The sequence below is a fragment of the Natrinema salaciae genome (assembly GCF_900110865.1).
GTDB classification, from domain to species: Archaea; Halobacteriota; Halobacteria; order Halobacteriales; family Natrialbaceae; genus Natrinema; species Natrinema salaciae.
On sequence record NZ_FOFD01000006.1, the window covers coordinates 56581 to 114251 of the forward strand.

General features: G+C 59.6%; 56 protein-coding genes, 1 tRNA gene and 4 pseudogenes (2 of these 61 only partly in view). 42 read left to right on the forward strand and 19 right to left on the reverse strand.

Translation table 11 applies throughout. The annotated features are described in order from the left end of the window. On the reverse strand, positions 1–218 hold the 5' portion of the coding sequence (locus BMX07_RS18680; RefSeq protein ID WP_090620850.1) for a hypothetical protein. Its footprint begins 34 nt before the window's first position; the window shows 218 of its 252 coding nt (coding positions 1–218); the start codon lies at positions 216–218; its stop codon lies beyond the left edge, outside the window. A 148-nt stretch (positions 219–366) separates the two neighbouring features. Between BMX07_RS18680 and pglX the strand changes: the two genes are divergently transcribed. Genes pglX through BMX07_RS23940 form a run of 4 tightly spaced genes read left to right on the forward strand, consistent with a single transcriptional unit; the run spans position 367 to position 10371 of the window. Next, positions 367–4587, forward strand: coding sequence for a BREX-5 system adenine-specific DNA-methyltransferase PglX (pglX, locus tag BMX07_RS18685; RefSeq protein ID WP_090620852.1), 4221 nt, complete (start codon positions 367–369; stop codon positions 4585–4587). A gap of 44 nt (positions 4588–4631) precedes the next feature. Further along, positions 4632–6773, forward strand: coding sequence for an AAA family ATPase (locus BMX07_RS18690; RefSeq protein WP_090620854.1), 2142 nt, complete (start codon positions 4632–4634; stop codon positions 6771–6773). A gap of 4 nt (positions 6774–6777) precedes the next feature. Then, positions 6778–8970, forward strand: coding sequence for a BREX-5 system phosphatase PglZ (gene pglZ, locus BMX07_RS18695; RefSeq protein ID WP_090620857.1), 2193 nt, complete (start codon positions 6778–6780; stop codon positions 8968–8970). Between the two features lie 6 nt (positions 8971–8976). Next, positions 8977–10371 carry a hypothetical protein gene (locus tag BMX07_RS23940; RefSeq protein ID WP_139210961.1) on the forward strand — a complete coding sequence of 465 codons (1395 nt, stop codon included), beginning with the start codon at positions 8977–8979 and terminating at the stop codon, positions 10369–10371. Between the two features lie 61 nt (positions 10372–10432). Here BMX07_RS23940 and BMX07_RS25720 read toward each other — a convergent pair whose 3' ends face one another. Continuing rightward, the gene (locus BMX07_RS25720) at positions 10433–10720 is read right to left on the reverse strand and encodes a hypothetical protein (RefSeq protein WP_245742168.1); all 288 of its coding nucleotides are present in this window, start codon (positions 10718–10720) and stop codon (positions 10433–10435) included. Between BMX07_RS25720 and BMX07_RS18700 the strand changes: the two genes are divergently transcribed. Continuing rightward, entirely contained in the window at positions 10619–13351 is a 2733-nt protein-coding gene (locus BMX07_RS18700) for a helicase-related protein (protein ID WP_394328401.1), read from the forward strand. The genes BMX07_RS25720 and BMX07_RS18700 overlap by 102 nt on opposite strands. Positions 13352–13369: 18 nt before the next feature. Here the strand turns inward: BMX07_RS18700 and BMX07_RS18705 are convergent, their stop codons facing one another. Then, entirely contained in the window at positions 13370–13951 is a 582-nt protein-coding gene (locus BMX07_RS18705; protein WP_090620861.1) for a hypothetical protein, read from the reverse strand. A gap of 218 nt (positions 13952–14169) precedes the next feature. Here BMX07_RS18705 and BMX07_RS18710 point away from each other — a divergent pair, with 218 nt between their 5' ends. The 9 genes from BMX07_RS18710 to BMX07_RS24665 all read left to right on the forward strand — a co-directional run bounded on the left by BMX07_RS18710 (position 14170) and on the right by BMX07_RS24665 (position 21690). Next, a complete protein-coding gene (locus BMX07_RS18710; RefSeq protein WP_090620863.1) occupies positions 14170–14694 on the forward strand; it encodes a hypothetical protein in 525 nt (174 codons plus the stop codon). 66 nt (positions 14695–14760) lie between these two features. Next, on the forward strand, positions 14761–15930 hold the full coding sequence (locus BMX07_RS18715; RefSeq protein WP_175480205.1) for a DNA-methyltransferase: 1170 nt from the start codon (positions 14761–14763) through the stop codon (positions 15928–15930). Positions 15931–16070: 140 nt separating this feature from the next. Next, positions 16071–16859, forward strand: a complete 789-nt coding sequence (locus BMX07_RS18720; RefSeq protein WP_139210962.1) for a hypothetical protein — start codon at positions 16071–16073, stop codon at positions 16857–16859. A gap of 450 nt (positions 16860–17309) precedes the next feature. Next, on the forward strand, positions 17310–18125 hold the full coding sequence (locus tag BMX07_RS18725; RefSeq protein ID WP_090620871.1) for a hypothetical protein: 816 nt from the start codon (positions 17310–17312) through the stop codon (positions 18123–18125). Positions 18126–18521: 396 nt separating this feature from the next. Beyond that, a complete protein-coding gene (locus BMX07_RS18730) occupies positions 18522–19031 on the forward strand; it encodes a hypothetical protein (protein ID WP_090620874.1) in 510 nt (169 codons plus the stop codon). Positions 19032–19142: 111 nt separating this feature from the next. Continuing rightward, complete coding sequence (gene rdfA, locus BMX07_RS18735) at positions 19143–19736, forward strand: rod-determining factor RdfA (protein ID WP_090620878.1); 594 nt, start codon at positions 19143–19145, stop codon at positions 19734–19736. Between the two features lie 261 nt (positions 19737–19997). Then, the gene (locus BMX07_RS18740; RefSeq protein ID WP_090620880.1) at positions 19998–20954 is read left to right on the forward strand and encodes a hypothetical protein; all 957 of its coding nucleotides are present in this window, start codon (positions 19998–20000) and stop codon (positions 20952–20954) included. Positions 20955–21127: 173 nt separating this feature from the next. After that, complete coding sequence (locus BMX07_RS25295; protein WP_245742170.1) at positions 21128–21529, forward strand: hypothetical protein; 402 nt, start codon at positions 21128–21130, stop codon at positions 21527–21529. Further along, positions 21529–21690, forward strand: a complete 162-nt coding sequence (locus BMX07_RS24665) for a hypothetical protein (RefSeq protein WP_175480206.1) — start codon at positions 21529–21531, stop codon at positions 21688–21690. The genes BMX07_RS25295 and BMX07_RS24665 overlap by 1 nt, the downstream gene beginning before the upstream one ends. A 47-nt stretch (positions 21691–21737) precedes the next feature. Here the strand turns inward: BMX07_RS24665 and BMX07_RS24670 are convergent, their stop codons facing one another. Continuing rightward, positions 21738–21902 carry a hypothetical protein gene (locus BMX07_RS24670; RefSeq protein ID WP_175480207.1) on the reverse strand — a complete coding sequence of 55 codons (165 nt, stop codon included), beginning with the start codon at positions 21900–21902 and terminating at the stop codon, positions 21738–21740. A 281-nt stretch (positions 21903–22183) separates the two neighbouring features. On the opposite strand from BMX07_RS24670, the gene BMX07_RS18750 reads away from it, so the two are divergent. Next, positions 22184–23128 carry a DUF7342 family protein gene (locus BMX07_RS18750; RefSeq protein ID WP_139210963.1) on the forward strand — a complete coding sequence of 315 codons (945 nt, stop codon included), beginning with the start codon at positions 22184–22186 and terminating at the stop codon, positions 23126–23128. 328 nt (positions 23129–23456) lie between these two features. On the opposite strand, the gene BMX07_RS18755 is transcribed toward BMX07_RS18750, so the two are convergent. Further along, positions 23457–24218, reverse strand: a complete 762-nt coding sequence (locus BMX07_RS18755) for a hypothetical protein (RefSeq protein ID WP_090620886.1) — start codon at positions 24216–24218, stop codon at positions 23457–23459. A 765-nt stretch (positions 24219–24983) separates the two neighbouring features. Between BMX07_RS18755 and BMX07_RS18760 the strand changes: the two genes are divergently transcribed. From BMX07_RS18760 to BMX07_RS18810, 12 genes and pseudogenes are all read left to right on the forward strand, one after another. Next, on the forward strand, positions 24984–25574 hold the full coding sequence (locus BMX07_RS18760; RefSeq protein ID WP_090620888.1) for a hypothetical protein: 591 nt from the start codon (positions 24984–24986) through the stop codon (positions 25572–25574). Positions 25575–25631: 57 nt separating this feature from the next. Further along, positions 25632–28202, forward strand: a complete 2571-nt coding sequence (locus BMX07_RS18765) for a PD-(D/E)XK nuclease family protein (protein WP_090620891.1) — start codon at positions 25632–25634, stop codon at positions 28200–28202. Continuing rightward, positions 28195–31074 carry a UvrD-helicase domain-containing protein gene (locus BMX07_RS18770; RefSeq protein ID WP_090620894.1) on the forward strand — a complete coding sequence of 960 codons (2880 nt, stop codon included), beginning with the start codon at positions 28195–28197 and terminating at the stop codon, positions 31072–31074. The genes BMX07_RS18765 and BMX07_RS18770 overlap by 8 nt, the downstream gene beginning before the upstream one ends. 209 nt (positions 31075–31283) lie before the next feature. Then, positions 31284–32039 (forward strand): hypothetical protein, encoded by a 756-nt coding sequence (locus BMX07_RS18775; RefSeq protein WP_139210964.1) that lies wholly within the window; start codon positions 31284–31286, stop codon positions 32037–32039. Between the two features lie 152 nt (positions 32040–32191). Next, positions 32192–32401 (forward strand): annotated as a pseudogene (locus BMX07_RS18780) (mercuric reductase); the annotation flags it as partial. A 119-nt stretch (positions 32402–32520) separates the two neighbouring features. Continuing rightward, positions 32521–33462 carry a hypothetical protein gene (locus BMX07_RS18785; protein ID WP_090620899.1) on the forward strand — a complete coding sequence of 314 codons (942 nt, stop codon included), beginning with the start codon at positions 32521–32523 and terminating at the stop codon, positions 33460–33462. Between the two features lie 95 nt (positions 33463–33557). Then, on the forward strand, positions 33558–35555 hold the full coding sequence (locus BMX07_RS18790) for a DUF262 domain-containing protein (RefSeq protein WP_090620902.1): 1998 nt from the start codon (positions 33558–33560) through the stop codon (positions 35553–35555). A 132-nt stretch (positions 35556–35687) separates the two neighbouring features. Next, positions 35688–36188 (forward strand): hypothetical protein, encoded by a 501-nt coding sequence (locus BMX07_RS24675; RefSeq protein WP_175480208.1) that lies wholly within the window; start codon positions 35688–35690, stop codon positions 36186–36188. An 84-nt stretch (positions 36189–36272) separates the two neighbouring features. Then, the gene (locus BMX07_RS24680) at positions 36273–36536 is read left to right on the forward strand and encodes a hypothetical protein (RefSeq protein ID WP_175480209.1); all 264 of its coding nucleotides are present in this window, start codon (positions 36273–36275) and stop codon (positions 36534–36536) included. Between the two features lie 149 nt (positions 36537–36685). After that, positions 36686–37627 (forward strand): hypothetical protein, encoded by a 942-nt coding sequence (locus BMX07_RS18800; protein ID WP_090620905.1) that lies wholly within the window; start codon positions 36686–36688, stop codon positions 37625–37627. A gap of 27 nt (positions 37628–37654) precedes the next feature. Beyond that, positions 37655–37963: a hypothetical protein gene (locus BMX07_RS18805; RefSeq protein ID WP_090620907.1), complete on the forward strand. Its 309-nt coding sequence runs from the start codon at positions 37655–37657 to the stop codon at positions 37961–37963. Between the two features lie 2 nt (positions 37964–37965). Next, the gene (locus tag BMX07_RS18810; protein ID WP_090620909.1) at positions 37966–38874 is read left to right on the forward strand and encodes a metallophosphoesterase family protein; all 909 of its coding nucleotides are present in this window, start codon (positions 37966–37968) and stop codon (positions 38872–38874) included. Between the two features lie 34 nt (positions 38875–38908). Here the strand turns inward: BMX07_RS18810 and BMX07_RS18815 are convergent, their stop codons facing one another. Further along, entirely contained in the window at positions 38909–39253 is a 345-nt protein-coding gene (locus BMX07_RS18815; protein WP_090620912.1) for a hypothetical protein, read from the reverse strand. A 145-nt stretch (positions 39254–39398) separates the two neighbouring features. Beyond that, positions 39399–39662, reverse strand: a complete 264-nt coding sequence (locus tag BMX07_RS18820; RefSeq protein ID WP_139210965.1) for a hypothetical protein — start codon at positions 39660–39662, stop codon at positions 39399–39401. Positions 39663–40089: 427 nt separating this feature from the next. Here BMX07_RS18820 and BMX07_RS23945 point away from each other — a divergent pair, with 427 nt between their 5' ends. The 5 genes from BMX07_RS23945 to BMX07_RS18835 all read left to right on the forward strand — a co-directional run bounded on the left by BMX07_RS23945 (position 40090) and on the right by BMX07_RS18835 (position 42025). Further along, positions 40090–40347 (forward strand): hypothetical protein, encoded by a 258-nt coding sequence (locus tag BMX07_RS23945; protein WP_139210966.1) that lies wholly within the window; start codon positions 40090–40092, stop codon positions 40345–40347. Between the two features lies 1 nt (position 40348). Next, positions 40349–40915 carry a hypothetical protein gene (locus BMX07_RS23950; RefSeq protein ID WP_139210967.1) on the forward strand — a complete coding sequence of 189 codons (567 nt, stop codon included), beginning with the start codon at positions 40349–40351 and terminating at the stop codon, positions 40913–40915. Positions 40916–41078: 163 nt separating this feature from the next. After that, a complete protein-coding gene (locus tag BMX07_RS18825; protein ID WP_090620918.1) occupies positions 41079–41324 on the forward strand; it encodes a hypothetical protein in 246 nt (81 codons plus the stop codon). After that, positions 41317–41694 carry a hypothetical protein gene (locus BMX07_RS18830; RefSeq protein WP_090620921.1) on the forward strand — a complete coding sequence of 126 codons (378 nt, stop codon included), beginning with the start codon at positions 41317–41319 and terminating at the stop codon, positions 41692–41694. The genes BMX07_RS18825 and BMX07_RS18830 overlap by 8 nt, the downstream gene beginning before the upstream one ends. After that, the gene (locus BMX07_RS18835; RefSeq protein ID WP_090620924.1) at positions 41687–42025 is read left to right on the forward strand and encodes a hypothetical protein; all 339 of its coding nucleotides are present in this window, start codon (positions 41687–41689) and stop codon (positions 42023–42025) included. The genes BMX07_RS18830 and BMX07_RS18835 overlap by 8 nt, the downstream gene beginning before the upstream one ends. A gap of 8 nt (positions 42026–42033) precedes the next feature. Here the strand turns inward: BMX07_RS18835 and BMX07_RS18840 are convergent, their stop codons facing one another. Both BMX07_RS18840 and BMX07_RS18845 read right to left on the reverse strand, forming a co-directional pair. Continuing rightward, positions 42034–43152: a tyrosine-type recombinase/integrase gene (locus tag BMX07_RS18840; RefSeq protein WP_090620927.1), complete on the reverse strand. Its 1119-nt coding sequence runs from the start codon at positions 43150–43152 to the stop codon at positions 42034–42036. 163 nt (positions 43153–43315) lie between these two features. Continuing rightward, positions 43316–43387: transfer RNA gene (locus BMX07_RS18845), tRNA-His, on the reverse strand. Positions 43388–43568: 181 nt separating this feature from the next. On the opposite strand from BMX07_RS18845, the gene BMX07_RS18850 reads away from it, so the two are divergent. Then, positions 43569–44024: a DUF5814 domain-containing protein gene (locus BMX07_RS18850; RefSeq protein WP_090620930.1), complete on the forward strand. Its 456-nt coding sequence runs from the start codon at positions 43569–43571 to the stop codon at positions 44022–44024. Between the two features lie 98 nt (positions 44025–44122). Here BMX07_RS18850 and BMX07_RS18855 read toward each other — a convergent pair whose 3' ends face one another. Next, complete coding sequence (locus tag BMX07_RS18855) at positions 44123–44524, reverse strand: DUF8146 domain-containing protein (RefSeq protein WP_090620933.1); 402 nt, start codon at positions 44522–44524, stop codon at positions 44123–44125. A gap of 107 nt (positions 44525–44631) precedes the next feature. Here BMX07_RS18855 and BMX07_RS18860 point away from each other — a divergent pair. Beyond that, positions 44632–44829, forward strand: a pseudogene (locus tag BMX07_RS18860) (phospholipase); the annotation flags it as partial. A gap of 50 nt (positions 44830–44879) precedes the next feature. Here BMX07_RS18860 and BMX07_RS18865 read toward each other — a convergent pair. The 3 genes from BMX07_RS18865 to BMX07_RS18875 form a co-directional block, all read right to left on the reverse strand. After that, positions 44880–45524: an RPA family protein gene (locus BMX07_RS18865; protein ID WP_090620935.1), complete on the reverse strand. Its 645-nt coding sequence runs from the start codon at positions 45522–45524 to the stop codon at positions 44880–44882. 1 nt (position 45525) lies between these two features. Continuing rightward, the gene (locus BMX07_RS18870; protein ID WP_090620938.1) at positions 45526–46455 is read right to left on the reverse strand and encodes a replication factor A; all 930 of its coding nucleotides are present in this window, start codon (positions 46453–46455) and stop codon (positions 45526–45528) included. Positions 46456–46624: 169 nt separating this feature from the next. Next, a complete protein-coding gene (locus tag BMX07_RS18875) occupies positions 46625–47515 on the reverse strand; it encodes a dihydrodipicolinate synthase family protein (protein ID WP_090621399.1) in 891 nt (296 codons plus the stop codon). A gap of 181 nt (positions 47516–47696) precedes the next feature. Between BMX07_RS18875 and BMX07_RS18880 the strand changes: the two genes are divergently transcribed. Together BMX07_RS18880 and BMX07_RS18885 are read left to right on the forward strand one after the other, a co-directional pair. Next, positions 47697–48008 (forward strand): DUF7091 family protein, encoded by a 312-nt coding sequence (locus BMX07_RS18880; RefSeq protein ID WP_090620941.1) that lies wholly within the window; start codon positions 47697–47699, stop codon positions 48006–48008. A 1-nt stretch (position 48009) separates the two neighbouring features. Then, positions 48010–49044, forward strand: coding sequence for a mannose-1-phosphate guanylyltransferase (locus tag BMX07_RS18885; RefSeq protein WP_090620944.1), 1035 nt, complete (start codon positions 48010–48012; stop codon positions 49042–49044). Between the two features lie 14 nt (positions 49045–49058). On the opposite strand, the gene BMX07_RS18890 is transcribed toward BMX07_RS18885, so the two are convergent. The 4 genes from BMX07_RS18890 to BMX07_RS18905 are packed head-to-tail and all read right to left on the reverse strand — an operon-like array spanning position 49059 to position 52022. After that, on the reverse strand, positions 49059–49268 hold the full coding sequence (locus BMX07_RS18890; protein ID WP_090620947.1) for a CbaC protein: 210 nt from the start codon (positions 49266–49268) through the stop codon (positions 49059–49061). Then, on the reverse strand, positions 49269–51020 hold the full coding sequence (locus BMX07_RS18895; protein WP_175480210.1) for a b(o/a)3-type cytochrome-c oxidase subunit 1: 1752 nt from the start codon (positions 51018–51020) through the stop codon (positions 49269–49271). Then, a complete protein-coding gene (locus tag BMX07_RS18900) occupies positions 51013–51822 on the reverse strand; it encodes a cytochrome c oxidase subunit II (protein WP_090620953.1) in 810 nt (269 codons plus the stop codon). Before BMX07_RS18900 ends, BMX07_RS18895 begins: the two co-directional genes overlap by 8 nt. Continuing rightward, entirely contained in the window at positions 51819–52022 is a 204-nt protein-coding gene (locus tag BMX07_RS18905; RefSeq protein WP_090620958.1) for a hypothetical protein, read from the reverse strand. The genes BMX07_RS18900 and BMX07_RS18905 overlap by 4 nt, the downstream gene beginning before the upstream one ends. A 100-nt stretch (positions 52023–52122) precedes the next feature. Between BMX07_RS18905 and BMX07_RS18910 the strand changes: the two genes are divergently transcribed. The 3 genes from BMX07_RS18910 to BMX07_RS18920 are packed head-to-tail and all read left to right on the forward strand — an operon-like array spanning position 52123 to position 55640. Further along, the gene (locus BMX07_RS18910) at positions 52123–52338 is read left to right on the forward strand and encodes a DUF8131 family protein (protein WP_090620960.1); all 216 of its coding nucleotides are present in this window, start codon (positions 52123–52125) and stop codon (positions 52336–52338) included. 15 nt (positions 52339–52353) lie between these two features. After that, positions 52354–53163, forward strand: a complete 810-nt coding sequence (locus BMX07_RS18915; RefSeq protein WP_090620963.1) for a sulfite exporter TauE/SafE family protein — start codon at positions 52354–52356, stop codon at positions 53161–53163. A gap of 2 nt (positions 53164–53165) precedes the next feature. After that, a complete protein-coding gene (locus BMX07_RS18920; protein WP_090620966.1) occupies positions 53166–55640 on the forward strand; it encodes a heavy metal translocating P-type ATPase in 2475 nt (824 codons plus the stop codon). Between the two features lie 39 nt (positions 55641–55679). On the opposite strand, the gene BMX07_RS18925 is transcribed toward BMX07_RS18920, so the two are convergent. After that, positions 55680–55913, reverse strand: a complete 234-nt coding sequence (locus tag BMX07_RS18925) for a CDGSH iron-sulfur domain-containing protein (RefSeq protein ID WP_090621401.1) — start codon at positions 55911–55913, stop codon at positions 55680–55682. Positions 55914–56080: 167 nt separating this feature from the next. On the opposite strand from BMX07_RS18925, the gene BMX07_RS18930 reads away from it, so the two are divergent. Further along, complete coding sequence (locus BMX07_RS18930; RefSeq protein WP_090620969.1) at positions 56081–56374, forward strand: DUF7521 family protein; 294 nt, start codon at positions 56081–56083, stop codon at positions 56372–56374. A 76-nt stretch (positions 56375–56450) separates the two neighbouring features. Here the strand turns inward: BMX07_RS18930 and BMX07_RS18935 are convergent. Continuing rightward, a pseudogene (locus BMX07_RS18935) lies at positions 56451–56741 on the reverse strand (zinc ribbon domain-containing protein); the annotation flags it as partial. Between BMX07_RS18935 and BMX07_RS18940 the strand changes: the two are divergent. Further along, positions 56734–57154 (forward strand): annotated as a pseudogene (locus tag BMX07_RS18940) (IS6 family transposase); the annotation flags it as partial. The pseudogenes BMX07_RS18935 and BMX07_RS18940 sit on opposite strands and share 8 nt — an antisense overlap. Before the next feature lie 277 nt (positions 57155–57431). Continuing rightward, positions 57432–57671, forward strand: partial view of an NAD(P)/FAD-dependent oxidoreductase gene (locus BMX07_RS18945; RefSeq protein ID WP_090620971.1) — the 5' end (the start) only. 945 nt of this gene lie beyond the right edge of the window; only the first 240 of its 1185 coding nucleotides appear in the window; it begins with the start codon at positions 57432–57434; its stop codon lies beyond the right edge, outside the window.

Sequence of the window (57671 nt, forward strand, 5' to 3'; positions counted from 1 at the left end):
TTCGCCCCCACGATAACGATCAGCGCGATGATTGAGAAGAACCCTGCAAGCTCGAAGAGCGCCATCGGGTTCTCTACGAACCACCAGAAGATTGGTTCGAGAAACTCGATCCCGTAGAAGTCCGCGAGTATCTTCGAAATCACCGCTCCGAAGACCACAAACAACAGTAGATACAGAAAGTACCGGAGCTTCCGAGGGCCGGCGAAGTCATCAACCATACCTAAGCATTCAAGATCAGTCGTAAATATTTCGTGGAGAACCACCCAGCCGATCTTTTCCAAGTCCTGATCCGGACGCCGTCTGAGAGTATATGGACAATCTTCAAGACATCTTGATGACTCTGCTTGTAACATCACTGAGTTTCGTATGGACGGACAATCTACCCAACCCCGCAAGGCCCAGCTCGACAAAGAAGAACGTGAGCACCTCGAAGACGTCGTCACCGAGATGCGCGACCGCGTCGAGGCGAACGTTCGCTACCAGCTCGAGGACGAGTACGACCTCGACGAGAAACCGGACGACGACGCGTCCCTGAGCGAGGAGCAGGAAGACCTCGTCGAAGCCATCGAACTCGAAGCCGCCGACGGTCACAACTGGCACGAAGCCCACAAGCAGTACATCACGGGCGTCGGATACACGATCGTCAATCGGCTGGCCGCGCTCCGCTGTATGGAGGTTCGGGACTTCATCGATGACGAGGTCACGGCCTTCCGCGACGACGGCCTCACGCCGGCCGCCGACCGACTGGTCACCGAGGAGTTCATGCTCGAGGAGGAGGCTGTCCTCGAAGCCTACCGGAACGCGTGCGACGACCTCGCCGAGGAGATCGAGATTCTCTTCGACCGCTCGACGGCCTACAGCCTGATCGACCCCGACGACGACACGTTCGAGGACATCTGCGGGATGCTCGACGAGGTCGCCGACGAGGTTTGGCGGGCCGACGACGTGCTGGGGTGGGTGTACGAGTACTACAACCGTCCCGTCGTCGAGGCGCTCGACGCGAAGAACACGCTCGAACCGGAGGACGTGGGGCCGGCGAATCAGTTCTACACGCCCCACTGGGTCGTCCGGATGCTCACCGACAATTCCCTCGGCAAGCTCTATCTCGAGGCCACCGAGCAGGAGTCGGCAGTACCGGAGCCGGAGGCGCTCAGTCCCGAGAAGCGCAAGGAACGCTTGGTCACGCCGGAAGACAGCCCGTCCGTTCCCGAACTCTGTACATACCTCATCCCGGACGAGGAGCCCGGCGCCGCTCCCGAGTTCGATCATCCGTCTGAACTGCGAGTCATCGACCCCGCCTGTGGGAGCGGTCACTTCCTCCTGTACGCATTCGACGTGCTGGAGCGAATCTGGTGGGAAGAAGAAGACGACCTCGACCGCGCCGAGATTCCGGCGAAGGTGCTGGAGCACAACCTCTACGGCGTCGACATCGACCTGCGCTCGTGCCAGCTCTCGGCGTTCAATCTGTATCTGAAGGCCCGGACGCGCGCCGAGGAGGAAGACGGCCAGTTTGAGATGCCCAACGTCGACATCGTCTGTGCGGACGCCCGCGTGGCGGAGGTCGAAGAGGGCGCCGAGGTGTTGGACGAAATCACTGGCGAGGGGACTGACCTGCGCGAGGCGCTTGGTGAGATCATTGAGACGTTCCAGCACACGGAGGCGCTCGGGAGCCTCCTCGACGTGAGTGGGACGCTTGAGGATGTATTCGAAAGTGGACAGACAGGATTGTCAGACTGGGGCGACGGGACGCACCAATCGCTAAACTCGTTCTTGAAGGCACTTCGGGAGGCCGTCGATGAGCGGTCGTCAGACTCTTTCGGCGAACAGAACCTCAAGAGTTTCCTGAATCTGCTGGTAGTGCTAACGCAAGAGTACGACGTTGCACTAATGAATCCGCCGTACGGAATGCGGGGTCGGATGCCTAATGGCGTCAAGTCCTATGTGAGTGACAACTACGAATATTACCAAGAGTATTATGTAAACTTCTTCGAGGTCTGTGAGCGGCTATCCAAGGGTAACGGCCGGGTCGGGATGCTCGTTCCTTGGTCGTTCATGTTCCGGAAGGTCTTCGAGAGCTTCCGAGTAGATTTCGTCGGCGACGACCGTTCGTTCGATTTTCTCGCCGAGTTTGGCTACGATGTTCTTGATAACGCAACCGTAGGGACTGTCGGGACGGTCGTTCGGACAGGGACTTCCGACGACAATACCGATGGGAAGTTCATTAGACTTCACGATGTTTCCAAATCTGAGAAAGAAAGAACGTATATTGACTCGGTATTCGAAGACGAGTACGACGGAACAATCAGACGAGTGTACACGCGTGATACTTCGGAATTCTCGCTTGTACCGGGCGCGTCAATTTCGTATTGGGTTCCGATGGAACTTCGTCGGCTATACAACTCTGAGGCGGTGTTAGACGCTGAAAACGGCGACCTCCCTGAAAAAACTAGTCTTAGCGATGTAAAGCAAGGTATCATCTCTGGAGACAATACGAGGTTTCTGAATAAGTTCTGGGAAGCACCGGAGGAGGGTATTTTGTTCCCACCCCTTTCCGACGGTGGAACAGACACATGGCTGCTTCCGCGAATCAAGGATAGGATTCTCTGGGAGAACGACGGAGCAGAGATCAAACGGTACTCAGGATCAAGGCCTCAGAACACGGACTTCTACTTTACCGAAGGAATCTCGTTTAACCGGAGGAAAAGGAGCGGTCGCCACTTCGGTTACATGCACCCCGACTCAATCTTCTCGGAGTCAGGAACCGCGCTGTTCCCGGAGAACTGCGACTCGTGGGCGCTCACCTCATACCTAAATAGTCGGCTGCTCACGTACCTCAAGTTAGCACAAACGTTCGAACGGAAGTGGGAGATCAGCACCGTTGCTCGACTCCCCGTCCCCGAGGTCGTCTTCGAGAATGAGGATGAACTCGCCGCGAACGCACGCGATCAAGTTGCCAATGTTCTCGCACGTCGGAGTACCGAGTTTACCTCACCACACTTCTCGGGTACACTTGCAGCACAGATGCTCGGGTACGGGAACCCCAACCCGCCGGATCACCCTCATCGGAGTCTCCTAGATGAGATCGATTGGGAGATACCATCCGAGGTAGAGCCTGAAACAAGCATCGAGGAGTTAGCGAAGCGCGGGGAAGAGTACTTGAAACGCCTCAACCGCAATCTGGAGCAGAGCGCAAGAGAAACAGACAAGCTACTGTTTGACCAACTTGATCTTGACGAGGATCTCCGGCGTGAAGTGCTTCAGGAGGTAGAACTACGAACGATCGACGACCCGCTGACCGAGTGGACTCGGGACGATTCTGGAGCGGAACGCGGGGATACCCCATCTGTCTCCCCAAGCGAACTTGCGCGCGATCTCATCCTTCAGTTTAGCATAGATATTGTCAGGAACAACGACGATGGCATCGTTCCCTTATCTAGCGTCGACGGCGAGGATGAACTCCTCACACACATTGAGTCGAAGTTCGAACACGTATGGGGCGAACACGCAACCGACCGCCTCGCGGAAGTTGACGAGGTACTTGGAAACCGTAGTGCCGGCGATGAGGCATATCCAAACCTCCGGGCGTGGCTCGAAGACGACCTGTTCGAGTACCACATCTCGAAGTTCGACCGGACGCCGATCCTCTGGCGCTTCTCGACTGAACGGCTCGTTTCCGACCCAGATGGCGAGGGATTCGGCTGTCTCGTTGACTACCACCAGTTAGACGCGAGTATCTTCGACCGCCTACAGAACCAGTATCTCGAACCCCGGCGAGCGTATCTCCGCGAACGACGGGCGGCGGCAAACAGTCGCCGTAACGATGAATCGCTCTCGGCCTCCGAGCGCGCCGACGCCGCCGAGGAGTACGAACGCTGCGAGAGCGGTCTCGAACAGCTCAGCGTGTTTGAAGAACAGCTTGGCGAACTTGCCGAGTCCAACCCCCGCGAGTGGCCCGACGGGAATCAGGAACTCGCCGCTGAGGCAGCCGAACGCGTCGCGGAGTTCCGGGAGCGGACAGCGTCACGGTTGAGCACTCTCGAAACACTCGCCGATCTGGAGGACGTGGATATGGAAGACCTGTTCAGCCCCTCGTTCTACGAGACTGTACAAGGGAACAAAGACGAGTGGATCAACGCGCTCGACGACCTGCAGGCTGCCTTCGAGGCCTACGCCGGGGATGGTTCCGAACCCGTTGAAGCTCATCTCTACGACCTCTTCGAGTACTACGACGATCTCGTCGGCTCCTCCCACTACGCAAGCAACGGGATTCTGTTCATGACGTACTACTTCGACCAGTTCGAGGACGCCGGACAGGCCCAAATCGGTGATGCTGGTGTCTCTGAACGTCAGCGGCTTCTCTCGGAACTCGCCGCCGACGTTGACGAGTACACGCAACTGGCCGAGGAGATCTCTGACGACTGCGACGAGGTCGCTGCAGACATCCCCGACGATTGGGAAGAGCGCGCGCTCTCAGAGGTGACGACTACCGGCTACCAGCCTGTCCACAAGCACGGCGTCGCGATCAACATCACGCCGCTCGCGGAGAAGGACATCGTCCCCGAAATCGTTGAGGACAAGGTGATCTGAAAGATGAATCCGCAATTTATCGCTCCCTCGGAGGCGGATGCTCAATGAAACTCGTCGACATTGAAATTCAGAGGTACCGCTCTGTTCGGGAACAGTCTAGGGAGACTTCAATCGAATTTGAAGGACTGGATTGCATCGTCGGCAAAAACAATGCCGGGAAGACAAATATACTGTCCGCTATCAAATATTTACTTGATAACCCCGATAAATCGATTGATGATGAACTCTACTGGCAGAAGAACCGAGATCAGACTGTTGATGTCAGAGGCTTCTTCGATGTTGACGAGGATGATTTAGATCGAATCGATGACCCCGAAAAGCGAGAATCCGTTCGGGATTCACTCATCACTGTAAACGGGACTGAGGGCGTCCTAGGAATCTGCAAACGGATTGAGGCAGAGGACGATTTCAGTACGAAGACCAAACTACTACAGTTTCTTCCCGAATCTGACCGACTCTCGGAATCACATCTCAAAGAGTATCGAGAGGAGTATTGGGAGAAGCAAAAAGAGCAAACTGGCTTTTCGAAAGCAGATTATAAGAGTAAAATGCGGGAGGAATTTGGGGAGATTGCAGACCTGATCCCCAACAAAAAGCAGAGAAACAAGGGGGTTTGGCTGGACAAGTACTGGGACTATATCGACACCCGACCAGAGAAGCTCTCATTCAGAATCCAGCCAACAGAATTTAAAGATAGTACAAAATCTGTAATCCTAAATAAACTCCTCCCCCGGCTAATCTCCATCCCGGCAATCAAAGAAGTCGAATCAGCAACCAAACGAGGAGGTGAATTCGGCGATCTTGTAGACCAAATCTCGTCGGAGGTACAGGATGAACTCGACAAGCAACTCCAAGAGAAGCTCGATGGTTTTCAGCCTCGAACCCACCCCAGTATTCAACAAGTCGAGAGCCACATCAGCGACCACCTCAGTAGCACCTTCGAAGAGCAGTCCGTCAAGTTCGATTTCCCCAATCTCTCCACTGAATACCTATTCCGAAACGCCGATATTCAGATACAGGAGGAGCATATTGACTCGCTCTCGAAAGAGAATGTCGGAGAGGGAGTGAAGAGGACGCTGATATTCAGTCTACTACGAACCCTCGCAGATCTTCGAGAAGAAAAGTTCACGATCGGGGAGTCAGATGAGGTGGTGAAAAATGCCCGTCCTCTATTGATCCTGTATGAGGAAGCAGAACTGTTTCTCCACCCCTCTTTACAGAAGACGTTGTTGAGGACGTTCGATCAATTAGTTGGTGCTAACGCACAGATCCTATTTTCTACCCACTCTCCAGTACTGATTCAACACGAGACACTGGACACGATCAATATCGCCCGTAAGAATCCGCACGATGGAACCGAGATAACACAGTTTCATACTGTCCTCCGTCAGCAGGATGAGGCAGACAAATCACGCCTTACCGATTTACAGAGTGTTTCGTCCTATGTGTTTGCCGACAAGGTGCTGCTCGTTGAGGGAGTTTCAGATCGGTTGGTACTGAAAAAGCTCTCCAAGGCTCTCGATCCGAGATGGGACTTTGACCAACGAAGTATCCCGGTATTGAACGCAGGTGGGAAAGGCGACGTTTGCCGATTTAAGCGATTCTTGGAAGAGTTAGGAATCGAGACTTTCGTCGTGTTCGACGTGGATGCCGCAAAACAAGAGTGTGAGTCAGTCGTTACCGATGAGTCTATAATAGAACAGATTGGGCAATTCCAAGATGAAGTGGATGCAGAGTTCACTGGCCCAACCTATTCTGTTGGTGATCTGGACATTGAGACTCGAACCAAGCCTTGGGATGAGGCATTTGACGATTTAGAGTCTCTGATGACTCGGATTGAGGAAGACGAAGAAACAACTGACGACGATGCAAGACTAATCGAGAAAATACTCTCGAAGTGTGAAAAATCAGAACCGCCGAATCACTTGTGGGCTTCAGATAGTGTCGAAGAGCAGCGTATCAGAGTGGTTGAAGAATTGTTAGATAAAAATATACTTCTACTTAGTGGAGATATAGAAGACTACTATCCATACGATGGAGGGGGGAAACGCGAATCTGCAATTCGATTTGACCCCAGTTGCCACTCCAAGGAGGAATTAAACCAGAGGTTCCAATATCTGAATACCCACGACCAATCAGATTTGGAGGTTTTCTTTAGTAGCGTATTCCAGACCCAAACGACCTGACAACATGCAAGCAACCAAAACCCTCCCCGACGCCGCGAAAGACACCATCCGAAGCAAGTTCGACCGCGCCGAGTCGTCAGACCCGATCGTCCTCTGGTGGGACGACGGGAACTACCTCGAGGACATCATCAAGCAGGCCTGTAACGAACTCGGCGTTCAGCTGAAGGTCGCCGAGAAGACGCCGCTGGAACTCCGTGCCGATCCAGTTGACGGCGAGCAGGTCTGGTACGTCCCACACGTCAAGGAGCCCGAAGACGCCGATGGCGACTTCGACTGGTTCCGCGACGTCGAGCACACGGGCGGCGAGGTGCAGATGAGCATCGAAGACCTCACCGTCCACGCGTTCGAGCGCGGGCAACTCGATGCGTGGGAGCTGAAAACCGCGACGCAGGCGGACGACCCCGCGAAGCGCCGCGAGATCGCGCGGATTCTCCACGACCAGCTCACCGGTGGACAGCTCCCGACGCTCGAACAGCTCCGCACGCAGATTGTCACCGGCGGCTACACCGACCCGGTCGCGTTCGTGCTGGAGAACGGCTGGGGCGACATCGACGACAGCCCCGACACTATCGAGCAGATGCAGGACTTGCTGACCAGCGAGGGTGTCGACGCGGTCGCTAGCGAGGACGAACCGGTGGGGATCGTCGCGGCGACGCGTCGGTGGGCCGTCGCCGAGTGGCTGATCCACGCCGGCGCCGACGCCGAACGCTTCCCGAGGGAGTTCCGCGCCGAGACGGCCGGCGATCACGACCTCCCCGAACTCAAGTCGCTGTTGAACAACACCACCTCGGCCAGCCTCCTCGCCGACCGTTACCTCGGGGAGGCAATCTGGCCCGACGTCGTCGCGGACGTCGACGACCCATGGGAACTCGCGGAATGTATCGTCGACGCCGCGCTCGAACGCCGCCTCTGGGAGGAGTGGCACGCGTCCTTCGATGCCGGGGACTACGAGGCGTGTCTCGAGCGTGCCGAGGAGCGATACGACGCTCTGCTCGGGAGCGAGGACTTCCGTGGCACCTATCGCGGAGCCTACGGCCCGGACAGCCCGTGGACGCAGACGTGGGAACAGGCCGCGGAGATCGCTCGCCTCGCGCACCAGCTCGAAACGTGGGACGAGAGCGCAACCGACGACGTCGTCTCGCTGTACGCCGACCCCGACGACGGCACGTGGCAGATCGACAACGCGGTGCTCAACCTCGTCGTCGCCGGCGAGCCCGAGTCCGATCTCCCCGACGATCACCCCGCGACCGCCGCGCTCGACGACCTCCGGACGCAGCTCCAGTCGGAATACGTCGAGTACCTCGAAGACCTCGGCGACCTCGTCACGGAGACCGTCGAAGCTGGTGCTCCGTTCGTCGACGAGGATCACTCCTACCAGTTCTTCACGAAGGAGTCCGACGGCCTCGAAAGCGGGCAGACGGTCGCGCTGTTCGTCATCGACGCCCTTCGACTCGATCTCGCTCGCCGGCTCGCGGACGAGTTGCGCGACTACGTGGCGACGCTCCCGGCCGACGCCCCCGAGTTCGCCGTCGATGAAGACGTCTGGCTCGGAACGCTTCCCTCGGAGACCGAGTTCGGGAAGGCTGCACTCACGCCGGGTGAGATCCAGATGTTTGGTGTCTCGCTGGTCGACGGCGAGTTACAGCCGCTGCGAAACAACCGTCGGGTGACGACTAACCGCCGCGAGTCGCTGTTGGGCGGTGACGGCTGGACGGTCACTCGCGAGGAGGACGACGGCTGGCAGTCGACGCGTGTCGCCTACTTCAAGAACGACATCGACGACATCGGCGAGAAGGAACTCAGCGACCTCGAGGCGATGCTGGCCCGACGCGTCGACTCGCTCGCGGAGTTCATCGGCACGAAACTCGAACAGGGCGAGTGGGATCAGGCCTACGTGCTGACCGACCACGGGTTCGTCCTGCTCCCGGACAACGCGTCGCCGGAGAAGATTTCGCGCCCGGCGGAAGCATCCGACTCCGGGCGCCGATGGATCGCTGGGGAAGATGTGGACGAGGATTCGCCCGGCGTGCTACTCGACTCCAGTTCCCGACTGGGGTACCTCGACGCCAACGTCAGCGTCCTTGCGAGCCCACTCAAGCGGTTCAGAAAGCAGGGGCTCGGTGACGCGCGGTTCTACCACGGCGGACTGCTCCCACAAGAGTTCGTACTTGACTTCATTAGCATCACCCAAGGGTGACCCACTGTGCTCCCTCTTCTCCTGAACGCCCCCGAGATACCAAACTCCATCAAGTGGTTAGGTGCGATCCTCGCAGCGATAGCTGCGATTATAACTGCATATCGGTTCTTTTTGCAGCGGCCAAAACTGCAGTTACTCGTAGATAAAGACCGGGACATAGTATTAGATAATCAGGTTGTATCCCATCCTACGTTCAAAATCGTCAATCGCGGAAATGCACCTGCACACGATGTTTATTTCGATATAAGAGCGCCCACGTGGAATTTTGGCGAGGAACAGAAAGGGGGTGCGCTAAAAGTAGAGGTTTCGGTAGATGATACTGCTGAAGCTGATGACGAGACTACTGAGTCAGATGATTCGAACGGTCAAGAATCGGAATACGCTCCTCTATCTTTTGAGGATTCCCCCTTGACCGTTGACCACAACTTTATGACCTACTTTGGGAGGCCGGGTGAGATCAACCAGATGTTCATCGATGATACGATCTATAGCGATGTGTCTTTTCGGATATTCTCGACTAAGTTAAAGCTAGAACGGTTCCGTACTTATGGCTTAGAATACAAGGTTGGATGCCAAACATACGGCCCTCGAAAAGGAACGATTGAATTTGAGGTGGGATATGATTCGATTAATATTAATCACCAACCTCCACGCTTCTGGAGAGCTTGGCTAAGGAAAATCAAACAGCCGCTGGATAACCTATCTCCCGATCCCTATGCTTGGATCCGGAAAGCAGAAATCAAAACGCAAAGGGCGAGTTTCTTCCATGAACTCGTTCGTCCATTCGCGGAAGTTCAGGTTGTTGGAAGCCCGAACGAGTACTTCTCTCTCAATGCAAAAGCGACGGTCTACCTTGATGAGACCGAGCCGGAGTCAACTATTGGTACGGTCACATTCAATGAGAATGGCCTATCAGGTGGCGAAATCGCAGAAATACGGCGTGAAGACGGAAAGTACCGCTTACCAACCACACGGTTTGAGTCTGATCATTCGAATTTTAGACAGATGCCATTTATTGTTTCCCCACATTTTCCCTCGCCCAAGCCTCTGACCAGTTCTCGAATTGAAATTGACTGGGAAGTTGAGTTATCCCCTGTTGAAAAGGGTGATTTTCGAGGGCTTTCCATCGAAAATGATAACATTACCGGAAGAGATCAGCCGAATGCTGGACATAGACCAGTGCGAGTTTCCGGTAATATCGCCAACAAGAACAATCAGTCTAGAGGTATATTTGTCGTCGTGAAATTCTATACAGAGGATGACCGCGTGGTATCAACTAATCACACTGAAGTGGGAGTTTCTCCTCGTGACTCGACTGAATTTAATGTCAGTCCCCGACTTCCCCGAGAGCAGGAATTACGGATTGATGACTATGAGATAATTATGCAGAGGTCAATATGACGAGCCAATCCACAACTAGTGACCTTCCGAGCGGCCGTCCTAATACAAGTGGAGAGACGCACTAATGAGCGAATCTCAATTTCGTCCGGGTGAGAGAATCATAATCGATGGGAAGGATGCGGAAGTTATACGTATTCAAACAGTCGGTGACATCGAGTACCTGCGAGCCTATATCGAAGGGGAAGGCGCCAAAACCGTTTGTCTGGATGACGTCGAGATTCAGCCCTCTCAGAGTGGAATCGAGAGGATTTCCGATCACCAACTCGACGCCCTTCATCCTGATCACGATACGGTCTCGGCGCAGTGGTTCGACCTCCACACGCAGGCGACGAAACTCAAGTTCGCCCACGAGCAGGGACAGCTCCTGAGCATCTCGAACTCACTCGTTCGACTGGAGCCCTACCAGCTAGATGCCGTGAACTGGGTGATGCAGAAGCTTCGGCAGCGTGCGCTCATCGGCGACGACGTCGGGCTCGGGAAAACGATAGAGGCCGGACTCATCCTCAAGGAACTCGCCGCCCGGAATCGCGCCGACCGCGTCCTGTTCGTCGTTCCCGCTCATCTCCAAAAGAAGTGGATTCGGGATATGGATCGCTTCTTCGACGTCGATCTCACAGTCGCAGATCGGGCGTGGGTCGAAGGTGAGCGCCGACGGCTCGGCGAGGAGGCCAACATCTGGAACCAAGACCAGCAACAGCTTGTCACCAGCATGGCGTTCCTGCGACAGGACGAGTTCCGACCCGCACTCCGGGACGCGTTCTGGGACGTCGTCGTGGTCGACGAGGCACACAAGGCTGCCAAGCGGGGTGACTCGCCGAGCAAGACGGCAAACATGGTCGATACCGTCACGGGGAACTCCGACTCGCTGCTGCTTCTCAGCGCGACGCCCCACGACGGGAAGGGCGAGGCGTTCCGCTCCCTTGTCGAGTATATCGACCCGTTCCTCGTCGCCGAGAACCGGGAACTCTCACAAGAGACAGTCGACCGCGTAATGATCCGACGTGGGAAGACCGACATCTACGACGAGGATGGTGAACGTGTCTTCCCAGACCGAGAGGTCAACTCGGTATCGGTCTCGATGACGCACGACGAGCGGCAGTTCTACCGCGCGGTCACTGACTACGTCAAAAACGTCTACAACCGCTCGGAGAAGTTGAACGAACCCGCGGTCGGGTTCGCGATGGCGCTCATGCAGAAACGGCTGGTGAGCAGCGTCGGCGCGATTCACGCGACGCTCCGCCGACGACTGGATGACCTCCTCGACGAGGAGGCGGAAACGGACGGGCTCTCCGAGGAAGCACGAGCCTATCTCGACGGCGAGGATCTGGACGAGGACGACAAGCAACACGCGGAAGACGAGATTGCTGGCCTGACCGTCACCAGCACCGACGAACAGCTCCAAGAGGAGATCGATACGCTCCGCGATCTCGTCTCACTGGCCGAGGATTTGCCGGTCGACTCTAAGGCCCAGAAGGTCAGACGGTTCATCTCCCAACTCCTCGAGGAACAACCGGACGAGAAACTCCTGTTGTTCACGGAGTACCGCGATACGCTCGACTACCTCCTCGAGTACGTGCAGGACGAGCCGTGGGCGGACGAGATTCTCGTGATTCACGGTGACGTGGATAAGGAGGAACGGGCGCGGATCGAAGACGAGTTCAATCACGGCCAGTCACGGCTCCTGTTTGCGACCGACGCAGCGAGCGAGGGGATCGACCTCCAGCACAGCTGCCACATCATGGCCAACTACGAGCTTCCGTGGAACCCGAACCGCCTCGAGCAGCGGATCGGCCGCATCCATCGCTACGGACAGGAGGAGGAGGTCAAGGTCTGGAACTTCCTCTTCGACGACACCCGCGAGAGCGAGATCTTCGAGATGCTCCAAACCAAGGTCGAGGAGATCCGCTCCCAGCTCGGAAATACGGCGGACGTGCTCGGCATCCTCGACGACATCGACGTGGACTCGCTCATCATGGAGTCCATCGAGAACGACGAACCCCCGAGTGCGACCAAAGAGGAACTCAAGGAGATGATCGAGGAGCGCCAGCGGACGCTCGAGGAATGGTACGAGCGGAGCCTCGTCGATACGAGCACGTTCGATGCCGAGAGTCGCCGGCAGATTCAGGAGGTCGTCGACGAGTCAGAGGATGTCTACGGGAGCGAGGGCGACATTCGCGAGTTCTTCGAACGAGCAGTCGAAGCCTTCGGAGGCGAATTCGAGAAGCGCGGCACCAATCTCTATCAGGCCGAGTTGCCGGACGGGATCAATTCACCGGGGCAAGATGCGACGTTCGGCCCGTTCACGTTCGACCGCGACTTCGCGATGGATCACGAGGACATCACCTACCTCGCTCCCGACACGGACGTCCTGCAACGGCTCATGGCACGCGTGTTGGAGGATGAGCGTGGTGAGGTCGGACTCAAACTGCTTCCGTTCGTCGATACGCCGGGTATCACCTACAACTATCGTGTGGCGTTTGAGGACGGCACCGGCGACGTGATTCGCGAGGAGACCATCCCCGTCTTCGTGGATGCCGCGCAAGAGGACGCCCAGCAGGCGCTCGGTGAACGTGTTGTCGAGGGCGACTCGGTAGCAGCAAAGCCCGACGTCGACGACCTGCGAACGGTTCTCGACGCTCAATCCGACTTACGAACGGCTGCCGATCGGTATGTCAGCGTGCGGGTCAACGAGATCAAGAACCATCTTCAGGAGAAGCGCCACGAGGAGACCGCTCGGGAACTGGAGAATCTCGAGGAATACGCGCAGGCGGAACGAGAACGGATCGAGTCCTTCATCGAGGAATACGAGCGCAAGGCCGACGCCGGCTCGGATATGGACATCGCGATCCGTGGCCAACAGGAGCGTCTCGAACAGCTCGAGGACAGAATCGAAACGCGTCGCGAAGAACTCCGACGTCGAGAGCAGATCATCTCCCTTGCGCCCGAGGTCGAGAACTACTGTCTCACACTACCGCTATAGTTCCGAAACTCCCGACAGTCACTCGTAGTGGACGAGAATCGAATACCACGAGTCCGGAGCCAGCCACTCGCGGGGCTCCTCGAACTCCCGGATTTCGATTTCCTCAACACCTTCGTTCCACATCTCGTTGTACGCAGTTTCGATGTGGGGTTCCAGCACTTCCGCGGCTTTTTCCGCTTCCTCCTTGGTTTCGAAGTGTCTCAGCCATGCTCCCCCGCTGCAGTCGTTGACCACCGGGACGCGGATACTGGTTTCCTTGAGCGCCCGGAGAGCGGCCGCCTTGTCCACATCCATCCCGTAGGGGATTTCGTAGAAGTCCGATTTGCTAATCGGCCGAACCAGAATCTCTCGTCCTCGGTCAGTGTTTCGCGGTCGGAAGTCGTAGTAGCGAGTGTCGAACGCCCGAATCACATCGTCCCGCAGAAGAATCCTCGCGTTAGTATGGCCGACGACGACACCATCCTCCTTCTTCTCGATGTTCATCGGCTCTTTGCCGTGCTTTTCGCGCAGCGGCGTCCACTTTCGTTCAACCATCTCTTCGAGGCGGCGTTCGATACTGTTCAGTCGGTCAGCGTCGATGGAGTCGGGTTCGGTCGACATGCACTCTGGAGTACGATTGGTGACTTAAAAAAGCAGGAACGGGGTGCTGCTCAGACTATCCGAAGGTAAATACGGGTTTCAGACGCTCTACCCCGAATATGTCGTCTGAAGCACTCGACAAGATGGTCGCGAGTAGCGTAGAACAAACCCCGAGTAGGCGATTCCCCCTCGGACAACGTGCTTTTCATCCGGACTGCCTCGACGCGTGGCTGCATCGGATGGACAACCGAGACACCGAGACTGAATACGCTGAATTCGAGATAGAGAACGCGTCTAACGAAATTGCGGCCAAAACAATCTACGATGCGATCCGGATGGAAAGCCATCGGCCGCACGTCCGCGAACTGGTTGCGAACAACCATCCAGCAGAGAGTCGCCTCCACCGTGAGGCGGAGGCGATGGAGTTCGATGCTGACGAAGTCTACTACGCTCTTCAACGAGTGCAAGAGAGCTACGACGCGTTTGAGGCCGCGGAGCGACGTCCCGTCGTTGATCACGGCGACAATTACGTCGCGTTCGGACTCAACGGGAGTGACTGGCACGCCCTCTTCGAGTTCATCAAGCAGCAAATCGACGACGAGGAGATGCGGGCATACATCGCACAAGTCGTCACAAAGGTGATGAGCGACATCACGGGAGAGAACTGGCATACGCACAACTCGCTCCCGCTCACGCTGTCAGAACGCGAAATTCCCGACGTCCTTGCCTACCACGAGGAGGCGTACGATGGGCCTCGGCCCTGAACCATCTCCCAACCTCGTTTCGCCAGTCGGGAACATTCATAGGCGACGACTGAAAGTTGCGAGATAGTGTCGCACCGCAACCGACTCCTTGTGGGCGATGCCGGTAGTCGTCTGTCGGAGTTGCCCGACGAAAGCGTTCAGCTGACGGTTACCAGCCCACCGTACAACCTCGGTAAGGACTACGAAGAGGGGGATGACGACCGCCGCCCGATCGCGGAGTGGCGCGAGTTGATGGACGAGGTCGTCACCCAGTTGTTCCGCGTAACAGCGCCTGACGGGAAGGTCTGCATCAACGTAGCAGCGTCGTTCAACTCAGAGGATGAGGGACGATACCGACGCGTCCCGCTTCGGAGTCACATTATGGAGCTGTGTAGAGACGCCGGCTTCGACTTCTTCGACGAGTTCGTCTGGATCAAGGATCAGTATGCGTCTCACGGGGATGGGGCACTGCTCGGATCGTATCCCTATCCGACGAACGTCCCAGTGAACCAACGCCACGAGTACGTCCTCGTCTTCCGAAAGTACGTTTCCGAAGACTACCAGAAGCAGCGTGATCGGCCTGCGGCTGGCGACGAGCGACGTGAGGCCTCGAAACTGACTGCGGAAGAGTGGCGAGAGTTTGCACAGAGCGTCTGGAAACTCCCCCGTCCGAGTCCGTCGGTGGAGACCGACCATCCCGCGGCATTCCCGCTGGAGTTGCCCCGACGCCTGATTGCGCTGTACTCATTCGCGGGCGACCTCGTTCTCGACCCGTTCGTCGGTATCGGGACGAGTGCTGTAGCTGCCAAGCAGACGGGACGGGATTACGTCGGCATTGACCGATCCGAGTCGTACATCGACACGGCACGGCGGCGGCTCAAAGGAGTCTCCGAAGAGACGGAGGCCGAGATCGCGAAGTCACCGTCGCCGTCAGACGACATCGCCCAGTACATCGTCGATGGGCTCGAGCGTCAGGAGCCGACGACGCTCCGTAAGATCGGGGAATACGCGAATGAATTGGCGTCCCACCGCGAATTCGTCCCCACCGACGAGCTCGAAGAGTGGGCGGACGATAGCGAGCAGATCGCCGGGGTGACGCGTGCCCATAATGGAACGATCGTGCTGAAAGAGGTACCGTGCGGCAAGGAGAACTGTTCGTCGTGTCCACACGGCCCGTACAAGTATCGCGTCTACCGAGACGGGGACACCGTGAAGACGGAATACCTCGGGTCGGCTGAGGGCGTTTCGAGCTCGTAGGTAAGATGTCCCCATTCTCGCCCCAGATTCCTCTGTAGGAACGCTCATTCTCCACTAAAGTAGCTTAGCGATATTCCGGAGAAACGAGAACGCTGCCGGGCAACCCGTTATAAGCAGCCCTTGGATATTGAGCAGGCGCCGTGCCTAAGACACACCCAGAACTGGCAGCCGTCGTGGAAACGCTCGTCGAACACGGAGCGACATACGTCGCTGCGAACACACGATCGCTCGTCGACGAGCCCGCACAGCTCTACTACCACCTTCCGGCTGGCGTGTCGGACAGTCAGAAAGAGTCCCTCGCCACGTATCTAGATGAGGAAGTTGGTCACCAGCCTTACGAGGGGCAAGTGGGAGCGGTTCGTATTGGCGGAGAAGCGACGCCCGCATGCGTTCGCTTCATCCACTACAATGGCCTGCACCTGTATCGCCGCGTTCCGGTGTACATCGCCGAGGGTATGGCCGGACTCGATCCCGTCGAGATCGATGACGGCGTGAACAACGTTCGCGAGATCGTCGCAACCAAGCCGGACATCTCACCACGACCGAACGAGACGGTTCCGCTCGAACTCGTGGTCGAGCGACTGGCAGACGAAGGTGCCGCGTCGGTCGAGATGTACCACGAACCTCTCGTGCTCGGCGAGCCCGCAATTGATCTCCGGATTCCGATGGTGCCAGCCAAGGGCGCGCCCATCGTTGGCCCCATCGACTCCGTCGAAGTCGGCGACGAAACGTATCCGCTCCACACGACGCTGACGATGGACGGGCCGTACGGATCCCCACCGGACTGGACGGCTCTCTACGTTGATGACAGCGTCGGGGGACTCGGCCCGGTTTCGGTCGAGATCGGATTCGAAGTTGGTCGTGACGTGATCGAGCGGGCCAAGAACGTCGACACGGTGGGTGAGTTGACGCGGTCGCAGGAACCCTGAGAAGCGAGACGGAAACCGGCGTCTTACCTACATTTTGCTAAGCCGGTTTTTCGCTGTAGATGCTCATAACGACGATTTCAAGGCATAGAGGCCCTAGCAGGTTTCGGGCAAATCCCCATTTAGTAGGATCGGATACCGGGGAAGTGCGATGCCGACGAAAGCAGACAACCCAGAACGGGAGAACCGAGCGAACAAAGAAGCGGCTGACGGCCAGACCAGTACTGTCATCGGGCCGACACTCGCGACTACGGATACTGCGGGAGAACCGCTGCACTGGGTTAGCGGGGTGAACGGGGGTGAGCGCGCGTGAGCAGTAACTCCGAAGTCGACCGGTATCGCTGCCCCTACTGCCCAGACGAACCGTACACGAGTACGAAGGAGCGGGAAGTTCGGCTCCACATCGAGGAGAGCACGGATAGCGACCATAGTGGTCGAGAAGGGTTCTCGCCGATGACGAGTGTCGACGCAGTCGACGCCGACGGCAACTGCATCGACGACGTCACCGAGGAGGAGTTGAGGCGGGAACCCGACAAATTCGACGACATCTGCAATCCTGATGAAGAAGACTTGAGCCCCGTGCAACGTCGCATCGTCGCGGCGAAGATGATGCATCCCGATTTTTCGGCCCAAGAAATCGCTGATTTCCTCGATGACGGGGATTACAGTCCGTCTAAAGGACACACAGGACAGACTATTCGCGAGTACTTCGGTACGACCAAAGCCGCACGCGGGTCACGTCCGTTCGAGGATTTCAACGAGCGACAACAGAAAGCGATCGACGCAGCTGCCCGGTATGAACTGGGCGAATTCGGATCGTACACCGAGGCCGGGGAGGCGATTGACGACAAGGGCGGTTACGTGAACACGTGCCGCTACCAGTACGAGGAGGCTGTCGAACGTCGGATGGAGGCTCTCAAGGACGAAATCGAGGAGGAAGATGGTGAGAGCAATGACACCGTTCGTCGCGAGAACAGCACCGGAACGTACGCCGGCCCCGAGAAGGGTATCGACGCGACGATGCAACACATCTCTGAACGGCCAACGCGTGTCGATACTGGTCAAAAATCCTCTGGCGACAACTCCGAGATCGAACAGTCTGAGCCCACCAAGGAGCGAGTCGAAACCATCCAAGAGAAAATCGATCTTCTGCGAAGACTGGTTGTCGAGGGCGCATTGGACGCGGAAGTTGCGTTTGACGAAGTCGAGCGGATGGTCGCAGAAGTTTCGCCAGATGACGGCGATTCGGGCGGGAAGGTCAGCCCTTGAAGGAACTCTTCCTAAGAACCACGTAATTCCTTGCCTGTTTGAAGTACGCCGGAACCGAGCGGACAGAGCATACTGCAGAAAGAGAGGTGGTCATACTTTGTGGAAAATCAACCACGAGGTCATTCATCTGAGGAGTTCGGCGGCAGGTCTCTCAGTTGCTTCCGCGCACTAATTCTTAGTAGCCGACCTTACAAATCCCTAACATATAGACTGGACGACGACCATCAATTTGGGCGGGTTCGGGAATTCGGCCGAGATGGGGTGGGAAACCGTCAAGAGATAGGATTCGTTCAGCAATTACATCGAGACGATAGACCGCTGGGGCGAGACAAACAACCAGCGAGCAGTAAAGGCCCACATGTACGAGGGAATCTCTACATTAGTTAGTGAGGGCGAGTGCCCCGCGCCACCGCGCGCGAGGTACTTCACAAGGCACAGGAAGACCTGAACGAGATTCTCGACGCTCGCAACCCGATCTTCTCATACGTCTCACGGCGGATTCTGGACGACGAGATGTACCTCGATGCTGGAGGAACAGTCGACGACGTCCGGCAGGTGTTTCTCGACTTCTACGAGCGGGCTGGCCGGGAACGACCGAAATACTTCCCGAAGGAGCCGGCGAACCGCCGATTCAACATCGGGAAGCGCAAGTGGCGACAGGCCTGTGAGCGAGGTGACGTTGAATTCGAACGGCGGGAAGACCACCTTATTGCCGACTTCGATCTTGAACCGCACGAGCTGTACAGCTATCGAAAGACGCTGCCGACGAAGATGCGCCCCGAAAAGAGCGGACGCAACATCATCGTCAAGAATCCCGACGACTTCGAGGAATGGCTCGATATGGATGATTTGACCGCTAATGGCGAAGATTCCAGTAGCGGTATATTGGGGCGCCTTCTCGGCTAGGTTCGCTGTCTGATAGTGTAGAGAAATCAGGGTGTTGACCGAACGTTTCCTGAACAGTGGGAACTTCTCCCGGGCCGGCATACAAGTAGGAGTAGTGGCGCCAGATCTCGTATGACCACACAGGAGGGGTGTAAGGTTGAGCGCGTCACCGAGAAATACGGACTTGACGACGCCGACGAACGACTGCTACGCCTGCGAGACCACGAAGGAGCCGGCCTCCGTCGCCTCGAGACGCGACTCAATATATGGATTATCAAGTACGCGATGATCCAGCACGGGATGACTGTTCTCGACGGCGAGGAGGAGAACTATCACCGCTTGCTTACAGACGACAGCGTATTGGAAGGTGCCCGTCGTGATGGTCGCCGCGAACTTGAGGAGGCTGGTATCGATGTCGACGAGGTTACGGACGACTTCGTTTCCTACCAGACCATCCGCAAGCACCTCAACAAGTGCCTTGGCGAGGATACCAGCCGCAACTACACTCCGAATCCACAGAACGATCAGCAGAATATCGAAAAACTACGGAAGCGAGTTGTCAACGTCGTTGAGAAGTCTATCAACCGTCTCCGAAACCACGACATCATCCAGATGGGTACGCCGCACGTCCGAGTGTCGATCAAAGTCAAGTGCGGTGACTGTGGCCGAACGCACATGCTTAGGAGCCTGTTTGAGAGCCGCGAATGCCCGTGTGCCACCGACTAATCGGAACCTGCTACCGAATGCGAGTCTACGACAACCTGTCACTGAGTGCGGGTAATAAGAGTCCCGCTCAGTAGATTCAATCCACGCGTTAACCTGATGTACAAGTCCGGTGGCGTAACTGTATTCATCCTCTCTCGCGAGCAAGAAAAGCGAATCGCTGATGTCGACAGCGAACCCTGCATAAATGCCCACTACTATACACAATTTGAAAATTTTATATGATTGATAGTATTTTGGGAGCTGGGAACGATATGTGTTCCCGTGCTATCGAAATACCTACTAGATCGGTATAGCGAGGACGAACCGTTCCTCAAAGCCCTGCTCATCGGCTATATTGATTCAGAACTATTCGCACAATCCGTCCCAGAAACTGACCTCTCCGCCTACATCTCCGACTCCAAGCACGAGCGCCCCATCCTGTCCGCCCGAAGCATTACGGACGCCATTGACTGGTACTCACTACCCGACGATCACCCGTTCTCCCCAGATTCAAACGGTGACGGGTTCACACCCGATGAGTGGCAGCTCGTCCGCGAATTCAGTCGAATTCGGGGTAGCACTGCTCACGGCCTCCACTCCGCATTGGGTGCCGAGGAGGCGGCCGACGTGCTCGACAGTGAACTTGCCGCCCTTGAAGACGTCGAGAATCCCGACGCCATGCTCAAAGCCGTCTACCGCTGGCCGGGCGCAAACCGTGTTAAGTCGCCTGAAGAGGCCGAGGTACTTGATAGGAGTGCCACCGATGCTCTCAAAACCACCGCCAAACGCGGCGCGCGTTTCGCCGGCGACAACTGGGACATCATCAACCGTGAACACGAAATGACCGTACTCGTCGATGAGCCAACCATCCCCGAAGAGGTCGACGGTGTGCCGTTTTGCCCGTGTCCAGACGAAGTCGTCAGTATCCCCGACTCCGACGCGCTCCCACCGGCAATCTACACGGTCGATGGCAAGACTGGCCCGCACATCAAGCCTGCCCACATTGTGCAGGCCGAGGCACAACGCCGTGCGCTCGACGAGCGGCTCCACGCCCCTGTCCACGGGCTGATTCTCCGCCTCGGCGACGAGCGCGGCGATTGGGACATCCTCGCCAGCACTGACGACGGTTGGCCCACCGACAAAGCGTGGGAGCTATTCCAGCGTAAGGCAGAGCAATTGTACGATGACGAATACGTGCAGGCGCGACTCGAACAGATGCACCGTGTCGACGGCCGCTAATTGACCACCTTCCACCCCTGAACGGGGTGGACTTCTGCTCGCTACGTGCTAAGCGTGCTTTCTGGCGATTTGAGCCGCCACCGGTTGCTGTGGAGGGAGATCGATGCCTGTTCACCGCCTCCATTCCCGACAACCACGACAGTTTGTCCCTCAACGGCGGTCACGTAGATGTGATGTCCGGTTTCATCGACAGCGAGTTCGACGTGTTCACCTTCGGCGAGCGATTCGCGGTCGACTTCTTCGATGCACGGAGGCATTACCAACGCGGTCGAGCAGCAGTCGGGATAAGGATCCATGTGCAGCGGCAGCCGGCGTGCCGGCGTTTATCTAATCCCCCGGATGTCGATCATTCCGTGATGGCAACGATCACCGACACCTGCGACGCGTGCGATGTGGAACAGAAGTGGACTGTCGAACACAACCTCAGAAATGCTGACTGCAATGCGTGTGGGACGCGACACATTATCTCACTCAGCGAGCAAGAGGCGTTCGAACACGAGAAGAAGTCCGAAACGGAGCGACAGGAGATGTTTGACAAACTGCGGAAGTGGGACGAAGAGGAGGTGGGCGTGTAATGCCGGTCGTCAAAACGGAGTGCGATCGACGCGACCGCGGCGGCGAAATTACCTACACGGGCGTCGATCCCGATGGGGAACTCAGAAACTGCCCTGACTGTGGGTGCGAGGTGGCAGTCGACCCAGAAGCCGGTGAGACGCTTCACGTCGAGAAAGAGTAACTGTACAAGCTACTCACAACGTCCGATAGGGAAAATTCTCCGTCTCTCTATTCATCCAGAATCCGGAATGCCTCGCGGATGTGCTCGTGAGCCTGCTTGACTTCCTCGATGGCATCATCATCCACGTCTTGTTCCTCCGCCTCCGCGACCCAGCCTTTGCATCCACTCACGAACATCGCCAGCTTCGCCTTCAGCCGTTCTTCATCCTCCATAGCGCCGGCATTCTCACCCCTATTATCGAATATATGTTGGCACAGGGGGTCGTCTACTTTTCACCACTAGCTCCACGACGACGTATCGATAATCGAAAGGGGGGATGGCTCCCCCAGAACCGAGGTGGATAACTCCACCTAACCCACCGGCGGGTACTTTCCCGCCAGTCCATCAATAATTCCCCCGCCACCGTAAAACCAGCGCAGAAACCGCGAAAACGCCCCTAGCCATCCATTAGCCCGTCAAAGCGACTATGGCCGCGGCGGCCGTGGATAGCAGTATGCTCGACGACCCTCCCGACATCGGCCCTGACAGAAAGTGGCCCGACGACTGGTCTCCAGAGGAACGCGTCGAAGCAATCGCCGATATGCTACACCAGCCTCGGGACGCCGACTGGGTCGCCGCCGAGGCTGACGTTGACCCCGCGTTCGCTCGCTCGATGCTTGCCGAACTGGCCGAGTTAGATGATACATTCATCCGCGTCGACGAAGGATACTGTTGGGACGAACGAAAACTGCGCCAGCAGAAGCGTGAACATCTCGCGGAGAAACCAGCCGCCGAACTGCGCGAGGAACTGAACCGAATCAACGACGAAATCGCCGGGTGGCGCGACCAGTTCGACGCCGACAGCCCCGACGAGGTCGATGACTCTCGAGTCGCGTATGACTGGCGCCACTCTCGCTACCTGCGGAGGATGATTCGCGGTCTGCTCGCAGACGATGCATTCCTCAAGGCCGTTGGTGCCGTCGCGTGCGGCTATGAGTCGCTGCCCGAAGCCGCCGACAGACGAGGGGTCGACGCAGAAGACGTCGCCCGCGCTCTCAGCCGCCACCAGCACCGTGAGGATTACTCGGGTCGGCTCTGGGCAGATCGTCGATCCGACGACACGGACGACATCAACGAGCAACCAGACTACTCAGACACACGGTGGTCGGATGATGACAGCACGCTCGACGTGCGGTCAGCGGAGGAGATTGCGCGAGCGAACGGCGTTGACGTTGAGGTCGTCGAGGAATCCATCGAGGCGATGTCGGAGCAGGAGCAGGCAATAATCGATGACCGTATCGAGGAGATTGAGGACGACACTCGCCACCACTCAACCGAAGATGTCGCTGACGATCTCGGGATAGACCTCGGCGATCGCGTCACGGAACTCGATAACGAGGAAGCACTCGAAGACATCAACGACCTTCTCGATGATCTCCCGGACGAGGAGAAAGGCTGAATCAGACACGATGACTATCTGCTGCTGGCGAAGACGCGATACCCCACACCCCCTCGAGTTCCGATGTAAACCGCCCCACTGAACGGCGACCCTCGGTTACGCATACACACCCCTCGGTTCCAATGAACGAGCCGGGGACACCTCACTTCTTGAATGTAAAACCAGCAGATAGAGAACCTCACACCCCCCTTGACTTCCGATGTGAAATCACCCTACGGAACGTCGATTTCCGATCACACGCACACACCCCTCGGTTCCGATGAACGGATCGGAGGGAGACACCCCACCTCTTGAATGTAAAACCAGAAAATACGGAGCCTACAAGCCCTCAATCCTCTCCCCACGTCCACTCTCGGAACTTCCGACTGACCTTCTCGTGCCGCTTCTCATCTGGGCCATTCCTCGCTACAACGCTACGGATTTTGCCCCGCACGTCCATCCACGGTAACTGCTGTCCGTCATCGTGGTCTCGAGCGTTAGTGATCCAACTGCCGACTGTCCACGCCCACGCCTCCTCTGCGATTTTCTTCGTCTTCTTCGACCGCTCTTCGTTTGCCTCTACCCTCTTACCCAACTCCTTGACTTTCTCACGGAGTTCCTCGTTCTCCTTTTCCAACTCCTTCACGCGTTCACGCCACTGTCCGAACTCGGACTTGAGGTTACCACGCTCATCCTCTGCTTCATCTTCGACAGCCTCAACTGATTCTTCGAGGTCGGATTGGTTGTCCCGAATCTCGTCGAGGAGATCGCGGACAAGACCCATTTCCTTATTCATCTCTCGGGCGGCATCGAGCACCTCTTCTCGGAGTGCGTAATGTGCGAGGTCACTCCACTGGTCGCTCACGTACCGGTGTCCCTCTGTTGTGAGCTTGAACACTCGAACGTCATTACCAGCGTGCGGGCGCGTTCCGCACTGCTTGACGAGCCCTGCGGGTGCGAGCCACTCGTCGATTCTGTGCTTGATGAGACGCGGCTTCCCACCGGTCATCTCTTTCAAATCGGTCGTACTACATCGACCGCGTTTGAACAGCGCAGTAAGTGTCTTCTCAGCGAGGAGATCCATTTTCTCCGGTTCCTCGTACCTCGCCATATTCGTATTGTTTAGTTGTCACTAAAGCGGTAAGAACCCCTCGGGACAGGGGTGGGAATGTTCGGCCTTAGGCGGAATATTTCGGGGGTTGATTCTGAGGGTATTCGGCCTAACCGGAACGCCGTCCGAATACCGCATGCGGGTACCCCTTCCAGTAGTTGCTCCCGGGACGCATGCCCCATCGAAGCGACAAGGGGCGCTCAGCCGCCGCGCCCCTATGAACCCCCGGCACCAACGTGTTGGTGAGTTGTGAATTCTGGCAACGAGGGCTCCTGAGCAGACCTGAGAAGTTTTCCGAAGTACAGACCCACAACGACGAGAGAATCATTCCTTGGCGGAGGAGTTTCCCCGCTACGAAGGCGAGTTTCATCAGAACCGAGGGGGGTGGGGGGTGTGTAAACTCCACCCGAACTAAGGGGGTCTCCATCGGTTTTGGCGGTGTCGAGCTTTCATTCAAGACTTGGGGTGTCCCCCGCGTTGCAACAAGATCACTCCTACTTCTTCCTAGATTGGATTCGTAAGTGACGTCGGTAATCTTGGTATCACTTAGTACGCCAGAAACGAACACAACGTAAGTGATCTCACGAGTGATCACCCAGTTCACCATACAACAGCTATACTTTAGAGGAGATCACGATCCATCTTGTACACATTCTCAGATTGGATTCCCCGGTATCTGTCTCTCTCACCCTTGAAACTCCCGGTTTCTGGAGTAGCAGATTATCGCACGAACCCCTTTATATACGCACTCATACATCGGTTTGCATGTCGACCACGGCTGATTCCCCGAGTGACGCACGGCTGCGACACATCAAGACGCGACTCGAGGACATGGTGGCACGGATGTGGACTCCCCACCGAGAAGAACAAGAGTTGGAGCCGTTGGAGGTCGGAATCTCTGACGACCGAGCGTACGTGGGGTACGTCGGGAAACTCGATTGTCGGCTCCTCCAAGATGACGTGATTCGGACGTTTGACGACGGGTATTATCAGTTCAACTGGTGGCACACCGGAGAAGCAGATGGTGACGGCATCAGTGTGAAACCCATCACTGCCGAGGAATACTACGATGTCCCCAGAGGGATGGACGCAAGAAAGGCGGGAGTCATTGAGGCCTGCGAGGAAACGGGAGTCCATGTCCCGCACATCCAGACAAAGATGAAGTCCACGTGGCTGCAGCACTTCGAGAGTCGCGAGGAGGCAGAACGCAACTTGTCGGTGCTTCGGGAACCGATTGAGAAGCAGTACGAGAAGTACAACACCGACATCAAGAAATTCGAGATTCGTGAGTTCGGCGGGCACCGCGACTACCTGCAGGATGAGTCGTGGTACAGCATTATCATTCACCTCAACTGACGGCCAGTATCGATACCCTTACTGAACCTTTTTGAGATATAAGCGAAGAGTACCGTTGTGTCATTCAAACGGTCTCGTTCTATCGACTCTCTCTATGACGCTGTTGCAGACTACGATCTGGTTTTGACGACTGATGCGCCACTCAGTCATGCCCTGAATCGCCGACTCGATCGTCCACACCTCGGTCGCTTCGCGGCCACCCCACGGATGCTCGCGTCCGGCGAGTTTGACCCGCAAGACGATCGAAATCTGTTTTTGCGTCTCATCGACGAAACGGATCTGAGTTACAAGCACGCCGCCTATCTCCTCGAGAACATTCTCGGTTGTTGGGAGGAAACTGGAGACCTGCGCGCGATTCTCGACTACGACCGATTCGATAGCGAGGAGACGCGTCAAGCTATTTCGGTAATCGAGTCCGCCGAGAGTTCCCATCGAGACCTCGCCGAGTATCGCATCGAGGATGGAACGTCGGTCGCGGTCATCGGCGAGAAGCAGTTCACGGCGCTCGACAAGTCGGTACTCCCGGACTCCTACGACGCGATCGATCCGTTTGCTGACGACGAGTTCGACCTGCCGGAGTTTCACGTCTTCGACGGCCCGACCGCGATCGTCGACGCCATCGTCGAAAACGTCTCGCCGGACACCGCCGACGACGTCGCCATCATCATGGACAGCGGCGGGGAGTATCCCGCCCTCGTCGAATCCGCGTTCGAGGCGGCTGGCATCCCTTTCTACGGCGGGCCGGGATTCACCGACGACGAGACCATCCGTACGTACCTCCGGTTGCTGCGCACGGCGCACAGCGATTCGCGGGCACGCGTCAGCGACGTTCGACCGATCCTCACCCATCTCGGTCGTCCGCCATCCGTCGTCGACGACGAGAAGTTCCTCCACGAACTCGACCACGAGGATCTCCGTCCACTGCAAGAGTTTTGTCGCACCATCGACGACGACACGTTTGGCGAGACGGTGGCCATGTTCGAAGACTGGAGTGGGAAGACGCTGGACGCGTTCCACGAGGAACTGCGGGTACTCGGACTACACGATGATCGGGTGACGAGCGACTCGATCGATGACCTCGAGTTCTACCTCCAGTCGTTCGACGTGCCTGTCGACCGCGACGACTCGGGCGTACTGCTGGCCGATGCCACCGCCGCGGCCTACGTCGACCGTCCGGTCGTGTTCTACCTCGGGATGGATGTGGACTGGACGCATCGGATTCTTGACCGCCCGTGGATCGACGCCGACGCGAAGGACGAGCAGTACCTTCGACAGTTCCAAATTCTCCTCCAGAACGGTCGCGACCAGTACTATCTGGTACAGGAGACGAGCGCCGGCCAGCCCGTCACACCGTGTCTCTACTTCCACGACCTCCTCGACGACGACTTCGAGACGATCGGAGACCTGCCGCATATCCCCCACACTCGCCTCAGTAGTAACGGCGACTCCGGCTTCGAGAAGGAGGATGTCGATGTCGCGCCAAGCGAGATCGATGTAGTCAGCCAGTCGAGCCTGAACACGTTCGTCAACTGCCCGCGGGACTACTACTTCGACAGGATCGTCGACAACCCCGACCGAGACTACTTCCAGAAGGGGAATCTCTTCCACGACTACGCCGAGTTCTACGTCAATTACCCCGATGTAGTCGAAGGCGCCGACCGCTCGGAGCTGGTCGATCTGATGCTGGCGGAGATGCGACCATACATCCCCGATGTTGAACTGGAACCGCTGGAGTCCGAGTTCGAAATCGGCCTCGACACGATCGAGGAGTTCGTCGCCGCTGATCCACCTACCGACCGGGAGTACAGCCACTACGAACAGAAGGAGGGAGACAACTTCTTCGCCGACCACTTCGAGAAGTCGATCGACTCACCCATCACCGAACGGTGGTTCGAGAATCCCCAACTCGGCGGCAAGGGCAAAGTTGACCTGATACACGCGCCGGAAACGCTCCTTGACTACAAGAGCGGCGGCCGCAAGTCGGCGTCCAAGGTCGTCTCACGGTCGGACATCGAAGAGATTAGCGACGAGCCCGACTTCCAAGCACTGCTCTACCTCGCCCACCATCGGCAGGAGCATCCGGATGAGCGCCTCGAGTTCGTCTTCTTCCACTTTCTGGAATTGGTCGACGATGTCGTCGCCGGAGAGCCGGATCTCGAGGATGCACTCGTCCGAGTCACCTACCACCCGATGCCGTTCGGAACGTATGCCGGCAGTCGCGAGGCATTCGATGCGCTCTGCGATGGCGTCGCGGAGAGCAACGACCGGCGGAAGACGCTGGAGCGGTTGGGGTACGACGCGTACGTATCCTTCTTCCAGCGATACGACTTCCCAGAGACCGACGACACCGACGAACTGCTCGCCACCGACTTCGCGGCCCGCTTCACCGAGTACGCAAAAGCGGAGGTCGGAGACTACGTCTACGTCGAAGACGGTACCGAGAGCGCGCTCAAGAAGCTCGTGCGGATTCGCGGTCGCAACTACTTCGAGGGCGAGGTCGACGCCTTCGAGGACTTTCTCGACGCACAGGTCGACCGTATCAACCAGTATCGCGCGTCGCAGTTCCCCGTCGGGGAACCGAACTTCGACCGAGTCACCCATCACGACCTGATCCGAACCGATGACTGAGTACGAGCCAAACGAGCGACAGCAAGAACTGATTGACGCGACGAGCGGCATCCACGTCGTCGACGCCGGCGCCGGAACTGGCAAGACCTTCACCATCACTCGCCGCTACGCGAACCTCCTCGAACAGGGAGACGTCGAACCAGAGGACATCCTCCTGATCACATTCACGAACAACGCTGCGGGCGAGATGAAGGAACGCGTCGTGGCCAACTGCGACTACTCGATGTCCGCGTTACGGGACGCACCCATCAACACGTTCCACGGGTACTGCCACGACCTGCTCATCCGCCACGGGTTCGACGCGCCGACGCGTCTCGGCATCGACGACCGAATCACGTCGTCGACGCAGCTCCTCGAGAACGAAGTCATCGAGGAAGATCGCTTCCGCGAGTTCCTCGACCAGTTCATCGAGGCACATCCCGAGTATCACGACTACTTCAGGACGCTCAACAACGCGACATCGCTCCTCGATCTGATTAAGGAGCTCGCCGCCAAGGGAGTGTTCCCGACCGACGAGGGCTGGTTCCGCGATGGTGAGTCCTTCCTCGATGGCGACTACGAGGAGTTCAAGACGCTCTTCGATGAGGCCAACGAGCCGAACGAGGGCGCGAACGGCGCGACTCAATCGGACTTGCGCGACGGTCTGAGCGGGTTCGAGCGCGATCGCTGCTACGAGCCAGACGCCCCTAGCGAGAACGACCTCCGGGACGGCTATCCGCAAATCGACGACGCGTGGGCCAGTCGAGCGTTTGACGAAGATCGTGACAACCTGAAGGCGTTCGTCCACGACGTCTACCTCGAGTACATCGCGTTCGCGCTCCAGCGGAACTACCTGAACTTCAGTTTCCTGCTGATGTTCACCTTCGCGATGCTCTGCGAGGATCACTCGCTGCGGGAGTCGGTTCAGTTCGACCACGTGCTCGTCGACGAGTTTCAGGACACGAGCGAGATTCAGTTCAAACTCGCGCTATTGCTCACGGGCACGGATAACCTCTGTGTCGTCGGCGACTGGAAGCAGAGCATCTACGGGTTCCAGTACGCATCGGTCGACAACATCCGACGCTTCGAGGAGCGTCTCCAGACCTACAAGCGGGAGCTCAATGGCGACTACGTGCGGGTCGACTTCCCGGTCGACGACGTGAACGAGATCTCGCTGGTCGAGAACTACCGCTCGACACAGTCCATCCTCGATTTCTCCGAACATAGCCTCACGCTGCCCGCGACGGGAAGCGAGGAGATCGGCCCGGAGATACAGGACGACATCACATCGCTAGCAGCGATAACTGAACACGACCACAGCAACATCGAGGCGTTCACGTGCGATGACGAGCAGGAGGCGATTCTGACGCGGATACAGGAGATCGTTGGCAATCGCGAGTACGCCGTCGAGGACGATGGCGAACTTCGAGCGCCGACGTACGACGACGTTGCGGTGTTGACCCGGACGCGTGACTTCGGGCGCGAGTTACAGGCGTGTGCCGCAGACTACGGGATTCCCGTGGCTTACGAAGGCGGCGTCGAGCTGTTCGGAACCGAGCAGTCGATTCTCCTGCTCGCGTGGCTACGCATCCTTGAACACGAGGACTCCAAGCGCGGCTGGGCAGTCGTCCTCGAAGAGGCTGGCTATACGCTTGACGAGGTGAAGCACGTCCTCGAGAACAGTACGTATCCCACGGGTATGGTCGAGTTCCGTGACCAGCTCGCGGAGGCGGAGACCATCGGCGGAACCGCGCGACGGGTGTTCGATCGATACGGGTTCGACGACGCGTATGCGGATGGGCTCGTCTCGCTGTTACAGGGCACCTTCGACAGCACCCACCACAACCGCGGAGACATCGTGCGATTCCTCGAACGGAGTCTCGACGCCGGTGCCACCCACGAGGTCGAGGACAACCCCGGCGGCGACTCGGTAACGGTGCAGACCATTCACGCCGCCAAGGGCCTCGAACATCCCATCGTCATCATGGCGAACATGAACCAGCACCGGTTCCCGCCGTCCGGTGGTGGCGCGGATCGGATTCGGTACGAGGAGACGGTCGGTCTCCGACAGAGCAAGCGATACACCGATGCGCACGGTCGTCCCCATCTCTACGATAACTGGCGGTATCGGATTCTCTCGAAATGTCTGGGCCGAGAGTACGACGAGGAACGGAGGCTGCTGTACGTCGCCATCACGCGTGCAGAGAGCCACGTACTGTTCTCCGCCGGAGAGTCGCCGAGCCCGCTCTTCGAAAACCTCCCGCTCGAGCCGTCGACGGTCGAGCCGGACGTCGAGGCCGCCGCTGTTGGCGGGACGGAGCAGACGCAACTCCAGATTTCGGTACCGGTTCCTGAGACGCCGTCCGGCCAGTCCCCTCATTCGCTGATGGACGATCGCGTATTCAGCGACGTGGAGGACGGGAAGGGGATGGAGTTCGGTACACGCGTCCACGAGTTCGCCGAACGATACGCAGTGGGAGAGGCAGTCGAGCCTACCAGCCCCGACGAGCGAAACGTGCAGACGCTCCTCGATTCGCTGCCCGGCGAGTTCCGGGTTGAGGAGAACGTCTACCTCCCGTTGTCGGTTGATGGGCAGCAGGTGACGATCTCCGGAATCGTCGATCTGCTTCACGTGACCGACGACTGGGTCGAAATCATGGACTACAAAACCGACCGTGGCCGCCACGCGGAAGCCGAGTACCGGAAGCAGTTGAGCGTCTACTACCATGTCGTCCGGCAGGAATACCCCGATCGCCGTGTCTCGACGAGCATCTACTATACCGCTGACGGCGAACGAGTCGAGATTGATCCGCTGCTACTGGAGGAACTCGGGGAACTTGTCGATGTCGACGAAACGCACGAAGAACGCGGGGAAGATCCCCTAATTCGGTGAGCACGTTCGTACGGCGCAGCTAACAACCAGCCATCGAAGTGTTCTCTCAGAGCAAAGCCCATCCCTCCTCTGTTAACACAACAAGATTATGTTATGTTAACAGGGCAATCCTCGACTATTCTACGAGAGAGTCTGGAAGAAGAGGCGTCGTCCAACGACCCCCTCGGTCTTAACCCTTTTATTAGATACCCAGTTAACCGACGGTGCAAGTGGCGAAATCAGACTGGCCCGTCGTTGGCTTCCGAATGCCCGAAATCCAGCGTAAGAAGCTGAACCGGATGCTCGAGGAAAGCGACGAGTACGACGATCAGCAGGACTTCCTGCACCAACTCGTCCTTGACGAAATTCGTGATGTCGAGTTTACCGACCCACGAGACGAACTCGAGGACATCCGCCAGCAGAAGAAGCAGTTGCGTGATGAAATCGAAGAGGTCGTTGCGGAGGTAGAAGAGATGCGTAACCAGCTCGGTGAGCTAGAAGAGCGCGAATCTGAACTACAGGCCATTGCCGAGGACTATAACGTGACGTCGGCCGAGTCCTACGAAGAATCCGTACGAGAAGCGGCCAACGAAATCATCAGAGACGAACTAAAGGTATCTGAACGGTGGGAGCGCGTCCAGCATATTAGCGAGAAGTGGCAGCAAACTCCAATAGATGTTCTGCGCGACATCTACGAGCAAGATCCGCGGCTCACCTCAAAGCAGGTGAAGCCATACGGACGAAAAAGTGTCCCCGAGGATTGGCAGACGCGTGTCGGCGACACTCGCGAGGAGGGAGTCCGACTTGTGCGCCTGTATTGCGAGGAGAGCAAGGATAAGGAATGGAATTATCGGTCAGGCGTGTACATTGAGGATGAATATGTGAGCCGCGTAGCGGAAGAACACGGTACAGACTGCGAATCTCTACTCCGTGAAGCCGCTGAAAGGATGGATGAAACATTCGAAGATATAGTCTACCTATCCTAATATTTCTTGAACAGATTGTAGTGGCACGCTTTGCGAACTCGTCCGTGACTGCGCACTGCACGCCGGCAATGTGGACGTCGTCCTTCAGCGACGCCTCCGATAACAGGAGGACGTGCTGAATGCGTCGGGTAGACAGGATGGAATACGGTGACAACGAGACTAACAAGATCGTCGGCGTCCACATGGTCGGGCCGCGGGCAGCCGACATGATTCCCGAGGCGACGCCGGCTATCAAGTTCGGACTCACCGTCGACGACATCATTGACACCATCCATCCCTTCCCGACATTCTCGGAGCTGTTCAAGCACGCCTGTCAGGCGTTCTGCCTCGATACGTCGAAGATGAGCTATTGTGTCGAGTAATACTCAGCCGTTCCCTTCGAACAGGTCGCCGAGGGTGCAGGTCTCGATCAGATCAACGAGACTGTGGTTCAGCAGATCGTACTTAAAGAATATGATGCTGCGGTTTCGAGCAAAAGGTAATGCCTGAACAGCCCATCTCACCGTTCAAGTACCTCTGGCAATTCCATTATCCGTTCCAGTACTGGGATAATAGGCTTGAGAAGATCAACCGATACAATGAGGCCGATAAATTAGAGGCGCTTTACAGCCTCGTTCAGATCACCGACATCTATGCCCACGTTTTCGCTGCGTACGCTCAGAACCCCGAAATGCCGTGGTTCTTCGTTGCAGAAGAAACGTATCGAGGAGACATAGACAATGTCCTCGAGTCGCTTCGAACCGACGGAATAGCCACTGTTGGAACGCTTTCTGAAGACCTTGATGGACTCGCTACTGTCGAGGCAAATGAGGAATTCGATATTAACGAGATGGACGCCGTAGCAGCCGGACTTCTTGGTTGTCCTCACGAAATCGATCCCGAAAACGTAGAGTTCGATTTCATCGAAGACCCCGATCTCCACAGGGGTGTGAGTAACGCAATCCTCGACTTCGCTGAGAACAACGTGGCTCTGCTCAACGACTTCAAGCACGGTTTCCGTGTCCTTCCTGTGACTCCTGCTCAACTCAGAGGGATGCTTGGAAACCAGTTCCAACTTCGGGAAGAACAGAGAGACGACTTTGAGACCCAGATCGATGAATTGGAGGAGAGACTCGGAGAAGATGAATGGGGTTTCAGTTTCATCCGACTTAGCACCGAATCGACCGATTACGGCTACGAGTGTAGTATTGACCTCTATCACGTTGATGCATGGGCTTGTTACAAGTTTGCAGAGCTAACCCTCAACGCCCTTTACAATCTGGTAACTCCCCAAGGTGGAATGCCTCTCGAGGAGTCCTTGTCTGAGGTGCCAGTACCAGTACTTGAAGGCGAGGAGGTACTGTTCGATCACATCTTCGGACTTGCATTTCCGCTTCGGGATGATCCTGAAACAATTGTTCCCGAGGAAGAGTTCAGGAGTTGAAAGCCTGACCGTCGGGTCTCTATCCGCTGCTTCAGGGACAAGGGGGTCTCTGGACATCCACTAATCCTAAGAGGTTTCCACTAACACGAGCCACTATGTCTTCTCAAGCTGACCCGATGACCGACGAATTGGACAACGACGACTATCGGTTGAGACGACTTTTCGACGGGTACGTCTTCCATATCCCGGATTATCAGCGGTTCTACTCGTGGTCGACGCAAGAGTGCGAAGATCTCTGGGATGACCTTCTCAACGTCATCGACGAGGCGAACCGCCACTACATGGGAACGGTCATCCTCAAAGACGAGGCCAAGGCCATCGAGACGCGTGGATATGGAGAAGGGTACCGTGAGTACGCGATTGTTGACGGCCAGCAGCGATTCACCACTTTAACGATTCTGATGAAGGCTATCGTTTCAGCCTTTGACGAACTCGAACGATCGATGATCGACGTTGACGACGAGATTTACGAAGACGTCGAGGACGCGGTCGAGGATGCCCGCTCGCTGTTCGTCCGGGATAGCAGTATTCAAGACGACCGTTACGGTGCCCAGAACAAGCTCCGTCTTCAGCGCGAAGACAACGACGTGTTCAAAGCCATTCTACGAGAGGAGGTTGTCGACGAAGACATTTCGAAGCCATCCGAGCAACGGCTGGTCGATGCATACGGCTTCTTCGAAGACCAGCTTGACGACCTTAAAGAAAGTCGCGCTTCGGACGCCGCTTTCCTCGATGACATCGGACGGCTTCTCTCGAACATCCAGTCGCTCGAGTTCATGGTTTACGTCGTTGATAGTCAGGCACGAGCGACGCTGATCTTCGAGTCGGTTAATGACCGTGGTAAAGATCTGAGTCGGCTGGACAAGACGAAGAGCTTCCTGATGCACAAACACTACCTGATCCAGTCAGAGGAGGAAGGTGACGTTGCAGGGCGGGACATCAGGGATCGATTCGGACGCATCTATCGGTCGATGCAGACCATCGAGATGCAGGATCGAACGTCGGGGATTAGCGAGGATCAGGTGCAGCAGTACCACTATATCGCCAAAGTACCGCGATCAGTCAACAAAACATACCTCGATGAAGAGACGGGTCGCCGGCGCACACTCCAAAGTGGGGCTCCGATCTATCTGGACGTTCTCAAGTGGCATTTCAATCGCCTCTATGATGACGTCGCAGAGTCTCCACACGACGAGCATCCACGAGACTGTCTGGAAGAAATCGATTGGTACACGCGTAGCCTCCGCCGGTACTACTCGCGACTGGCCACGATTGCAGAGTACGACGATGACGAAGAAATCGGCTGGGAACTCTCCAAGCTCTTTGCCCTCGGCCGAATGGGTAACTTCTATCCACTCCTACTCACCGTTTGGGACGAGTACGAGTCAGGGAATATCGACCGAGACGAGCTGCACGAAGTTTTACAGATGATTGAGGTCGCCTCATTTCGCATTTACGCCATCGGGAACAAACGATCCGACACTGGCCGTTCTACATTCTATCGGCTCGCGAATCGAGTTGCGAACGGCAACGCCGGTGTCGAGGACATCATCTCCGAACTGGAAAATGCGGTCGAACGATACGAGACCGACTTCGAGCAGGCTCTTCGAAACGACGGCGCGTACTCCGTCTTCTCGAATCGGGATCTCCGGTATCTGCTCTACTCCTACGACCTGTACGTCCGTCATAAGAACCGCGGCGGGGCACCCCCCGAAATCGAGAAGGCCGTTCAGAATGCTGGCAAGGACTACAGCCTCGACCACGTCTGGCCACAGGATACCAGTGAACTTGACCTCGATGACGGTGAATACGAGGCCCACGAGGAGCTAGTCGATAACCTCGGTAATCTCACACTCACTACGGGCCGGCGAAACGCTGCGTGGAAGAATGATTCCTATGACAACAAGCGGACGGACGACCGATACAGGGACTCAGACTTCGCCTCGACACGGAAATTAGCCCGTGAATACGAATCGTGGGGGCAATCTTCTGTCGAAAGCCGTCTTGACGATCTGATCGAGTACGCGGCTCAGCGATGGAGTCTGGACTCCGACGAACGGCAGGAGTACGCTGCGATCAAACCGCCTTCGTAGAAACAGTTCTCATCTTCGTCTTGTAGGGTGCTGATTTCACTTTAATCAGGAAAACCCCGGAGAGAGAAGCCAGCAGGCATGTTATTGCGATATTCTCTACATTTAAGTTGAGGACTGGCTATGTCGGAGGGAATGTCCCCCACGACCCAGATCACCGACGACGCGTATGATCCCGCCGATGAACTTCGAGAGCTGTTGGCGGAAGTCAAATCAGACGCAAAACTTCACTACGAGGAAGAGCGGCCGTTCCAACTTCCCGGTGGCTACGAGGCAACCCAACTGTCGTACACGATGACCTTCGACGGGTTCGAACTGACGGGAACGGAGACTATCACTCCCTTCAGCGTGATGGTCAGTCTTGACGGCCACCTCGGCTGCGCCACTAGCGTGATACTGACGAACTCGTTGATCTATGGCGTGCCCACGCAGGCTTACATCGACGAGGGCAACACGGCTAACATCGCCCCCGCGCAGTATCGTGATCTCACGGCGGAGTGGTACGCCGACCCCGCAATCGAGGCGGGTATCGCCGAGGCCCGCCTCGAAAATAGGGCAGTCGATCTCGAGGCAAACCTCGTCCAACTCGACCGGCTGGAGAAGTGGGCCCGAGTCTGGCTCAAGGCAGGAGATTAGGAGACAAACCGCCCTCTCCATCCATGTCTCGACTTCCTCGTCGATGAACCTGCCGTCTCTCGTGTCGGCTGCGGCGGCACCGAGGTGGCTCGCCAAGGCGGCCGCGTGTTCGGCGTCGGAGATCTTCCAGAAGTGGCCGCGGTGGTCGACCAGCCCGTACTGCTCGAGACGCTTGAGCGTCGGGCCGACGCTTCCTTGTTGCACGTCGACGGCGTCGACGATCTCTCGCTGGCGAAACGCCTTGTCGGCGTTCTCGAGCAGGAACTGGTAGACCTTGCCCTGTGTCGTGTCGGGGGAGAGGTTGGGCATCGACCTGTCCTCGTCGGTCATCTGGAACTCGTCTTTTGAGATCGGCATTATGTGTCAGATTTTACCCATCACCGTTAGACCCTATCGGTGGTAGAGACAGCCTTCCCCGAATCGTTGCAGCAAACGCTGTCTGGCAGCAAGCTCACTTAACCTTAAGAATAAGGATAACCACATGAGTAATACGGAGAATGACCGACCAGTTCACCGCGGTGCTGGACGAGACCGAGTCGGCGCAGCGGGCGTACGCGGAGCAGCTCGGGGTTGAGTCCGAGCGCATCCCGTTCACCGCTGAGACGCTTCCTGAGGCCCGTATCGCCGTCCGCGTCAATCAAGACCTCTTACAAGAGGTCGCGAGCCACCTCATTAACCGCGCTGGCCACGTTTCGATCATCGACGAGCGCGGCGCGGGGAAGAGCCATTTCCGCGACCTCGTCTACAACGCGCTCTCCGACGGCCCGCGAAACGACGAGTTCTACATCGCCCGCATCCGCGAAGTCGAGAGTCTGACCACGCGCCGAGTCTACACCCGGCTCCTCGACGCGTTGGCCGAGTACGACGACCTCGACATCCCCGACGAGTACCCCCACGCGACCGACGACGTGCGCCAACTCGTCGAGGATGTCGCCGAGCAATTCGAGGCGCAGGACAAGGCGTGTGTTGTGCAGGTCGACCAGCTCGAGGACGCCGCCCGCAACGCTCGGACGTTCCGACAGCTCCTCGCGGCGCTACAGTCCGTGGGCGACCTCGGGGACTCCCGGCCCGTATTCGTCCTCTTCCTGTTCGGCACGCCGCTGGCCGCCGAGCGTATCGACGAGCTGCGGGAGACGCTCTCCTCACGGCTCGTCGCGAAGAACCGGTCGCTGGAGCGGTTCGGATTCGCGGAGACCGACGAGCTGATCGCGCGCTGGCTGGCGTGGGCGCGAGACGAGGAGTACAAGGAGGGCTACCCGTCCGACCCGTTCGCGGCGTCGGCGATCGAACGCGTCGTCGAACGGAGCGACGGCACGCCCCGAAGTATCCGACAGGAATGCTACCACGCCTTCCGTGCCGGTGCCCGCCAGTTCGCGGATGATGCGGGCGTCGAAATCACTGCTGGAACGCTCGAAGAGTACATGAAGAATCAATCTTAACATTAACTCTAGCACTAACACACAACTATGAGCGAGAATCCATTCAACGACGCCATGGACGAGGCCGAAGGAGATGCGGACGACAGCGGCGACACGGAGTCCGAGTTCGATCTCGACCGGTATTACGACGCACTCGATGCTGGGCCGAAGGAGAAGACCATCGGGATCGCAGTGAACGAGGAGATGCACGCCCTGTATCACGAGCTACAGGACGCCGACGAGGTCGAGGTCGACGTCTCGCAGTCCATCCGCGACCACATCGAGAAGCTCGCTCACCGCCACGAGCAGGTCTTTGAGCGGGCGATGCGCAAGCTCGAGATCGAGCGGGAGTACTGAGGATGGAGGGCCAGCGCCTGCTCGTGATGGGCGACAATCACGGTGACACAGAGTCGCTTGAAACGGTGGTCGAAGAAACCGAGGGCGCCGAGTTCGACTACATCGTTCACACGGGGGACATCACGGACGCGCACCGGCGCGGTGTCGGAACCGCGGCCGACCAGCTCCGAGAACTCGAGCCCCTGTTCGCGGATCTAGCCGAGCGCGGCGGGTTGGTCTACATCTACGGCAACCGGGATAGCGAGCGCGGCGGCGACAAGCACGTCACCGATCGGTACGAGTTGTCTCCCGGTACCCGACTCCCGAAAGGTGGTGCCGTTGAGGTCGCCGGTCAGCGGTTTACGGCCGATCCCGACGATGTCGGCGACGACGACGTGCTGGTCACGCACGGCCAGCTCCCGGAGCCCTTCTACTCGTTCGACGGTCGAGCATACTTCTGCGGGCACACGCACCGTGGCTGGCATCGAGGCCGGGCGCTCAACTCTGCCCATTTGAAGAAGGTGCAGAAGGGGTACTTGGGTGCCTACTTCATCGTCGAACTGGATGGGGATGGCCTGCAGGTCGAATGCCGGGGAATCGACGAGTCGTGGACGGCGATCGAGTGCCCCGACCACAGCTGGTACGGGACGCAGTTCCAGCCCGAGAAGTTCGGCTGCCGCCTCTGCAAGTTCGGGTCAGCGGAGGCGCTTCGAGAGGTGGCGTGGACGGCGTACGCGTCTCACGTCGACGAGCCCGGCGAGGACGCAATCGACGCGACCGACCTCGTGTCCGGCGTCCTTGCGCTCCTTGACGGTGCGGACGACGCCGAGGAGCAGTTCCGCGCGTACCTTGATGCCCTCTTGGAGCAGCCCGGCCCGCACGACCCGCTCCAGCCATCCGACGGCAACCCGACGACACTCGTCCCACGGTGAACGATCAGCCTTGGATGTGGTGCTTCGGGAGTCGCTACGCTCGGTGCCACCGCCACGCGATCGAGAGGGCCCCAACGCCCGTCACGGCCGAGACCAGCATCGAGAAGCTGAGGAACCCAAACAGGTCAGGTGCGACGAACCGGAAGAAGAAGGCGAGGTCGCTGACCACCGCATAGTCCATCACGAGGAGGAGGAGCCCGTACCCCGCAGCCTGTAAGAACTGGACGGGGCGGACGACTCCCAGATGGACGAGTTCGGCCAGCAGGAGAAGCCCTCCGAGGATCGCGGTCGTCAGCACTCGAACGCCGTGAACGAAGGCCGCAGACTTGTTGTGGCGGTAGTCCCCCACCGCCTTCCGGAGAAAACTCGAGAGACTCACGTACGGGCCTCAATCTCGTCCGGTTGATAATCTGCTTTGCGGTGGTTGCAGTAGATGGAGGAGGTCGAAGGCGCCGATATTCCGGGATACGAAGGACTTCCTCTACTCGGCGCTCAGAAACGAGCTGTCCCGCTTGGACTGACGGTTACACCTCGTCGAGGAGAACGGGATCCCGCTCGATCACGCCGAGGTCGACCAGCCGTTGGTGGAGTTCGCGCTCTTCCTCGGTGATTGGGCCGTCGGTGTACGTGCCCTGCTTGCGGTGTTCTTCTTTCGCCTCTTGCTGGAGCTTCTCGGCGGTCGCTTGGGCCACGAACTCGTCGACGGTGTCGAACTGGTTGTGGTCGGCGATCTGTTCCTTGATGAGGTCGCGGAACTCCTGTGGGATTTCGATGGATGCTGTCGGCATCGCGATAGGGCCCGCAGCAGCGGACATCCTAATAACCATCGACTAGTGGATGTCTCTCGACCCTACCCACCCCCTCAGTTCCGATGAAAAGCTGATCGTAGTATCCCCGATGGCAGAGAAGTGCAAATAAAGGGCCTAAAAGCACCGATTCTCGGATGGCTCTACTTGATTAGTGTAATTCGCGTTCGGCGAAGAAGCGATGAGTGTGGACGCTAGTTCGTCGCCGGTGCCTACGACGAGGGAGCCAATACCCCATAATGAAGAAAACCGGAGCCGATTCCGGATTTAATGAAGGAGTATTACTCGATTCCAAACATCTGGCGCATCGTTGGACAGAAATCAACAAACTCATAATAATATGATAATACTCACCGGATACTTTAATCTGGCCCACATGATTATTAGCACCCGTGTTGAATGTGACCGTATGACAAATACACAGGAATTCAAATTCTGTGTGAATGAGTTTTGCCCAGAATTTGGTAGACCTGTGAGAGTCAATTTCGATATTTGTCCAATGTGTAAGAGGGGGGAATTTGCAGTTGAAGAGGGCGTATTGATAGTAAACGGTGAAATATTAATGGATAGCCTTGATAGGGCACGAGTCCCTGTGACATATTGTCCAGACTGCGGAGAACCTGCACACGAAGAATCCAATCCGCCACCGTGCTGGAACTGTGATTAGAATGGTTTCCACTACCCAACTCGGAGTTCTGATTGCGCTGCTTTTAGCCGCTGAGCTCCTCATCCGAGTTATTGTGAATCCGCGAAGATATTTTAGCAAGATACTAGATAAGGAGGAGCAAGAACATATTCGGGAATTCTCTCACAACTACCAATCTCGGGCTTTAGCAGTAGCTGGATTAGGCTTAGCACTGGGTTCAATTATTTTGTCTTCAGACTTCACCAACGGACAAGAGAATAACGCGTCCATCAACACTGTTATTTTTCTCATTGGTGTGTCAATTGGCTTGCTAATAATTTCTAATCAGACAAGTACTTTAACAAGGACGAGACAAATATTTTTTGCGTTGCAGAAACTAACCCTTGATTATGGATTCCTGACGCTGATAGTGGCAATAATACTATTCTTTGAAACTAGGGCCCCCTCTGTAGGCCCCATTCTACTCATATCATTGGTTATAATAGCGGGAATTAGAAGCGTAGAATTGGGATACACTCTCTATATCGACTTGAAAATGTGGAAAAGAAATAGCGAAACGAGAGTGGGATATTTGAGAAAATTAGTATAAATAGGAAGGTATGCTACTGAGTGACACCCAGATATTCGCTTGTCCATAAGCATCTGGTGCATATGTGGTGGAAATGTCGCTGACGGTGATTCGACTGTTCTGCTTCGGATAAATGTTCGTACAACCGTTTATCTGGGAACCATGATTTGCAGTTTCAATGCCGATGAGCACGGCACCTGATTTCAACGACAACAAGCACAATGCGGAAGACGACTACGCCGGCTACCCCGTCGAGTGCGGGGACTGCGGTTCGCTCATCGTGGTACAATGGAACGCGAAACTTGAGGAGTATCATCTCGTATGCAAGTGTGCCTTCGGGCCCGCCGTCCCGTTCGACGCCGAGGATGAGTTCTACAGCGAGTGGGAGCGCGTCGAGACGCCGTGGATGCGGGGTGGTTTTGATGACTGACACGCCGGCAGAGATCATCGAGACCGTGCGGCGGGCACACGAGTCCGGCGACCCGGTACGCGTCGACGCCACGGATGGTATGTGGGTCATCAGCCGCATCGATGTCATCGACATCGACGCGCCGCTCGGAGGTAGTCCGCAACGCGACGAGCCGTCGTACGGCGAGACTCGCGCCGTCCTACATCCGGAGGATATGATGGCTGTCGAAGGTTATGCCTCGGGTGGCAGTATCCATGCCGAGGAACGTAGGAACGGATGCTGGGAGCGTCCGACCGTAGGCTGGGCAACTGAGGTGGACGATAGCGGTAGTCCGCTGAGGTGGTACTCCTGCGAGATCGCTTCCGTCGAGGTGGTGAGTAGTGATGGGTGACGAGATTGCCACCGTTGTGCGGCAGGCTGCCGACAATAGCGGATGGGCCGTGCTCCGACTTGCCGATGGTGGTGAGATCGGCGTCCGGATTGAGCGCGTCGAGATCACGGAGTCGGATGGAAAGTGGGGGACGCGTTCGCTGGCAGCCCCGTTCGCTCGCCCCCACGGCAGCGGGCCGGGGATGAGCGGCGTGTTGATCGCGTCGGAGCGGGCTCCGAATCGGTGGTGGGTGTGGGCAACGTGGCTAGAGGTAGGGCCGTCAGTGATCGACAACCGCCAAGCCCGCGTCGAGGACGTGGATCCCGTCTCTACGTCAGAAATAATCGAGTAGCACTCTCGTCACATCCTGTCAAGGGCGTCTCGTCTGTCCTCTGGCGGCGTCTGATCGTAACGCATCGTAGTCTGCTCGGAGCGATGGCGAAGCTGAGACTGCGCGGCTGCGAGTCCTTCTTCGCGAGCCATATACGTGCCCGTGGAATGGCGGATCGAGTACCACGAGATGTCACGGTTCTCCGTCTCAATTCCAGCTTCGTCGCAGAGTTTGCCGAGGAGGTAGTTGAGAGCACTCGAGCCGTACGGATTTCCCTGTGACGTGAGCCAGAGGTAGTCAGAGTCGTCGTACTTGGGACGTGTCTCGCGTTCGGCGAGCCAGCGGTCGAGATGGCGGGCTGTGTCCTCGCGGAGACTGACCGTCCAGTTTTCACCGCCGTTCGTGCCTTTCGAATCCTGCTCCTTTGGGATCCGCAACACCGCGTTTGCGGTGTCCACCCACGAGACGCGTGCGCGTTCGACTTCGATGGGGCGCAAGCCGGTATCCAGACCGGTGGCAACGAGCGAAGGCACCTTCCAACTCGTCGCTTTCTCCCACTCTTCGCGTCCGACCTCGTGTTTCGGCATTTCGAATCGTTGTGCGAGGTATATCTTCCAACGATCGCGCTCGTCAGGGTCGACGTAGTCGTATGATGGAATACTACCGTAATTGAGACCGGCGTCACGGATACGTTGCCGTTCCTCGAGCGTGAGGTAATCGCGAGCGTGGTGGGAGGTCTGGTTCGGTGTGTAGGTCGTTTCAGGTTCCCACTCGTCAGCGCCTTTCTCGTGCGCTTGCCACCACATGTACCGTTTGAGGGCCTTCACATACTGATTCTTGTTTTCGTCGCCCCAGTCCTTGTACTTCATCTCATCGACGAATTCGTCCGCGTGTTCGTGCGTCAACGAGGCCGTGTACCCTTCGCGTTCCCACACCCACCGGTAGATCTTCGAGAGACGATAGGCAGTGCTCTCCACTACGCTCTCGCTGTACCCTTTGCCTTCGTCGGGATTCTTGCCCGACTGCCAGAGCCACGTGAGGACGTCGCGGCGGTGGTCTCGGTAGTCCTTGATTTGGAGTTGGTTGAGGTTCTTCGCGTCGATGTCGTGGACGAGAGGGATGCCGTCCGGGAGTTTGGCGTCGCTCATAGCTGTATTTGTCCTGATAGTTTTCCGTAATCGCCGGACGGCGTGGGGATTGGGTATGAGATTTCTTTTCAGCCTTTTCGGCACCCCGGTAACCTTGGGTGATCGCCGGGATACGGATTCTTTGCCAGAGGCTCTGAACCCCGTAGTTTTCGGAGAATTGGGAGTCCGGGTGCGAGAATCGAACCCGCGTCTCAGCCTCCACAAGGCTGAAGGATAACCACTACCCCAACCCGGACGCGCTTGCAGGTTATCCTACAGCCGGTTGGACTAAAATACGTTACGACTCCGCGACGGATGTGTGGGTCTCCGTACCGCGGGATTTCGCCACTCTCGAGTGTCCCATGGTATCTCTCCGCACTCGAGCCGACTCGCGACCGAGACGTTTTTCGACCTACGGCCGCTAGCGCCCCCAACGCGTGGCCATCACCGACAAGATCTACATCAAGAACCACCGCCAGCTCAGCTCCCAGCTCGAGACGAACATCCCCAAAGGGGCGTTCAAGGGGGCGACGCTGGACATGCTCTTCCAGGGCGACGGCCTCGAGAAGCTAGACGACGCGACTCGAGACCGGGTGCTCGATTTCACGCAGGACTTCCTCGACTGTAGCTGCGACAACAATCCCTACTGTGGCTGCCCCGAGCGGAAGTTCATCAGGTACCTCCTCGAGTTGCGCGCGCAGGGACTGGGCCCGGACGCGATCGTCGACGTGATGACCGACGATTACATGGTCTACGCCTACCCGGGCGACGTTCTCTCCTTCCTCGACAACGGCGTTCGAACGCTCGAGGCGGCCGAAGGGCTCGCCCGGGTGGACGGCGCGGACGAGAAGCGCGACGAGATCCGGCGGGCGAAACGGGAACTCGAGCGATAGCGGTCGCGACCGACGCGGGAGCGTTCTCCGGAACGACCGGCGTCTCGTCTCCCGTCTCGCGCGTTCCGTCTTCCCGTCTCTCGTCGACTGTCTACCGCCTACCGCAGCTGGTACGATTCCTCGTCGTCTAACTCGTCGAGCAGCAGCACCTCGTCCTCCTCGTCCTCGAGTCGGTCCTGCAGGTCGTTGACGTAGCCTTTGTACTCGTCGAGTTGCTCGCGGAGGTGTTCGGTCTCGAGTTCCAGCCGTTCGTGTTCGCGGATGAACCGCTTCGGGACTTCGACGGTCGGCGGGAACGAGATCTCCTCATCGTCGTTCGCGCGAGCCTCGAGGTCGTCCTCGGGGACGACCTCGACCTGGCCGTCGTGTTCGACGAGCTGGTCGACGTAGTCCCGAAAGACGGCGGACAGCGAGATGTCGCGTTCCTCGGCGATCGCCTGGAGCGCCTCGAACGCGTCCTCGTTGACCCGGAACGAGATGGTCTTGTTCTTGTTCCCCATCGATACCCCTACTCCTCGTTCACGGAACTTAACTATTCGTCAGACGAACGGTTCGATCGACGGGTCGCCCGTCCGCTCGAGCGGCTCGCGGCGACCCCGGAGCGGCCGCGCTCGAGGTGACGCCCGTGCTCGTCGGATACGGCGAGGCGGATCCGCACGTCGATCCCGACCGCGTTACCGAGTCAATCCGCGCGTTCGAGCGGGCGGACACTGCGGTCGACGAGCGGTGCGATCCCGACGCGGGCCACGAAGTCACCGACGACGAGTTCGCGGCGATCGGTGCGATGCTCGAGGCCGTGTTGTGAGATCTCTCCGCGGCTGGCGGTCCGAAAACGGAGAATCGAGCTGCCCGCGCTCAGACCGTCGCTTCCGGGTCGTCGCTCCCTTCGACGGTCTCGAGGCTCTCGAGGGCCTGGATCACGTCGTTGCGGTAGTTGACGACGGGCGAGTCGTACCGCTCGCGAGCCATCTCCGCGTACTCGTTGGTCGGTGCGGTCGAGCCGCTCTCCGGCGCTTCCTGTTCGGCTTCCCACTGCTCGAACGCCTCGATGCGATCGAGGGTGCGCTCGGCCGTTTCGACGACCCAGCGGTCGCGTGTGGCGTCGTCGACGACCGAGATGGATTCGGGTCGCAGGGAGACGTTGACGGTGCCGTCGTCGGTCTCGTAGGTGCGGGGTTTGCCGACGACCGAGACGTAGGCCGGCGGCTCCGTGTCTCGCAGGACCGAAGCCGCCTCCGGCTGGTACTGGCCGGCGTAGACGAAGAACGTCCCGGTCGGGTCGACGACCCGGCCGCGCCAGTACTCGCTCTCGTCGCCGACGTCCTCGGTTTCGGTGAGGGTTCCGGCGACGAACACGCGGTTCGCGCGATCGCCCGTCGGGAGCAGGGCGTAGTTGGGCGCGCGCTCGTCGTCGCTCTCTTTGAACGTGTACGTCGAATCGTTGAATTCGGATGCGAAGACGCGGCGAGCGACTTCGCGGGTGAGTTCGGACTGGCTCATGTTACATCGACCTCGCTTTGATCAGCAGTTCCTCGGGATCCGCCGGCCCGTCGAGTTCCTCGACGTCGTCGGCCAGGACGTACCGACCGAAGGTCGGCCCCTCGATGCGGTAGTAGGTGCCGACGATGTCCGCGGCGATCTCGTCGGCGACGACGGTCGTATCGAGCGCGTCCATCGCCATGTCCTTGGCTTCCTCGAGACTCAGGCCGGTCAGCGCTTCGGTCGCATCCTTGTCGAAGATGACCTCGTGAGCGTCGATGCCGTCGTCGACGACGGCCTTGATCCGGAGGTCGAACTCGCCGTCGCCCTCGCCGTGTTCGTTACAGCGGCCGTTCTGGAGGACGCGGGTACAGTCCTCCACCGGACAGCGTTTGATGAGACCGCTGCCGCTTTGCATGTCGACCAGTGCGCCCTCGATCTCGCTGGTGTCGTCGCCGACCTCGAGGTCCTCGTCGAGTTCCTCGATGACTGTCGTCGAGTTGAGTTTGACGGAGTACCGGCCCTGGTACTCGTCGGTGACGACGTTCCGAAGCTCGTAGACACCGCCTTCCTCGAGCGCGGGAAGGTCGGATTTGGCCCACTTGGTGAACTTGATCGTCCCCGTCGGATCGCCGAGCAGGCCGACCTGCGCGACCGAGTCGCTGCGGGGATCCCAGAGTTCGATGACCTTGGCCGTCAGGTCGATCCACTCCTCGGGTTCGTCGACGTCCTCGACGTTGACGGCCTCGCTGTCGCCCCCCGAGATGTCCTCTCGTTCGAGGCCGGCCTCTTCGAGGTAGTGGTTGGTGACGCTCCGGCGCGCCTCGTCCATCGGTACTTTGTACTCGTCGACGAGCGTAGTCAGGCGCTCTTCGACGTCCTCGACGGCGACGTCGAGGTGGTCCGAAAACTGCTCGTGGATGTCGTCCGCGTGTTGTCGTACGTCGCTCATTGTTTCTCGCCTCCTCTTTGGTTTCACTGGGAGGCATACGTCCGTTCGCGCCCGATAGTATTTAAAGTACCGCCACCAGAGCGAAAGTGAACAGCCGCGAAAGAAACCGCCGGACGGCGTCGAGGGATCGTTTCGGGATCGCGGGCCGTCGCGGAGCGGTTGGGCCCCGCTACCGATCGCTGCTGTCGAGTGCTGCCTCGACGGCGTCGCTGATCGCTTCGGTGCCGCCGTCGTCGACGGGGACCAGCGGCGGGCGGACCTCGTCGGTGGGAACGACGCCGCGTTCGGTCAGCGCCGTCTTCGTCGCCGGCGCGAAGCCGTGGGTCGTACACGCCTCGAACAGCGGCGAGATCGCGTCGCGCTGTAGTTCGCGCCCGCGCTCGTCCGCGGCGCGCTCGAACGCCGCTTGCAGGACCTCGGGGACGACGTTCGACAGCGCGTTGATCCCGCCGTCGGCACCCATCCGCAGGGCGGGCACCAGCAGGGCGTCGTACCCCTGCAGACACAGGAACTCGTCGGGCGTCTTCTCGAGCACGGACAGGAAATACGCGAGGTCGCCGCTCGAGTCCTTGATTCCGATCGTCCGGTCGTGGTCCGCGACGGCGGCGACGGTCTCGGGTTCGATGCGCTGGCCGGTACACTGGGGGATGTTGTACAGCAGGACGGGGAGCGAGGCGTCCGCGAGAACGGCCTCGAAGAACTGCCGGTTCCCGTCCGGCGCGGTCGCGGTGGTGAAGTAGGGGGCGACGATCGCGGCGGCGTCGGCACCGGCTTCGGCGGCGCGGTCGATAGCCGCGACCGTTTCGCCGACGCTCGTCGCGGCGGCCCCCGCGACGACGGGGACGTCGGCGTGGTCGACGGTCGCCTCGACGACGCGGCGGTGCTCCTCGGCCGTCAGCGCCGGGAACTCGCCGGTCGTCCCGCAGGGGAAGATCGCGTCGATACCGCCCTCGTGGAGGTGTGCGACCAGGTCGGCGAGCGCCGACTCGTCGATCGACCCCTCGTCGAACGGGGTCACCGTCGGGCAGGTGATCCCTCGGAGTGCATCGCGGATAGCCATGTCCGTGGGTTCGTCCGGCCGGACAAAACCGTTGTCGCCGCCGACAAACGGCTCCGTCGACACGCTCGGCAACCCGAGGCGATCGGCCGTCGGTTGGCGTTTCGATCCGTCGGAACGAGTGGCGACTCTCGCACCCACGACGGCCAACAGTATATGTGCCCGGCGGCCGAACGATGGGCCAATGGCGGATCGGCGTCAGCTCGAGCGGTTCCTCCGATCGACGCTCCAGGAGGCAGGCGAGCAGTTCGAGGAGCTTCGCAGATCGACCGACGAGCAACTCGAGGAGGCCCGCGATTCGTACGAAGTGGCAAAGAACGCCCGCGGACTCCCCTCGGACGAGGCGGGGCGGGTGAAGATCGTCTGTCGGCGCTACGCCGAACAGCGGGCGGCGAAGCTCGACGAGGAGTACCGACCGGCCTGTTACGAGGCGGGCCATCCCGACTGCGAGGGGTGCGCGGAGGACGTCCGGGACGGGCGGATCGAAACCTGGTGAGATGGACCGACCAGTCGTCGCCTGCGTCCTCGCTGGCGGCACCGGCAGTCGGCTCTACCCCGCGAGCCGCAGCGATCGGCCCAAACAGTTTCTCGCCCTCGACGGCGAGGAGTCGCTGCTCGCCCGGACGATGGACCGAACCGCGTTCGCCGACGAGCGCTACGTTCTGACTCGCGCGTCCCTCGCCGACGACATTCACGAGCACGCGCCGGAAGCGGGCGTGTTGATCGAACCAGACGGCAAGGACACCGGCCCGGCGCTGGTCTACGCCGCCTGGCGGCTCCGCGAGCGGTTCGACGAGGAGCCCGTGCTCGTCTGTCTGCCCAGCGACCACCACGTCGCCGACGACGGCGCGTTCGCCGCCCGACTCGAGCGCGCGGCCGCGATCGCCGTCAAAACGGACGGGCTGGTCACGCTGGGCGTCGAGCCGACGCGGCCGGCGACCGGATACGGCTATATCGTCCCCGCTCGGAGCGATCTCGGCGGCGACGGCGCGTACGCACCTGTCGACCGATTCACGGAGAAACCCGACCGCGAGACGGCGGCGCGACTCGTCGACGCCGGCGCGTACTGGAACGCCGGCGTCTTCGCGTGGACACCCAGTGCGCTGTTGCGGGAAGCGCGCGAGTCTCCACTCGCGCCCCTGGTGTCGGCGCTCGAGGACGGCGATCCCGACGGGGGGTTCGACGCGGTCGAGTCGGTCAGCGTGGATTACGCGATCCTGGAGCGCGCCACGGACGCTGTCGTCACCCCGCTGTCGATCGCGTGGGACGACCTCGGAACGTGGGACGCCGTCGGGCGGGCGGTCGCGGCCGCCGACGCCGATGACGCCGGTAACGATCCCGTCGTCGGGGGCGTCCTCTCGATCGACGCGACGAACAACGTCGTCGCCGCGCCCGACTCACACGTCTCGCTGCTCGCGGTCGACGACCTGATCGTCGCCGCGTTCGACGATCGGATTCTGGTCGCCCCGCGCGACGCCGCACAGCGAGTTCGCGACGTAGTCGCGCGACTTCGCGAGCGCGACGCGTTCTGAACGGCGCGGCCGCGCTAGCTCGAGCGGGACGGTTCGGCCTCCGCGTCGCCGTTCGGCGACCACACCGCCCAGGCGACGATCGCGAGGACGAACAGGCCGGCGAGCCCGACCGACTCGAGGACCGAGAGCTTGATCCCGACCCACGAGAGGGCGGTCCGGAGCTCGACGACGAACGGGACGAGGAAGGCAACGACGACGAGCAACGCGCCCTTCGAGATGCGCATCTAGCCGATCACCTCGCGGAGCGACTCGACGGTGACCGTGGGATCGGCTCCGATAGAGACCTGAAAGCCGTCGATGCCGGGCCCGAACAGCCCCCCGGCGTCGACGATGCTCGCCATCGGGAGCGTGTACGCGAAGATCACGAGGACGATCGCGATCCCGGTCCAGAGCGCGAGGTTGTCGAGGATCGCCGGCGAGTCCTCCGGGCCGGAGAGCGTATCGGCGTAGGTGTTGTCGGGGATCGAATCGCTGGTGTCGTTGAACGAGGTCATGACCATGTTCGCGAGGAACAGGGCCAGCGACACGGTCAGGATCACACCGCCGAGGGCGACCTGCGTGTTGATCTCGCTGACGGTGCCGACGGCGGGCTCGAACTCGAAGCCCTGATATTGCGGCTCGGCGGTCCGGCGGGGCATCCCGAACAGCCCGGAGCGGTGCATCGCGTTCGACATGAAGGTCATGCCGATGAACCAGAGCAGGACCTGCACCTGGGCGACCGAGCGGTTCCAGAGCTCCTTGCCGGTCAACTGCGGGAGGAACCAGTAGGACGCGGCCATGAACGTCAGCGCGACGGCGGTGCCGACGGTGAGGTGGAAGTGGCCAACGACCCACCACGTGTTGTGGACGAGGTAGTTGATGTTCATTCCCGCGTTGATCATGCCGGAGAAGCCGGCCGCGGCGAACATGAGCCCCGCGAGTGCCATCCCGGTGAACACCGGATCGCGCCACGGGAGCGCTTTGAGCCACCCGAGGTAGCCCTCACCGCCGCGCTGGCGCGCGCCGTGTTCCATGCTGGCGACGACGGTAAAGGCGGTGAGCAGGCTGGGCAACAGCAGGAACATCGTGTTCGTCATCGCGATGAACTTGTACCCCTCCGCGATGCCCGGGTCCAGATACTGGTGGTGGATCCCGAGCGGCGTCGAGAGCAACAGGAAGAGCACGAAGACGACGCGTGCGAGCGGATCGCTGAACAGCTTCCCGCCGGAGAGCTTCGGCAGCATGATGTACCACATCATGTACGCCGGCATCAGCCAGAAGTAGACGACGGCGTGGCCGAAGTACCAGAAGAGCGTCCTGGTCAGCAGCGGGTTGACGGAGTCGACGATCCCCAGCGACCACGGCAGCAGGAACACGAGGATCGCAATGGCGACGCCGAGCGTACAGATGTACCAGAACAGCGTCGTCGTCAACACCATGAACGTCGGCAGCGGGATCCGGTCGTCCGGGTGGTCGCTGCGCCAGGCCCACCACGTCCGGAACCAGTCGACGCCGGCGAGCCAGGAGCCGACGACGAACAGCACCAGCCCGACGTAAAAGATCGGGTGGGCCTGCAGCGGTGCGTAGAACGTGAAGAGCACGTCCGCGTTCAGCGGTGCGCCGAGCACCTCCGGCGCGTCCTCGAGGAACCCGGAGAAGATCGTGACGCCGACGAGCACCGTCCCGACCACCATCATTCCGTACCAGCTCCAGGTAAAGCGGATGTCCACGACGCCGCGCTCGAGGCTGGTCGTCACCGCCCAAGTGAAGATCCCCACGAGGAAGAAGATCGTGAACGTGATCGCCAGCAACACGCCGTGGGCGGTCAACACGGTGTAGTAGTCCGGCGACTCGAGGAACCGGAAGACCGCCGTCCGGTGGAGCGCCTGCACGAGCCCGAGCGTCCCGCCGATCGCGAGCGCGATGAAGGAGCTCCAGAACGCCGCCTTGATCACCTTCGCCTCGGTCGGGAACTGGTCGATGTAGGCGTTACGCATCGCCGTCACCTCCGTCGGACCCGTCGTCACCGCCATCGGCGGCCACAACCGAGAGTGTCCCGCTCTTCTCGTAGTCGTCGACGGTCACCGTCCAGTCGTTGTCGCCCGGTCCTAGCTCGTCGGTGTCGACCGCGAACTCGACGGTTTCGCTGCTGTCTCCCGAGACCGTGATGGCTTCCTCGGACGTCTGGTTGCCGATCTCGAGGGTCGCGGTCGTCTCGAGGTCGGTCTGCATGCCGTTGCTCACGGTCGCGTTGATCGTCGTCTCGTTGCCCGCGTCGACCTCGTCGGGAGCGTCGACCGACAGTTCGGTCAGGTCGAACTCGTCTTCGGGGACGACAGTCAGTTTCCCCTCCATCGTGTGGTGATATTCCCCGCAGTACTCGTTACAGAGGATACCGTACTCGCCCGGTTCGTCGAACTGGACGGTCATCTCGGACACCTGTCCGGGGACGACCATCGTGTTGATGTTCGTCCCGACGACCGAGAAGCTGTGCGTCACGTCCCGGCTCGTGACGTAGAACGTCACCTCGCTGTTGGCCGGGACTTCGATCTCCTCCGGCGTATACAGCCACGTCTGTGCGACGATGTTTGCCTCGTACTCGTTGCCGCCGACGTGTTCGACGCCGGGGTCGTCGAAGCGCTCGTCATCGTTGATCTCGGCGGGATCGATCGTGCCGCCGTCGTCGTCGATCATCGCGATACCGGGACCGACCGCGCCGTACGTGATCGTCGCGATGAAGCCGACGATCAGCACCATCGACGCGATCAGCCAGATTTTCTCGTACGTGTGGATGTTCATAGCAGACCCACCACCGTCAGGACCGCCCCGACGACGGTCGGGCCGTTGCCGAGGAACTCGACGAAGTACATGAACAGCCAGAGCAGTACCAGTATCAGGAAGTAGATCCCGATCAGGATCGCCGTCCCGATCGGATCGTACTCATCGTGACCAATCTCGCGAACGTGATCGGCCTCCCGTTCGTCTATCACCGATTTCATACGGAAAGGTAGGTGAAGGGGATGCCTTACGCTCGACTGGAGTTCCCGGCTGTTGGGAACGACTCAAGACCTTAAGCCATGGCGGGCCGAAGCGTGCGGTATGTTCCTCGAGACAGTCTCGCCGCGGCTCGCGGCGACCGCGGGAGCACTCGCAGTCGTGCCGGTGCTCGTCTACGGAGTTACCAACTCGGGAATCGCCGGTCTCGTCAGCGCGGTCAACGTGGCGCTCATCATCGGCTCGCTGTACGTCGCCATGTCGCCGCTCGAGGGACCGCACGACGACCACGCCGATGACGGCAACGGAACCGTCAGCTGAACCCCGTCCGTCCAGATGTCTCCCGTTTCGATCGCGAGCGTTGCAGGGTCGGGGCCCGGATTCGAGCACGCGAACCTGCTCGTCCTCTTCGTCGTCGGGCTCCTCGCCGGCGCGCACTGCCTGGGAATGTGCGGGCCGCTGGTGACGACCTACGCCGATCGGATCGGTGCAGCGAGCGGGAAGCGCCGCGACGATACGCTTACCGGCTACGAAGTGCGCCAGCACGCGCTGTTCAACCTCGGACGGACGGTCAGCTACGCCGCTATCGGCGGCCTGTTCGGCCTGCTGGGCGCGATTGCGATCGCCTCGAGCGAGGCCGTCGCCGCGGTTGGCGACTCCGTCAGGGGGGCGACGGGAATCCTCGTCGGGATCGCGATCGTCGCCAGCGGCGTCTACTACCTGCGCGGGCGGACCGCCGTTCCCGGCCACGGGCTGCCGGTCGTCGGAACGGCGTTCCGACGGCTCTCGGGGCTGCTCTCGAACCGGGTCGACCGACTCGCGACGTCGCCGGGGATCGTCGCGCTCGGCGCAGTCCACGGGTTCATGCCGTGTCCGATCATCTATCCGGCCTACCTCTACGCGTTCGCGATCGGCTCGCCGACGAGGGGGGCGCTCTCGCTGGCCGTCCTCGGACTGGGAACGATCCCGACGCTGTTCGCCTACGGGACCGTCCTGAACACGATCGACGCCGAGACGCGCGTTCGACTGCACCGCGGGCTGGGCGCGGCGTTCGTCGTCCTGGGCTATATCCCCCTCTCGCACGGGCTGATGCTGTACGGCATCCACCTGCCGCATCTCCCGCTGCCGTACGCACCACCGTTCTAACGATGGACGACGATAGTCGACCGACCGCGCGTTCGCCCGCGCCGACAGCGGCGGCCGACGCCGCGGCGGCGGATTCGACCGCACGCACCGAGACCGGGGACGAACCGGCGGCCGGCGTCGACGCCGAGACCTGCGACCTCTGTGGTCTGCCGACCCCGCCGACTCCCATCACCGACCCGGACGCGGACGGCTCGTTCTGCTGTCGCGGCTGTCTCGAGGTCAACCGGACGCTCGAGCGGACCGACGACGCGCCCGACGAATCGGCGGTTCGGTCCCGGCTGGACCGGCTGACCGACGAGGACGGTCGCGACCTCGACGACCTCGACGGCGAAGACGCCTACCTCGCGGTCGACGGCATGCACTGTTCGACGTGCGAGGCCTTCCTCGAGACGACCGCCGAGCGCGAGCCGGGGGTCCTCGGCGCGACGGCGAGCTACGCGACCGACACGATCCGGCTCGTCTACGACCCCGACCGGCTCGCGGCCGCCGACCTCCCCGACCTCGTCACCGGCTACGGGTACACCGCGTCCGATCGGGCGGCCGCCGACGGAGACGCCGGCTCCGACGACGGACTCGCGCCGCTCCTCCTCGGCGGGTTCTTCGGCATGATGGTCATGGTGTGGTACGTCCTGTTTCTCTACCCGACCTACTTCGACTTCGAGCCGGTCGCCGAGTTCGGCGGCTACGAGCGAGCCTTCCTGGCGGCGAACATCTGGCTGTTCACGTCTTTCATCCTCTTCTACACGGGGTTCCCGATCCTCCGGGGCGCGTCCGTTAGCCTCCGGGCGGGACGGCCGAACATGGATCTGCTCGTCGCGACGGCCGCGCTCGGTTCGTACGCGTACAGCACCGTCGCAACCGTCCTCGGGCAGAGCCACCTCTACTTCGACGTCACCGTCGCGATCGTCCTCGTCGTCACTGCGGGCACCCACTACGAGCGAGCCGTCAAACGCCGCGCGACCGGGCTGCTCTCCGAACTGACCGAACAGCAGGTCGACGAGGCCCGCCTCGAGAACGGCGAGACCGTCCCGCTCGAGGCCGTCGACCCGGGCGACCGACTCCTCGTCCGTCCCGGCGAACGCGTGCCTCTCGACGGCGAGGTCGTGTCGGGGTCCGCCGCCGTCGACGAGTCCCTGGTTACCGGCGAATCGATGCCCGTCGGAAAGGGGCCCGGCGACGACGTACGCGGCGGGACCGTCGTCACCGACGCCCCGATCGTCCTCGCGGTCGGCGACGAAGCCGAGAGCACCCTCGATCGGCTCGTCTCCCTGCTCTGGTCGATCCAGAGCGCTCGCCCCGGCGTGCAGCGACTCGCGGACAAGCTCGCGACGGTCTTCGTCCCGCTGGTCGTCGCCGTCGCCGTCGCGACGACCGCCCTCATGCTCGCGACCGGCTCGAGTCCGTCGAGGGCGCTGCTGGTCGGGCTCACGGTCGTGATCGTCTCCTGTCCCTGTGCGCTGGGGCTCGCGACGCCGCTCGCCATCGCGGCCGGCGTTCAGGCCGCCGCCGAGCGGGGGATCGTCGTCGCCGCCGAGACGATCTTCGAGGGCGCGTCCGACGTCGACGTGGTCGTCCTCGACAAAACGGGAACGCTCACGACCGGACGGATGACCGTCGAACGCGTCGTGACCGCCGACGACGGTCCCGATGCCGCTGCCGAACTGCGCCGGCGCGCGGGCGCGGTCGAGGCCCTCTCCGAGCACCCGATCGCGGCCGCCGTGGCCGACGATGCACCCGATGCCGAAGCCGCGACCGTCGCGGAATTCGAGCGCGCGGACCGCGGCGTCAGTGGCGTCGTCGACGGCGACCGCGTCACCGTTGGCCATCCCGACTTCCTCCGCGATCGGGGACACGCGATTTCGGACGCGCTCGAGTCGCGGATCGCCGACGCTCGCGCGGCCGGCCGGGTCCCAGTCGTCGTCGGCTGGGACGAGCGGGCTCGCGGCGTGATCGCCGTCGGCGACTCGCCGCGCGAGGAACTGGGAACCGCGCTCGAGACGCTCTCCGAGGGGCGGGAGGTCGTCGTCCTCACCGGTGACGAGGGGGCGGCCGCCGACCGGTTCCGGGAGCTGGACGGCGTCGACGAGGTCTTCGCCGGCGTGCCGCCGGAAGCGAAAGCCGAGACCGTCGATCGGCTGCGGACTCGCGGGACCGTCGCGATGGTCGGCGACGGGAGCAACGACGCGCCCGCGCTGGCCACTGCCGACGTCGGGATCGCTATGGGGGGCGGAACGAAGCTCGCGACCGACGCGGCCGACGCGGTGATCGTCGGCGACGAACTCGCGGCCGTCGCCGAGACCTTCGACATCGCGGCGGGCACGCATCGGCGGATCCGTCAGAACCTCGGCTGGGCCTTCGCCTACAACGCGGTCGCGATCCCGCTCGCGGTCGCCGGCCTGCTCAATCCGCTGTTCGCCGCCGTCGCGATGGCCGCCAGCAGCGCGCTCGTCGTCTGTAACTCGGCGCGGTCGCTCTAGGCCCGCGCGTCCGCGTCTCGGCCGGCCTCGAGGGGCCGATTACGCGTCGTCGTCGGCCGTTACGACTCGCTCGACTGCTCGACGCTCGCCGTCCTCGTAGACGTACGTCGTTCCGTCCTCCTCGTCGCGGGTCCGTCGGTGGCTCCCGTCGCAGAAGGGAAACGACCCCGAGAGTCCGCACTGACAGACCGCGATGTCTCCCTTCTCGTCGTCGACGTCCGACGGGTCGAGTTTGCGCGGCCCCGTTTCCTCGAGTTCGACAAGTCGTGTCATCGTGACCATCTCGGAGGGCCGTGCGCAAAACGGTTCGCTCGCAGTCGGCGGGACGCTCGGGCTCGTACAGCCGCTCCGACGACCACGACAATCGCTGGCACGCACCACGGCATTCGGCAACGGCAAGGTTCTTAGTACAGGTCTTGAATATCGAAACGAGAACAGTCATGTCGTTCTACGCCGCGGCAATGCCGACCGCGATCGCGCTCGCGGTCGTCAAGACGCTCGTCCTCATCGTCGGCGGCGTTATCACGTTCTTCGCGTACAAGGCCTACCGCCGAACGCAGCAGCCGGCGCTTGGCTATCTCACGTTCGGGTTCGGGCTGGTCACGCTCGGACTGGTGCTGGCCGGCATGCTGTACGAACTGCTCTCGGTGCCGCTGATGACCGGTATTCTGCTCGAGAGTCTGCTCGTGCTCGCCGGCTTTCTCGTGATCGCCTATTCGCTGTACGTCACGTAAACTACCCTACCCTACTCCTTCGGCGCATCCGCGCCTCAGTCCTTGAGGGGAGGGCTTTGATGTGGACTCCCAGCAATCAGTCGCCAACAGTAGGTTGGTAACTCTCGCCGTTCAACGTCCCACCATTTACACGCACGTCTACTGGTGCGTCTCCGCTCCCCGACTTGGGCGAGGAACGGAGTCTGTGTTTTCGCTTTCGGGCATAGCGTAGCCCGATATTCTTCGCTGCATTGTAGTCTGCGTTGACCTCGTAGCCACACTTCTGGCAATGGAAGTGTTCGCCGTCACGGTTCGATTCGTGAGTGAACCCACAGTCCATTCGAGAACAGCGTTGGGACGTGTGGTTCGGCTCAACTTGCGAGACCGCTGTCAAGATTAATGGCGAATGGTCTTGGCTGTATAATTCAATAGATACCGAGTTAAAGTTAATTCTTGATGTCGCGTTGTTTGGGCGGCATGGCACCGATCCCGCGGCTGCATTCCTGCATGGACTTCGCGAGAAACACTATCTCTCAGACGCTGTATTTCTCGTCGATCAATTCGGCTATCGGACTGCCCTTGATCGGTTAGGGCTAAGCGGTTGGGTCAACGATACCGAGCGAAACCTCATCGAAAAGTGGTTTCACACCTCAAGATGCGTGTCGACCGCTTCCATAGGTCGTGGGTGGCCAGTCGGGAGAGGTCCGTGAGTGACTTGAGAAGCTCATGCATTACTACAACCATCACAGACCGCATCAAACGCTCGACGGAGATACTCCAGCCGAGGAGGTTCAGAACTAGACAGTGCCCTTGTATCGGGATCGTCGTACTGTCGTCTACGTACGACAGGGGGAGTCGGCACCGAACCATGGGGCTCCGCCCTGTCGTCGTACCCCCTTCCTTCCGGCTCGCTCGAGACGAGTCGTCGACCGATCGGCACACCCGCGTCGCGACCACCCAGAGGTAAGTGGCCCGCACACCGAGTGGCGTCCATGTACGTCGAACCCGACGCTGCGAGCGGAACCGATGATCGCGTCCGGAGCCACCCGCATCGAGCGATTCCGGCTGGTGATCGCTCATGACCGGCGACGACGAGCTCGACGTGGCCGTCGGCGCGGACGCGTTCACTCGGGAGGGAACCGGGCTCGAGGTGGCGGTCGTCGGTGCAGGAGCCGTCGGCGCGACCGCAGCGTACGACCTCGCCCGCGAGGGGGCGGACGTGACCCTCTACGACCGCGGCAGCGTCGCGAGCGACGCGACTGGCCGAGCAGCGGGCATCTGCTACGACGCCTTCGCGGACGAGCTCGACGCCGAGATT

Bases quoted from the DNA above. Each gene is read 5' to 3' on its own strand.
- pglZ (WP_090620857.1), top strand. From the start codon at position 6,778: ATGCAAGCAACCAAAACCCTCCCCGACGCCGCGAAAGACACCATCCGA.
- BMX07_RS18690 (WP_090620854.1), top strand. From the start codon at position 4,632: ATGAAACTCGTCGACATTGAAATTCAGAGGTACCGCTCTGTTCGGGAA.
- BMX07_RS18840 (WP_090620927.1), bottom strand. From the start codon at position 43,152: ATGAGCGACGCCAAACTCCCGGACGGCATCCCTCTCGTCCACGACATC.
- BMX07_RS18820 (WP_139210965.1), bottom strand. From the start codon at position 39,662: ATGCCGACAGCATCCATCGAAATCCCACAGGAGTTCCGCGACCTCATC.
- BMX07_RS23950 (WP_139210967.1), top strand. From the start codon at position 40,349: ATGGTTTCCACTACCCAACTCGGAGTTCTGATTGCGCTGCTTTTAGCC.
- BMX07_RS18710 (WP_090620863.1), top strand. From the start codon at position 14,170: ATGGACAACCGAGACACCGAGACTGAATACGCTGAATTCGAGATAGAG.
- pglX (WP_090620852.1), top strand. From the start codon at position 367: ATGGACGGACAATCTACCCAACCCCGCAAGGCCCAGCTCGACAAAGAA.
- BMX07_RS18805 (WP_090620907.1), top strand. From the start codon at position 37,655: ATGAGCGAGAATCCATTCAACGACGCCATGGACGAGGCCGAAGGAGAT.
- BMX07_RS18835 (WP_090620924.1), top strand. From the start codon at position 41,687: ATGGGTGACGAGATTGCCACCGTTGTGCGGCAGGCTGCCGACAATAGC.
- BMX07_RS18885 (WP_090620944.1), top strand. From the start codon at position 48,010: ATGGACCGACCAGTCGTCGCCTGCGTCCTCGCTGGCGGCACCGGCAGT.
- BMX07_RS18785 (WP_090620899.1), top strand. From the start codon at position 32,521: ATGCCTGAACAGCCCATCTCACCGTTCAAGTACCTCTGGCAATTCCAT.
- BMX07_RS18855 (WP_090620933.1), bottom strand. From the start codon at position 44,524: ATGGGGAACAAGAACAAGACCATCTCGTTCCGGGTCAACGAGGACGCG.
- BMX07_RS18760 (WP_090620888.1), top strand. From the start codon at position 24,984: ATGTCGACCACGGCTGATTCCCCGAGTGACGCACGGCTGCGACACATC.
- BMX07_RS18705 (WP_090620861.1), bottom strand. From the start codon at position 13,951: ATGTCGACCGAACCCGACTCCATCGACGCTGACCGACTGAACAGTATC.
- BMX07_RS18790 (WP_090620902.1), top strand. From the start codon at position 33,558: ATGTCTTCTCAAGCTGACCCGATGACCGACGAATTGGACAACGACGAC.
- BMX07_RS18865 (WP_090620935.1), bottom strand. From the start codon at position 45,524: ATGAGCCAGTCCGAACTCACCCGCGAAGTCGCTCGCCGCGTCTTCGCA.
- BMX07_RS18920 (WP_090620966.1), top strand. From the start codon at position 53,166: ATGGACGACGATAGTCGACCGACCGCGCGTTCGCCCGCGCCGACAGCG.
- BMX07_RS18900 (WP_090620953.1), bottom strand. From the start codon at position 51,822: ATGAACATCCACACGTACGAGAAAATCTGGCTGATCGCGTCGATGGTG.
- BMX07_RS24670 (WP_175480207.1), bottom strand. From the start codon at position 21,902: ATGGAGGATGAAGAACGGCTGAAGGCGAAGCTGGCGATGTTCGTGAGT.
- BMX07_RS25295 (WP_245742170.1), top strand. From the start codon at position 21,128: ATGTCCGGTTTCATCGACAGCGAGTTCGACGTGTTCACCTTCGGCGAG.
- BMX07_RS18875 (WP_090621399.1), bottom strand. From the start codon at position 47,515: ATGGCTATCCGCGATGCACTCCGAGGGATCACCTGCCCGACGGTGACC.
- BMX07_RS18770 (WP_090620894.1), top strand. From the start codon at position 28,195: ATGACTGAGTACGAGCCAAACGAGCGACAGCAAGAACTGATTGACGCG.
- BMX07_RS18890 (WP_090620947.1), bottom strand. From the start codon at position 49,268: ATGCGCATCTCGAAGGGCGCGTTGCTCGTCGTCGTTGCCTTCCTCGTC.
- BMX07_RS18725 (WP_090620871.1), top strand. From the start codon at position 17,310: ATGACGAGTGTCGACGCAGTCGACGCCGACGGCAACTGCATCGACGAC.
- BMX07_RS18810 (WP_090620909.1), top strand. From the start codon at position 37,966: ATGGAGGGCCAGCGCCTGCTCGTGATGGGCGACAATCACGGTGACACA.
- BMX07_RS18830 (WP_090620921.1), top strand. From the start codon at position 41,317: ATGACTGACACGCCGGCAGAGATCATCGAGACCGTGCGGCGGGCACAC.
- BMX07_RS24675 (WP_175480208.1), top strand. From the start codon at position 35,688: ATGTCCCCCACGACCCAGATCACCGACGACGCGTATGATCCCGCCGAT.
- BMX07_RS18755 (WP_090620886.1), bottom strand. From the start codon at position 24,218: ATGGCGAGGTACGAGGAACCGGAGAAAATGGATCTCCTCGCTGAGAAG.
- BMX07_RS18825 (WP_090620918.1), top strand. From the start codon at position 41,079: ATGAGCACGGCACCTGATTTCAACGACAACAAGCACAATGCGGAAGAC.
- BMX07_RS18895 (WP_175480210.1), bottom strand. From the start codon at position 51,020: ATGCGTAACGCCTACATCGACCAGTTCCCGACCGAGGCGAAGGTGATC.
- BMX07_RS18800 (WP_090620905.1), top strand. From the start codon at position 36,686: ATGACCGACCAGTTCACCGCGGTGCTGGACGAGACCGAGTCGGCGCAG.
- BMX07_RS18750 (WP_139210963.1), top strand. From the start codon at position 22,184: ATGCTCGACGACCCTCCCGACATCGGCCCTGACAGAAAGTGGCCCGAC.
- BMX07_RS18880 (WP_090620941.1), top strand. From the start codon at position 47,697: ATGGCGGATCGGCGTCAGCTCGAGCGGTTCCTCCGATCGACGCTCCAG.
- BMX07_RS24665 (WP_175480206.1), top strand. From the start codon at position 21,529: ATGCCGGTCGTCAAAACGGAGTGCGATCGACGCGACCGCGGCGGCGAA.
- BMX07_RS18930 (WP_090620969.1), top strand. From the start codon at position 56,081: ATGTCGTTCTACGCCGCGGCAATGCCGACCGCGATCGCGCTCGCGGTC.
- BMX07_RS18925 (WP_090621401.1), bottom strand. From the start codon at position 55,913: ATGACACGACTTGTCGAACTCGAGGAAACGGGGCCGCGCAAACTCGAC.
- BMX07_RS18905 (WP_090620958.1), bottom strand. From the start codon at position 52,022: ATGAAATCGGTGATAGACGAACGGGAGGCCGATCACGTTCGCGAGATT.
- BMX07_RS18915 (WP_090620963.1), top strand. From the start codon at position 52,354: ATGTCTCCCGTTTCGATCGCGAGCGTTGCAGGGTCGGGGCCCGGATTC.
- BMX07_RS23945 (WP_139210966.1), top strand. From the start codon at position 40,090: ATGACAAATACACAGGAATTCAAATTCTGTGTGAATGAGTTTTGCCCA.
- rdfA (WP_090620878.1), top strand. From the start codon at position 19,143: ATGACCACACAGGAGGGGTGTAAGGTTGAGCGCGTCACCGAGAAATAC.
- BMX07_RS18910 (WP_090620960.1), top strand. From the start codon at position 52,123: ATGTTCCTCGAGACAGTCTCGCCGCGGCTCGCGGCGACCGCGGGAGCA.
- BMX07_RS18870 (WP_090620938.1), bottom strand. From the start codon at position 46,455: ATGAGCGACGTACGACAACACGCGGACGACATCCACGAGCAGTTTTCG.